Here is a 57,671-nt window from a genome sequence, read left to right as displayed (position 1 = left end):
CTGCACGGTCAAGACAAAATATTACAGGCAAATTTTGCAGCGCTACATCATGAATTACCTGATCATAAGCGCGCTGTAAAAATGTGGAGTAAATATTGCAATACACAATCATGCCCTGAGTAGCCATTCCGGCTGCAAGCGTTACGGCGTGCTGTTCGGCAATGCCTACATCAAAAGCACGTTCTGGGAATTCGTCCATCATAAATTTTAATGAACTTCCAGATGGCATTGCAGGTGTGATTCCGATTATTTTTTCATTTTTTTTGGCTAAATCTAAAATGGTCAAGCCAAAAACATCTTGATATTTTGGAGGAAGATTTTCTTCAGATTTTAAATGAATTTCTCCAGTTGAAGCATCAAATTTTCCAGGCGCATGATATTTCACCTGATTTTCTTCGGCCTGCTGCAATCCTTTTCCTTTTGTAGTTACAATATGAAGGAATTTTGGACCTTTTATCTTTTTAAGACGATTTAATTCTTTGATCAATTTAGGAAGATCATGACCATCTATTGGCCCTGAATAATCAAAATTCAAAGATTTAATGATATTATTTTGCCGCGGATTTTTCCCATTTTTAACCGAAGTAAGATATTTTTTTAAAGCTCCAACGCTTGGATCAATCCCTATAGCATTGTCGTTTAAAATAACTAAAATATTAGCATCTGTAACTCCAGCGTGATTAAGTCCTTCAAAAGCCATTCCGCTTGCGATAGAAGCGTCTCCGATAACTGCTATATGTTCTTTTTCGAAATCCCCTTTTAATTTAGAAGCAATCGCCATTCCGAGTGCTGCAGAAATAGAAGTTGAAGAATGTCCAACTCCAAAAGTATCGTAAACACTTTCGCTTCTTTTCGGAAAACCTGAAACTCCTCCAATTTGTCTATTGGTATGAAAAATTTCTCTTCTTTCGGTCAGTATTTTATGCCCGTATGCCTGATGTCCAACATCCCAAACCAATAAATCGTTTGGAGTATTAAAAACGTAATGCAAAGCAATTGTGAGCTCTACAACACCTAAACTTGCTCCTAAATGGCCTTCTTTTACAGAAACGATATCAATAATAAACAGACGTAATTCTTGAGCAACCTGAGTAAGCTGCTCTTCTTTTAAAAGACGTAAATCGGCTGGATTGTATATGTTAGAAAGTAAATCGCTTTTCATTGTATGGTAAAAAGCAAATTTACGGTTTTTAAATTTAATTTTCTTGCGGAGTCTTATTTCAATAAAATAGGTACAGAATATTGCATTCTGACTTTCTTTCCATTTGACTCGCCTGGCTGCCATTTCGGACATAAACTTAAAACTCTAATGATTTCTTTTTGCAGTGGTTCTTCAACTGCTGGCGAACATTCTAGAAAAGATACAGTGCCATTTTTTTCTACAGCAAATGCGAGAGTGAAATTGAGTTTCCAATAACTCACGTCTTCCGGTTTTTTATATTCTTTCATGAAGAAGTTATGAAATTGCTCTATTCCGCCAGGGAATTCAGCATTTGTATTTGAAAGAGGTTTAAGAGTTGATTGAGAATCCTCTTTTTTTATTTTATCAGTTTTTGAAGATTTGTTTTTATCAACTTCTTTAGTTGCTATTGGTGTCGTTTTATTTAATTTAAGTTGCTCAATTTTTGGTGAGTCTGGTGGTGTTTGATCTGTTTTTTTCTCACTGATTGGAGTTTTTTCTAAAACAGTTGGTTTTGTTGTTGTAGTATCTGCCTTAGCTTCGATATTCTTGACTTCAGGTTTTTTATCTTCTTTGTTTTGGCAGCCGAAAAAAACTATAATCATAACCGCATACAACGTTGGTAAAAACGATTTGCAATTTATATTAGCAATTATTTTATCTTTTCTTTCCATATTCGAATATCACGATTTAAAAGTAATAAAAATAAGTTCTAAAATCCTACTTTTGCAAGCATGATAAATCCTTTTACTGACGAATATTTCATGAAAAAAGCGCTGCAGGAAGCAGAAATCGCTTACGAAAAAGGCGAAATCCCTGTTGGAGCTGTAATTGTTGTGGCTGATAAAGTTATTGCTAGAAGCCACAATTTGACTGAGTTGTTAAACGATGTTACGGCTCATGCCGAAATGCAGTCTATAACAGCGGCAGCCAATTTTCTGGGCGGAAAATATTTAAAAGATTGTACATTGTATGTTACACTCGAACCTTGCCAAATGTGCGCAGGTGCTTTGTATTGGAGCCAGATTTCTAAAATTGTTTTTGGAGCACGCGACGAACAACGCGGATTTCTGAATATGGGAACAAAACTACACCCGAAAACAACTGTTGTTTCTGGAGTAATGGCAAACGAGGCGGCAGATTTAATGAAACGTTTTTTTCTGGAAAGAAGAAAGTAATTTCTTTCAAAATCAACTTGTAATAACCGAAATTGACTTAATTTTGTTTCATAGTTTTTAATATAATATCATGAAAAAAGAGGTTAATGTTGGAGATATATTTTTAATACCTTTTGAAAATCGATTTGCAGTTTGTAAAGTTTTATGGATTTCAAAAAGGACAAAAAATGCTTTTTCTTTTATAGTCAAAGATGAATTAATTTCTCTTTCCAAAGATGGATTGTCAATTGCTTTAAAAAACAGCAACATTAAATTAAAATTATTTACTGGTATTGTTGAGGTTTTTTATACTAGCATTGAAAAATTAAGCAAGCAGGCATGGCAAATTATAGGAAACATAAAATTAGAAAAAGAAGAAGATAATTTTTTGTATCATAATATCGGTGGAAAATTATTTAAAGGCGATGAAGAAATTAGACCTTTAAATAATGAAGAGCTTATGTCAACTCCTAAAATGTTTATTGCTGGCTATGACGCCATAGATAATTTTTTGAAAATGGCATTTAATAACAACAATTAACTTCGAGTAAAAGAAATATGACAGATTTTTCAACAATAAAAAAACTATTTCATATCACTGAACCAAATGGTTTTACAAATAATGAAATTCAGGTTGTAAAAGATATCTTCGGACAGCTTCCTGAGGTTTTTGTGGATTATTATACTGAATTGGGTAAAATTCAGAACTTAAATCATACACAGGATTTATTGATTATACCTGAGCGTTTTCAATATTATAAAAATGATGATTATCTAATATTTTATTCTGAAAATCAAAAAGCTTGCGTTTGGGGAATTCATAAAGATGATTTGTCAAAATCCAATCCGTCCGTTTACATGAGTTATGATGAAAAGGAATGGAATTTGGAAACAGAAACTTTAACTGATTTCTTTACTGCAATGGCATTTCTTCAGGCTGGTTTTGCTTTAGAATACACTGCCGAATGTTTTTATGAAATAGATGATGAAGGATTGCGCTTTATTGCTGAGAATTATACAAATAAAGGAGTTTCTTTTAAACAGTGGACTGAAGGAATTAATTTCTATGGAAATCATGATGACGATGTAATTATAATCATGAGTAATAATCAACTTTTTTATTCATCAGATACAGAAAATCATTTTATGGAAATGGATAAAGTTTTGTCAAAATTGGGTTCTGAGCTTTGAGAGCAATGATAAAACTTCAACAAAAGTTAAATAATCATATTAGAGAATTTTCTTCTTAAAGGATTCGGAAAATATTTTACTTTTATAATAAATTAATTGCGATTTTACTGTTATGGTTTTTAACAGTAAATCATATAAGTTTTTAGTTTATTAATTAATTAACTCTATTTAAAGGTGAAAGTAAAAGGACTAATTCTCGTATCTTTTGTGTTTTTTATTTTTCAATCTTGCGGTCGTAAATCAGCTGCAGATTTCAATTCGGATTTCTCGTTATTCAAAGATTACATTACCAGTTTCACAGGCGGTATCGTCTCTGCAGATTCTGATATTCGTGTGGTTTTGGCTTTCGATAAAAACGATTGGAAACCCAATCAGGAATTAGACGACGATTTGTTCGATATTTCACCAAGTGTTCACGGAAAAGTCATAGCGCTTTCAACAAATACTTTGGCTTTTATTCCGGAGAAAAAACTCAAAATGGGAACAGAATATCAGGTTACTTTAAACTTAGATAAACTGACTGCCATTCCAAAAGAGAAAGAGAAGGAACTTTCTAAATTCAACTTTACAGTTAAAACCGTTAAACAGGATTTTACCATCAATACAGGCGATATTCAATCGTATAACAAAGAATATCAATATTTAAACTGCGTTTTAAAAACTGCCGATAATATTGATTTAGAAACGGCGCAAAAACTGGTTGAGGCCAAACATAATGGGAATAATCTTAAAATTAAGTTTGAGAAAGTATCTGGTCCGGCTAAAGAATTTCGTTTTATAATCGATAGTATTCAGCGCCAGTCAGAAGCTTCAAACTTAGAAATTATTTATGATGGAAATGATTTTGATATTGACCAAAAAGGACAAATCGATTTCCCGATTACCAGCATCAACGAATTTAAGGTTATAAAAGTTGAAGTTCCAGACGGGAACAATCAGCAGGTTTTGATTAATTTCTCTGAACCATTAGAAAAGGGACAAGATTTTGCTGGATTGGTTTCAATTCAAAACACCAATAATCTGAAATTTTCAACACAAGGAAACTTACTTAAAGTATATTTTACCAATCAAAATGCACCTAAAAAGGAAGAGCCAGTAGCCGTAGCTGTAGAAGAACCAGTTGCTGTTGCTGTAGATTCAGCCGCAGTTATGGTTGATTCTTCGGCAGTAGCAGTAGATACCGTTGCTGCAGTTGCAGAAGAAGCTGTTGAATATGTTCCAGACGAAAAGCCGGAACAGGTTATAACGGGAGAATTATTGCTGGAAGTTTTTCAAGGAATTGAAAGCCAATTTGGTAAAAAACTAGAAAACAATTATAGTGAGAAAATTTCTTTTGATCAGATCAAACCAAATGTTCGTTTTGTGAAAAATGGAACGATTCTGCCAAGTTCAAACAATTTAAAATTAAATTTCGAAGCTGTAAACTTAAGCGCTGTTGATGTAAAAGTGTATAAGATTTACAAAAATAATATTCTGCAATTTCTTCAATACAACGAATTAAACGGAGGACAAAATCTCAAAAAAGTAGCGCAGCCAATTGCAAAAACTACTTTGAATTTAAAGGAAAGCACGCTCGTAAATCTTTCTAAATGGAATACGTATGCTTTAGATTTATCTAAAATTATCAAACCAGAACCTGGAGCGATTTACAGAGTTGAGTTTGTTTATAAAAAGAAATACTCACTTTATAAATGCGAAACATCAGATAACAGTGACGATGAAGCGGAGGAAGAAGAAGTCGATGAAAACGACATAAACTACAGCGGAAATTCTTACGATGATTACTATTATTATGACGATTACGATTGGAGAGAAAGCCAAGATCCTTGTACGGGTTCTTACTATTACAATGCAAGAATTGCAACCAATATTTTGGCAACAGATTTAGGAGTTATTGCCAAAAGAGGTGAAAACAAATCGTATTTATTTGCTGTAAATAATATTGTTACAACAGAACCGGTATCAAACGCCAGAGTTGATTTATATAATTTCCAACAGCAGAAAATTGCAACAGAAGCAACAAGCAGTGAAGGTATAGCATCTTTCCAATTGGATAAATTTGCTTATTTCGCCATTGTAACTTTAGGCGATCAATCGACTTACGTGAAATTGGACGATGGACTTTCATTATCGGTGAGTAATTTCGATGTTGCAGGAGAGACTTTGCAAAAAGGTCTGAAAGGATTTATTTACGGAGAAAGAGGCGTTTGGCGTCCGGGAGATAATTTGTATTTGTCATTTATTTTGAATGATGCTGCAAACAAACTTCCGAAATCGCATCCAATAAAATTCAGATTAAATGATCCGAATGGTAAAACAGTTTATCAAACGGTTCAAAAAACAAATGATCTCAATCATTACGCTTTTATAGTGCCAACAAATCAGGATGCGCCAACAGGAAATTGGGAAGCAATGGTAAGTGTTGGTGGAGCTAAATTCTACAAGAGCATTAAGATTGAAACCATCAAACCGAATCGTTTAAAAATCAAAAACACGTTTAGCCGAAAAACACTTTCGGTATCTTATCCAAACACAGATAATCTGGAAGTGACTTGGTTACACGGTGCAATTGCTAAGAATTTGAATGTAGAAATGCAGGCTAAATTTTCTCAGCAAGCCACTACTTTTAAAGGTTATGAAAAATATACTTTTGATGATTTAGCGCGTCAATTCAGTACAGAAGAAATTAATGTTTTCTCTGGAAAATTGAACGAAAGCGGAAAAGCATCTGTGAACATTCAGCCAAGATTACAAGGTCAGGCACCAGGAATGCTTCGCGCTTCATTCATTACAAAAGTATACGAAGAAGGAGGAGATTTTAGTACAGATGTGATGTCAACGACTTATTCTCCGTATAAAACGTATGTTGGACTTAAAACACCTGAGCTGAACAAGTACAGCATGCTTGAAACAAGAACAAACAATCGTTTTGATGTGGTTACGGTTGATGAAAACGGAAGACCAAAATCAGTTCGTAATCTCGAAGTTCGAGTTTACAAAGTAGACTGGAGATGGTGGTGGGATTCTTCAAGTGATAATTTGTCGAATTACAATTCGTCAAATGCTACAACTTCATACAAAACATTTGTAATCAATACGGATTCAAGCGGAAAAGGAAGTTTTCAATTTGCTTTGACAGATGAAGAATGGGGACGTTATTTAATTCGTGTTGAAGATGGAGAAAGCGGGCATGCGACTTCATTAACAGTAAATATCGACTGGCCAATCTGGTCTGGAAAAACAAGAAACAGAGATGCTTCAACCGCTAATATGTTGGTGTTTTCTACCGATAAGAAAAATTATGAAGTTGGAGAAAAAGCACAGATTTCTTTCCCTTCTAGTGAAGGCGGACGCGCTTTAATTTCCATAGAAAACGGTTCAAGAGTAGTGCAGACTATTTGGGCAGAAACCAAAAAAGGAGAAACAAAAGTTGAGGTTCCAATTACGGGAGCAATGGCGCCAAACGTATATTTCAATATTACATTATTACAGCCTCATGCTTCAACCAAAAACGATTCACCAATTCGTATGTACGGAATTGTGCCAATTGAAGTAGTTGATAAAAACACGATTTTAGCTCCAACGTTAAACATGCCAGATGTTCTTAGACCAGAACAGCCATTTACGGTTAAAGTAGGGGAGAAATCAGGTAAAGAAATGACTTATACAATCGCTGTTGTAGATGAAGGTCTTTTAGATTTAACTCGTTTTAAAACTCCAAATGCATGGGATAGTTTCTACGTTCGTGAAGCTTTAGGAGTGAAAACTTGGGATATTTATGATGATGTAATTGGCGCTTACGGCGGAAAAATAAATCAGATTTTCAGTATTGGAGGAGATCAGGATTTAGGTGGAGGAAAAGCTAAAAAAGCAAACCGTTTTAAACCTGTTGTATTGTACTACGGACCATTTAAATTAGGGAAAGGAGAAACAAAATCGCACCAATTAAAACTGCCGAAATATATTGGTTCAGTTCGAACAATGGTGGTTGCAGGAGATGCAAATACAAGTGCTTACGGAAGTGTAGAAAAAGCAACGCAGGTTAAGAGTCCGTTGATGGTTTTAGCTTCGTTACCAAGAAAAATTTCTCCATCAGAAAAAGTGACATTGCCTGTGACGGTTTTTGCAACTGAAAATAAGATTAAAAACGTAACAATTCAGGTAAAAACAAGCAACGGATTGAAAGTTGCGGGAAGTGCGGTTCAAAAACTAAATTTTGCACAACCAGACGAGAAAATGGCGTATTTCAATTTAGTGGTTGGTTCTGCGACTGGAATTGCAAAAGTTCAGGTTGTAGCGACTTCAGGAAGTGAGAAATCGGTTTATGATGTTGAAATCGACATGACAAATCCGAATCCGGTTACAAGTACTTTTACCGATGTTGTTTTATCGCCAAATAGTTCCAAAACAATTTCATGGAAAACATTTGGAATTGCTGGAAGCAACAAAGCAAGACTAGAAGTTTCGTCTATGCCGTCAATGAATTTGAATGGAAGATTACAATTTTTAATTCAGTATCCACATGGTTGTGTAGAGCAGACTACGTCATCGGTTTTCCCTCAATTGTACTTAGGAGATGTGGCTGATATTGATGCGAAACGAAAAGATCTGATTCAGAAAAATATTGCTGCTGGAATTGCAAGATTGGGTAATTTCCAATTGTCAAATGGCGGAATGCCTTACTGGCAAGGAAATGCAATTGCAGATGATTGGGGAACTTCTTATGCAGGACATTTCTTGATTGAAGCGGAGAAAAAAGGATATGTGCTGCCAATTAATTTCAAATCGAAATGGTTGTCTTATCAGCAGAAAGAATCAAAACAATGGCGTTTTGAGCCGAAATACGGAAATGATTTAGCTCAAGCCTATCGTTTATATACTTTAGCTTTAGCAGGAAATGCCGATTTATCTTCAATGAACAGATTGCGTGAAACAAAAGGTATTTCGAACGAAAGTATGCTTCGTTTAGCAGCGGCTTATGTTTTAGCGGGTCAAAAATCAGCTGGACAAAGTTTGTTCCTGAAAACGAGTATTGATGGAAGTTCAGATGGTTATAGTTATTACTATTACGGTTCAAGCGAAAGAAACAGAGCAATGGCTCTTGAAACAATGCTTCTTTTAGACCAGAAACAAAAAGCATTTGTGACAGCTTCTAAATTAGCTAAAGAAATGTCGGCTAATCAATGGATGAGTACGCAGACAACTGCTTATTGCTTATATGCGATGTCGAAATTTGCTGTGAGCAACGGTCCAAAAGGAATTAATATTCAGTTTAGCAAAAACGGAAAAGGAGAGACAATAAATACAAATAAATCGGTTGCAGATCGTAGTTTGTCGGTTTCTTCTGGAGCAAACAGCATTACACTGAAAAATAATAAAGCCAATACGGTTTATGTTCGAATACTGAATACAGGAATATTGCCAATCGGACAAGAAAATGCGGTTCAAAGTGATGTTACGGCTTCTATTGTTTTCAAAAACAGAAAAGGAAGCGTAATCAATGTTTCAAGAATTAATCAAGGAACTGAATTTGTTGCAGAGGTTACAATTAAAAACCAAAGAGGAGAAAGTGTTCAAAACGTAGCGTTATCGCAGATCCTGCCTTCAGGATTCGAAATTGTAAATACTCGTTTCACAGATTACGGAGACGCAGTAAACAATATCGCCGATTATATTGATATTCGCGACGACAGAACGAATTTCTATTTCGGAATGAAAGCCAGAGAAACAAAAGTTTTCAGAATTCTATTAAACGCATCGTATCTAGGAAATTATTATTTACCTGGCTTACAATGTGAAGCAATGTATGATAATACTTTCTTAGCCCGAACAAAAGGATTCTGGGTTGAGGTTGTGAAGTAAATTTATTCGCCACAGATTATAAGGATTAAAAGGATTTTTTTTAATCTGTGGAAAAAAAATTATGGAAAAGTTCTCCCGCAGATTTTGCAGATCAAGCAGATAAAAATAAATCTGCACAATCTGCGAAATCTGCGAGAGAAAAAACTTTGTGGACTTAGCGTCTTTGCGGTTAAAAAAACAAGCATTGAAAAATAAAATTAAAGCGTTCTTTCAACGCATTCTAAACTGGATAAAAAAGAACAAAATAAAATCAGCAATTGCATTTCTGCTCTTGCTGATTTACTATTTTTCAATACCCCGAACTTTATTCAAAGAACCCTATTCAACAGTTATTGAAAGCAAAGAAGGAGAACTTCTCGGAGCTAAAATTGCCCGTGACGGACAATGGCGTTTTCCTGCGCAAGATAGCGTACCTGATAAATTCAAGAAATGCATTGTTTATTTTGAAGACGAATATTTCTACAAACACCCCGGTTTTAATCCCGGAGCGATGATTAATGCTTTTAATCAGAATAGAAAAGCAGGAAAAGTAGTTCGAGGAGGAAGTACATTGACACAGCAGGTTATTCGACTTTCCCGAAAAGGAAAAAACAGAACCTATTTTGAAAAAATAATTGAAATAATTCTCGCAACAAGATTAGAATTAGGCTATTCTAAAAATGAAATTCTCGAAATGTACGCAGCGCACGCTCCATTTGGTGGGAACGTTGTGGGGTTAGAAATGGCTTCATGGCGCTATTTTGGCGTACAGTCCAATCAGTTATCATGGGCAGAAAATGCAGTTTTAGCCGTTTTGCCAAATGCACCAAGTTTAATTTATCCAGGAAAAAATCAAATAAAACTACTGAATAAACGAAACCGACTTTTGTTGAAATTACATCAGGAAGGTATTATTGACAAGCAGACTTATGAGCTTTCTATAGAAGAGCCTTTACCTCAAAAACCGTATGATTTGCCTCAAATTGCACCGCATTTATTGCAGAGAGTAGCAAAAAATGAAGAAGGAACGCGAGTAAAAACAACTCTTGATTACGCTTTACAGAATAGAGTAAATCAAATTGCGAGATATTATTATAATCAGTACAAACAAAATGAAGTGCATAATCTGGCGATTTTAGTAGTTGATGTTCAGAACAGAAATGTGATAAGTTATGTTGGGAATTCACCAACAGATAAAGACCATCAAAAAGATGTTGATATTATTGATGCGCCAAGAAGTACAGGAAGTATCTTAAAACCACTTTTATATGGTGCAATGCTCGATGATGGCGAATTATTGCCCAATACTTTAGTAGCCGATATTCCAACGCAGATTTCAGGATATACGCCTCAGAATTTTAATTTGACTTTTGACGGCGCAGTTCCAGCACATCGAGCTTTGTCACGTTCGTTGAATATTCCGGCAGTTTTAATGCTTCAAGAATTTACTGTAAATAAGTTTTATGAAGAATTGCAGAAATTCAAATTGAAGAATATCAATAAAACACCCGATCATTATGGTTTATCGCTTATTTTGGGTGGTGCCGAAAGTAATTTGTGGGATTTGTGCAGAACATACGCCAATCTTTCGTCTACGATCAATTATTACACTAAAAATAAAAGTAAATATCGAACTAACGAATTTACTGAACTTAACTATAAAAACGATTTTAAGCCCGATTTTGGTTTAGAAACCGATCAAAAGAACATTCTGGGTGCAGGATCAATTTGGTTGACGTATAACGCCATGGAAGAAGTCAACAGGCCAGAAGGAGACGAAGCTTGGAAGTTTTACGACAGTTCGCTAAAAATTGCATGGAAAACAGGAACAAGTTTTGGAAATCGTGATGCTTGGGCAATAGGAACCAATTCGCGATATGTGGTTGGAATTTGGGTTGGAAATGCAACAGGAGAGGGAAGACCAACTTTGACGGGAGTAACCAGCGCCGCGCCAATTTTATTTGATGTTTTTAATTTACTTCCAAGACAAAGATGGTTTGATACTCCATATAATGATTTGGCCGAAGTTGAGGTTTGCCGTTTAAGCGGTTATCTGGTAAAAGATAATTGCCCAAAAATAAAACAATGGGTTACTAAAAAAGGAAAATCAACTAAAGTTTGTCCGTATCATAGAACAATTCATTTAGACAAAACAGAACAATTTCAAGTAAACAGCAGTTGTGAGAGCATCGATAATATTGTTACTAAAAACTGGTTTGTGTTGCCTCCTGTTATGGCATGGTATTACAAAAGCCAGCATATAGAATATCTGCCATTGCCACCATTCAAAGAAGGCTGTGAAGGAACGCAAGCCACTACAATGGATTTTATTTATCCAAAGGCGAATAGTAAAATCTATTTGACAAAAGATTTCAATAGTAATGTACAGCCCGTAATTTTAAAAGTGGCTTATTCTGAAAGAGATAAAGAATTGTTTTGGTATGTAGATGATGTTTATAAAGCAACAACCAAAACCTTTCATGAATTGCCAATTAGTCCAACAACAGGAACACATTATATTACAGTTGTGGATGCCAGCGGAAATGAAATTAGAAGAAAAATTGAAATTGTGAGGGAATAATAAATTTTGAAACCATGAAAGTAATATACATATACTTAACAATTCTCATTTTATCAATATTGTTTAATAATTGTACACTATTTGGACTTGTATTCGTTGGAGGGGATTCTGAAAAAATTATGATTCTATGGTCATTTCTTTATACTGTCATATTTCCAATAAAATCAATGTTGGTAATTTTTGACATGTATAAATTTTCTTCAAATTTTTATAAATATCTCTTATTTGTTTTTATAAGTTATCTCGCAAGTCTTCTTTTCTCAAGTATGGTTTTTTTGGACTTTAGGAGCTTTAGGTTAAGGGGAGATGGAGGTACAAAATATGTGCTGTATACAATTTATTTTGTAGCATTTGTTTCTTCCCTAATTTCTTTATTATTTTTTCTATGGAAGGGAAGAAAGATTAAGATTTTGCAAGAGTAGCTTACTGGATAATATTAAATTTTTGATAGGCATTTTTAGATTCTCTAGCTAATCTTAAAGTAATTCCAGTTGTAAAACCTTTGTATACAGGTGTTTTTTCGTTTGTGTATGGAAAAGAATACCCAATACCTAAATCAAATACATTTAAAAAAGTAACTCCACCTATAGCATATGCATTTTTATGAGAGCTTCCTGTTTTTATAAATAGTAGTTCTTTGCTGTATGATAAATGTATATCTGGAAGGCCGTAATAATTTCCATTATAGCTATTGGTAACTCCAAAACCTGCACCTAAGAATAACTTATTTTCGTTTTTACAGTTAAGGCAAAATTCTAAACCGCCTGTTAAAAGACTTTTATTAGCTATTTTATAATCAATGTAAAAAATAGGCAATTCAGGAACTTTAAATTCTGTATTTTTTTCTTCCCTATATCTAAATTCTCTTGCTTCAAGATTTCCGTTTTCGCTATACCATTCGGCTTTTCCTGCAAGATATTTTGCATCATAATCTTTCGAATAGCCCTTAAATTGGATTTTGTTGCTACTTAAATAGTAATCGTTAATTACAAAAAGAGAATCACTGTTCTTTATCTTGTAACCTGTGGCATCTTTTGTCTTTATTTTATAAGGTTTAATTCTGTAGTATGAGGCAGTTTCTTTGCTAGTTGTTTTCCAGTTTTTATCAAAAAAGATGGTGTCATTTTGAGATAACATTTTTGAATTGCATAGAAATAGAATAAAAAAAAGGTAAAGTAAAACTTTGAAATTTGGCGTAAAGATATTTAAAAGCATTATTACATTTTTTTAGCTCCAAAAGTAGGAAAAATAATATTTTAAATTGCAATTTAGGACAAAAAAAACCGCCAATCTCAGGAAAGGCGGTTTTTGTTTTTTTATTCTGTAATAACATTTCCTTTTTTGTCGTAGAAATGGTATTCTAAATACGTGTAAGCGTCACGAGGTATGATTTTCACCCATTTCTTATGTTCAAAAAACCATTTTGAACGTAATGATGGAAAACCTTTGCTGAGGTATGCAGCCACAAATGGATGTACATTTAGTACAACTTTTTTGTGGGTTTTTAAAAGTCTTTCTAAATCAGCAGTGATCTTATCAATGATTAAAATTGGAGCTTCAATTTCACCATTATGTTTGTTAGGATCTTCCTCTCTGGTTTTGATATTCACTTCTGGTCTTACGCGCTGTCTTGTAATTTGGACCAAACCAAATTTACTTGGCGGTAATATTTTATGTTTTGCTTTATCGTCGCTCATTTCTTCTCGCAAGAAGTCGAACAAAACTTTCCTATTTTCAGGATTAGACATATCGATAAAATCAACTACGATTATTCCGCCCATATCACGCAGACGCAATTGTCTGGCAATTTCTGCTGCGGCAATCATATTTACTTCCATGGCAGTGTCTTCTTGGTTGGTCGCTTTATTAGAACGGTTTCCGCTGTTTACGTCAATAACGTGAAGAGCTTCAGTGTGTTCTATTATAAGATAAGCACCTTTACTCATGGAAACAGTTCGGCCAAATGAAGTTTTGATTTGTCTCTCTATATTGTATTTCTCGAAAATTGGGGTGTCATTTGATTGATAAAACTTAACAATCGATTGTTTGGAAGGTGCAATTTCTTGCAGATATTCCTTTGTTTGATGGTACAACTCTTCATCATCTATTTGTATACCGCTGAAGGTATCATTGAATACATCTCTTAATATCGAAGAAGCTCTGTTAAGCTCTCCTAATACTTTTGATGGATGATGAGCAGTTGGTAATTTTTTACACATTGCAGACCATCTGCCTAGCAGGTTCTGCAAATCTTTTTCTAATTCGGCTACGTTTTTGCCTTCGGCTACTGTACGAACAATAACACCAAATCCTTTAGGTTTGATCGATAGAACAAGTTTTTTTAGACGATCCTTTTCTTTTTTGTCTTCTATTTTTTGAGAAATAGAAACACGATCCGAAAAAGGAACTAGAACGATAAATCTTCCAGCCAATGAAAGCTCAGCACTTATTCTTGGGCCTTTGGTCGATATAGGTTCTTTAACTACTTGAACTAAGACAGATTGATTGGCACTTAAAATATCAGTAATGATGCCATCTTTGTCAATCTCTTTTTCAAACTGAAAGGTTTTTAGGGAGAAATCTTTTAATTTACCTGCGCTTACAAGTTTTATGAATTTCAGCTGAGAAGCTAGATTTGGACCTAAATCGTGATAATGTAAAAAGGCATCTTTTTCGAAACCTACATTTACAAAAGCAGCATTTAGTCCAGCAACTGGTTTTCTGATTTTGGCAATAAAAATATCACCAACCTGAAAGTTGCTTTTTTCTTCTTCTTTGTGTAATTCAATTAGTTTTCCATCTTTTAATAAGGCAAAATCTACTGCATCAGAACTAGATCTAATGATTAATTCTTTATTCACACTGTAAATTTTTATCCAGACTTTTAGTTTCAGGGTTTAAGTTTCAAGTTTCAAGTTTTACAACTCATAACTCAACACTCATAACTCATAACTGAATTGTAAGGATGGATTAAACAATATTTTTAACAGGTATTAACCCGGCTGGGAAACCTAAATTTCAATTTTTAAATCCCAAATTCCAATCGAAATCAGCTTTGAAGCCTTAATTTTTGGATTTTGGATTTTCTTTTTTGGAATTTTTGAAATTTCCCAAATTTCAATGAACGTTTAAAAAGAAAAAAGTAGTTTAAAACTACTTTTTCTTTTTGTGGCGGTTAGCTCTCGCTCTTTTTTTACGTTTGTGAGTCGCTACCTTATGTCTCTTTCTTTTTTTACCACTTGGCATATTGTGTCAGATTTATGTTAATTAATATTATTTTGCTTCGTTGTTTGTTTTAACCCCTTCTACAAAAACTTTTGCAGGTTTAAACGCAGGAATATTGTGTGCTGGAATTTTAATAGTAGTGTTTTTAGAAATGTTTCTTCCAGTTTTTTCAGCTCTAGTTTTAACGATAAAACTACCGAAACCTCTTAAGTATACATTGTCTCCAGTTTCTAAAGAAGTCTTAACTTCTTCCATAAAAGTTTCTACTGTTGCTTGAACATCTCCTTTTTCAAGACCTAGTTTCTCTGAAATCTTCGCTACGATATCTGCTTTCGTCATTTTCTTTCCTATTTTATTTTATAAATGGTGTACTATTTTTTTGAGTTTGCAAATATAGGAATTAAAAAAATAATTAATCAAGCTAATTCGTTAAATTTTAATTACATAAACATTTACTTTTGCAATCTAAGTATTTTGCAATGGAATTTTCTAACATATTGATAAAATGGTATTTACAGAACAAGCGTGATTTACCGTGGCGAAAAACGGTCGATCCGTATCAAATTTGGCTCTCAGAAATTATGCTTCAGCAGACCAGAGTTGTGCAAGGAATGCCTTACTTTTTCTCATTTATCAAGGAATTTCCTACCGTAAAAGATTTAGCAAATGCGCCAGAAGAGAAAATTTTGAAACTTTGGCAAGGCTTAGGATATTATTCTCGTGCTCGAAATCTTCATAAAACGGCTCAATATATAAGTAATGATTTAAGTGGAGTTTTTCCAGATTCTTATAAAGAGCTTCTAAAACTTAAAGGAGTAGGCGAGTACACTGCAGCTGCGATAGCTTCTTTTTCTTATAACGAACCAGTTCCTGTTGTAGACGGAAATGTGTTTCGGGTATTGTCTCGTTATTTTGATATTGAATCGGATATTGCGCTTCCTGCAACTAAAAAAGAATTTACAGCTTTGGCGCAAGAATTAATGCCAAAAGAAACCCGAGGCGAAGCCGAACTGAGCGAAGCTAATCCTGCTATCTTCAATCAAGCGATAATGGAATTTGGAGCATTGCAGTGTGTTCCTAAAAGTCCCGATTGTTCTGTTTGTGTTTTTAACGAAAGCTGCGCTGCATTACAAAAAGGAAAAGTAAATATGCTCCCTGTTAAATCTAAAAAGCTTAAAGTAACCAATCGTTATTTCAATTATTTGATTTTAGAAGATGTTTTAGGAAATACATTAATTCAGAAAAGAACTCAAAAAGGAATCTGGCATAATTTATATGAGTTTCCGTTGTTGGAAACAGAATCAATTGTTGGTTTTAATGAAGTTTCCAAAAAAGCAAAAGAAGAAATTTTTTCAGAATATACTATTATAAGTATGGAAGATTGCAGTAAATCGACTATTGTACATAAGCTTTCGCACCAGCATCTGCACATTCAATTCTGGAAAATTAAAGTACAGGAGAAAATCGAAAACGGAATAGATTCACAAAAAATAAAAACTTTTCCTTTTCCTATTGTGATATATAATTTTATAGAAAAGCAAGAAATAAATTGCTAAAAAAATGTATCTTTGGGAGAAATACTACCAAAAACTATGAACGGAACATTAAATAAAGTGATGCTTATTGGCCATTTAGGCGATGATGTAAAGATGCATTATTTTGATGGAGGAAACTGCATCGGACGTTTTCAGCTGGCTACCAATGAGGTGTATATCAATAAAACGACCAATGAAAAGATTACTTCTACAGAATGGCATAATTTGGTTGTGCGCAATAAAGCCGCAGAGATTTGCGAAAAATATCTTTCTAAGGGAGATAAAATTTATGTTGAGGGAAGGATAAAATCTCGTCAGTGGCAGACAGAAGATGGAACTACAAAATATACTACAGAAATTCAGGTTACAGAGTTTACTTTTCTGACTACCAAAAAAGAAACTGCATATACAAAGCAAAACCAGGATGCGGAGTCGCCAAAAAATAGTAACTTTGATGCTCCTGAAGGGCTTCCGATTAATGATCTGCCCTTCTAAGTGATGTTTAACTAATTTTATGCAATTTGGACCCAGAGCCCAGTTTACTTTTTTCTAGCAATCTTGACGCCAATTTAATTATTGGTTTCGTCGGAATATTTATTTTGTTATTTCTTTCAGCAATCGTTTCTGGTGCTGAAGTTGCCCTTTTTTCTTTATCACAGCAAGATATCGACAATTCTTTAAACGATAATCCTGCAAAAGGGAAAATCATTTCAAATTTATTAGAAAAGCCCAAAAAGCTTTTAGCAACTTTATTGGTTGCGAATAACTTCTTTAATATTGGTGTAGTAATTCTATTTGCTTATCTAGGACAGAATATTTTTGCTAATATAGGCTCGCCAGCATTTAAATTTACGCTCGAAGTAATTCTGGTTACTTTCCTTATTTTACTGTTTGGGGAAGTGCTTCCTAAGGTTTATGCAAGCCGAAATAGTGTTCGTTTTGCCAAACGCGTCGCTTATCCATTGGCATTTTTAGATAAAGTGCTTACACCGATCAGTTTGCCAATGCGTGCCGTAACGATATATTTTCAAAACAAATTAGGTAAGCAAAAAAGTAATTTTTCTGTCAACCAACTTTCTCAGGCATTGGAACTTACAGATTCTGAAGGAACTTCAACAGAAGAACAAAAGATCCTTGAAGGAATTGTTTCTTTCGGAAATACCGATACAAAGCAGGTTATGAGTCCGAGAATTGATATTTTTGCATTGGAAATATCAGAAACATTCGCAGAAATTTATCCTAAGATAATAGAAACAGGATTCTCTAGAATTCCAGTTTACCGAGACAATATTGATCAGATTGAAGGCGTACTTTTCGTAAAAGACTTGCTACCTCATATTGATAAAGAAGAATTTGATTGGACTTCTTTGATAAGAGAAGCGTTCTTTGTTCCTGAGAATAAAAAACTGGATAATCTATTGAAGGATTTTCAGAGCCTAAAAAGCCACTTAGCAATCGTAGTTGATGAATATGGCGGGACTTCTGGATTGGTTTCTTTAGAAGACGTTATTGAAGAAATTGTGGGTGATATTAGTGATGAATTTGATGATGAAAACCTGAATTTCTCACAAATAGATGAAAATAATTTTCTTTTTGAAGGAAAAATAAACCTCAAAGATTTCTACAGAATTGTAGATGTTGACGAAGATGTTTTTGAAGCCCACAAAGGAGAAGCCGAAACATTGGCTGGATTTATTTTGGAGATTTTAGGCAATTTCCCTAAAAAAGATCAAAAAGTGCCTTTTGAAAACTGTATTTTCACTGTAGAAACAGTAGACAAAAAGCGTGTAAAACAAATAAAAGTAACTATAAATTAAAATGCTTAATAAAATACTTTCAATAACAGCAATTTTGCTTGCGCTAACGGTTATAAGCTGTAAAAATGATGTTCTGCCAAAACCAGCTAGTTTCCTGCGATTAGATTATCCAGAAGCAAAATATGTGAATTTTGAAAACACTTGCCCGTTCACTTTTCAAATGAATGAAGATGCCATTATAAAAGGCGAAAAAGAATGTGGTTTTGCGATCACGTATCCAAAGATGAAAGCGACGATTTATTTGACGTACAAGCCAGTAAATGGCAATATTGATAAATTACTGCGCGACGCTCAAAAGCTGACTTATGAGCACGTTATTAAAGCCGATGATATTCTGGAACAGCCATATCTAAATCCGCAGAAAAAGGTTTACGGAATGTTTTACCAAGTTGACGGAAACGCAGCGACAAATTCTCAGTTTTACGTTACCGACAGCACAAAGCACTTTTTAATTGGTTCGATGTATTTTTACGCAAAACCAAACTTTGATTCGATTATGCCTGCGGCTAGTTATGTTAAAAACGATATGCAGCGTTTGATGGAAACGTTGAGATGGAAATAAAAATTAAAAGGATCCAATTTGGATCCTTTTTTATTGCAATTATTTTTTCATTCTTTATTAGGGGCTCATTCCGTAGGAATGTTTCGTTGGTAGAAAAAAAAATGTAATCAGATATTTACGTTCCGTAGGAACGTTTGATATGCAGAATTGTCAAAAAAAATGTCAAAACCAGACGTTCCTACGGAACGTAAAAACCCATGATAATATAATTTTCTACCAACGAGACATTCCTATGGAATGATTTTTACAAAAAAAAGCACTCAAATTTGAGTGCCTTTTGAATTTATTAATTTCGAATTTAAGACTTAAAATTCGAAACTTTATATGTCTTTCCATCTCCAGTTTCTTGAACCACTTTTGTTAAAGACTCTGGGTTTTGGATTGTTTTATCAAAACTTACTGTCGCCGTTTTTTTGTCAAAATCAACAGTTGCTTTTTCAACTCCGTCAAGGTTTGCTAACTCTTCTTCGATAGTTTTTGCGCAACCAACTGCACATGTCATTCCGTCAATTGTAAAACTTGCTGTCTGAAGATTTTCAGCTGCGATTGGTTTGTGTTCTTTTGGAGCGCTTTTTTCTGCATTCACAACTTCAAGACTTTTGTCTTCTGCTTTTTTGCATCCAACAAATACTAAACCAGCGACTGCTGCAGCGATTAAGATTTTTGAAATTTTCATTATATATTAAATTTTAGATTGCTAATTACTTGTTTGCAAAATTAATAAAAAGAGAGAGGTCAGTTCGTAAAATAATTACAAATTTGCAGTAAAATACAATTTATGGAAACAAAACAGTTAAAGTGGATTTACTTAACTATTCTTTCTCTTATCTGGGGAAGCTCTTTTATTCTAATAAAAAAAGGATTGATTGGTTTAAGCGCTGTTCAAGTAGGATCGTTCCGAATTATTTTTGCCGCTTTGTTTTTACTAATTGTAGGTTTTAATAGTCTAAAAAAGATTTCCCGACGCCAATGGAAATTTGTTGCCATAACTTCGCTTTTTGGAACTTTTATGCCAGCGTATCTTTTTGCCATTGCAGAAACTCAGGTTAATAGCTCGATTGTGGCGATTTTAAATTCGCTAACACCTTTAAATACTCTAGTTTTAGGAATTATAGCATTTGGAATTCAGTTTCAGAAACGACAAGTTCTTGGAGTGTTTGTTGGGCTTTTGGGCTGTCTGCTTTTGGTTTTAAGCGGAGATTCTTCGAGCGGAACTCAAAATTATTTCTATGTCTTATTGGTGGTTATAGCAACGTTGAGTTATGCGATTAACGTAAATCTGATTAAAAAATATCTACACGATTTAAATTCTGTAAGCATAACAACAGGAAATTTTGCGGTTTTGCTTTTACCAGCATTAATTATTTTGAGTACAACCGATATTAGCCAAAAAGTACATTTTGCAGAAACACAGCATTCCATACTTTTTGTAGCAATTTTAGGTGTTTTAGGAACTGGAATAGCCAACATTCTTTTCTTTAAACTGATTCAGATGTCATCGCCAGTTTTTGCAACATCAGTAACGTATTTGATTCCAATTGTAGCATTTTTCTGGGGATTATTAGATAACGAATTCCTGACGCCAATTCAATCTGTAGGAGCTTTTATTATTTTGATTGGGGTTTATTTGTCAGCGAAAAAATAGTTTTTTTGAGTTATGAGTTATGAAAGGACTTCGACTTCGCTCAACCTGACAAAACTTAATCAATAAAAAAAGCTTTGTCAAAGTTCAAACTTTGACAAAGCTCTCAAGAATTTTATTTTTAAAGACTCAGACAAAACCTTTGTTCCTTTGAGCCTTTGTAACTTTGAACCTTTCTATAAAAAATCTTTCTCAGAAACGCCTTCGTTAATCTTAATATCAGACATTTTAATATCCAATTCAAAACCAACATTTTGAACTAGGTTGAAAGGAACTTTAACACCTTTTACCTCTTTATAATCGTTGAAATTAGTGATTTGCTCAACTGATTTTCCACCTTGTTCGCGAACTTTAGATTCGGCAGTTTTTAAGCCTGATTTGACGTCGTAATAATACTTTGTTTTACCGTCTTTAATGACATAAGCATCACTTCCGTTAATTGGTTCGATGCCTTCCACTTTAAGATCAGTTCTTTTTACAAGCTGCAGTTCTTCAAAAGGAGCGGCATTGGCTTTCATTTCGACTAAATCTTCACCTTCAAGATTTTTTCTTTGGCCTTGCTGTTCAACGTAAGCGCCTTTTTCATTAACTACTTGCTTCATTAAATTCATCGTTCCCATAGAAAGCGAAACCATCATTTTTCCTTTTGAATCTAATTTAGAAGTAAAAGTTAATGGAGTAGGAGCTTGCGGAATTGTTGTCGAGCCGTTCATGTATAATGTTTTCACGGCTGTAACTGCTTTTTCTCCTCCAATTGCATTGATATAGTTTTCGAAAACTGTTTTTGCTGTAATATCTTTTGGGGCTTCTTTTTTAGTTGAAGGCTTTTCAACTGGATTTCCATATTTGTCGAAATATGAAATCGGAATTTGAAGTTTTTCTAAACCAGGAATAACATCTGTACCTTTTCCAACAATAACAATTCGCATGTTATCTAGTAAAAAGTATTTGTTGGCAACGCGATAAATATCGTCAGCAGTAACGTTATTGATGGTTTGAATGTATTTTTCGTAGAAGTCTGCAGGAAGTTTTTCTGTTTCAATGTTTAAAGCATAACGCGCTACAGCCTGTGGTTTTTCAACTTGCATTACAAATCTTCCAATATAACCTGCTTTTACATTTCTTAAAACCTCTGGATCAACTCTCTCTGTTCTGATTCGTTTAATTTCTTTCACAAACTGAACAACAGCACTATCTGTAACCGTATTTCTAACTGCCGAAGATGCTTTAAACTTCGTTACATATTTTCCACTTCCAATACTCGAATTTGCACCGTATGTCCAAGCGTGCTGCTCACGAAGGTTCATATTCAAATAGCTGTTGAAATCGCCACCAAGAATTTGATTGGCAATAACCGCTGGGAAAAAATCTGGATCGCTCATTTTTAAATTTAAAGTATTTACCAATGAAATCTCAGATTGAACTGCATTTGGAACGTCAACAAAATCTATTTGTAAGTTCGAAACATTTACAGGGTTTGGATAAGTGCTTTTTGGCGCCGCTTGTTTTTTCCATCCGCTGAATAATTTCTCAACGGCTGTTTTTACATCTTTAAATTTGACATCACCAATAACAACTAAATAAGCGTTTTCAGGAACAAAATAAGTGCTGTAATTATTTTGAACGTCTGCAAGCGTTACGTTTTTTACAGTCTCTTCAGAAAGATATTCGCCATTAGGATGGTTTTTTCCGAAAGCCAAAACATCAACTACTCTGTTTGAAATGGCCGGAACACTTTTTTCGTCAGCTTTTAAGCCTTCCAAAAGTTTTGCTTTCTCTTTGTCAAATTCGGTCTGAGTAAAATTTGGCTGCAAAGCACCTTCAGCCAAAAGCTCTAAAACACGTGCTGAATATTTCGACAATGTACTTGCATAAGCGCCTTGCGAAGTAAAGTTGATACTAGCGCCGTAGAAATCAATTTCTTCATTAAAAGCTTCTTTAGTTGTTTTTTTTGTTCCGTTTCCAATTAAACTGCTGGTCAATTCGTCAACACCTTTTTTATTGCCTTCAGTAAATGGAGCATTGTCTAAAGTAAGTGTATAGCTCACTCTAGGCAATTTGTGGTTTTCAACAACCAAAACTTTCATTCCGTTCGATAAAACAAAGGTCTGAGGTTTTTTAATGTTGACTACTGGGGCATTTCCTGGTTTGGGTTGTGGACGATCTTGTGCTTGCATAATTCCAGTTAGGAAAAAAAGGATTAAAAAAGGATATATTTTTTTCATGATTCGATATTCTTAGTTTTGAGATTTGGCTGTCGGAATATAATCTAAAATCAAACGCTGATTCGGGTTTAAATACTTTTTGGCAACTTCTCTGATTTCTTCTCTTGTAATAGAATGATAGATATCAATTTCAGTATTGATTAAGTTAACATCGCCATAAAGTAAATAATACGAAGCAAGATTTTCTGCAATTCCTTCTACGCTTGCATTGGCATTTACATAATTGTTATCGAATTTGTTTTGTAGTTTTTCATAGTCTTTTTCAGAAATAAGATCGGTTTGTATTTTTACAATTTCCTCATCCATTTCCTTTAAAATGTCGTCAATGGTGTATGGAGCCATTGGTAGGCCATAAAGAATGTACGTTCCATAATCTTCCTGGCTAAAACCTACTGCGCCAATTTGTAACGCCATTTTTTTGTCGTCAACTATTTTTTTGTAAAGTTTAGAACTTTTGCCGTCACTTAAATAAGAAGAAATTAAATCTAAAACTCTAGCATCTCTTGTTTTCATTGAAGGCGTTCTGTATGAAGCAACAATCATCGGAATTTGAATGTTTGGATCTTCATAGGTTGCTTTAATGGTTTTGGTAATAGGTTCTTCTGTAAAAGTTTGTTTTTTAACTTCTTCGCCTCTTGGAATTGGTCCAAAATATTTCTGAACCCATTCTTTTGTTTTTGTTTTTTCGAAATCTCCTGCAATAACCAAAACGGCATTGTTTGGTGTATAGAATTTTTTATTGAAGGCTTGAAACTCTTCCAGTGTCGCGGCATCCAAATCTTTCATAGAGCCAATGGTTGTCCATCTGTAAGGATGATTTTTGAACATGTTTTTTTTAACCTCCGCAAGGATGTTTCCATACGGCTGATTATCGTAACGCATTCTTTTTTCTTCTTTTACGACTTCGTTTTGCGTGTCAACTCCCACCTTATTAATAATAGGATGCATTAATCTCTCAGATTCCATCCATAAACCAAGTTCTAGGCTATTAGAAGGAAAAACTTCATAATAATAGGTTCTGTCGTCAGAAGTATTGGCATTGTTTACTCCACCATTTGCGGTAACGATTTTCATCCATTCTCCGCGTTTTATATTTTGAGTTCCTTCAAATAATAAATGCTCAAAAAAGTGTGCAAATCCCGTTCGGTCAGGGCGCTCGTCTTTTGATCCAACATGATACATTACCGAAGTTATGACAACTGGAGCAGAAGGATCGTTGTGTAAAATGACATGCAATCCATTGTCTAAATCGTATTCTTCAAAAGCTACTTTTTGGGCATGAGCCACTCCGCCAAGCATTAATGCAGCACTTAACATCATTATTGATTTTTTCATAAAGATTAATAATTTTAAAATATCAACAATAGTAGGTAGACAAGAGTTGATTTTGGTTACACCAAAAATAGTTTTTTTTAATTATGTATTACAGATTTGTTTTCAAATAAATGCTATTTTAACAATCTTTTACTTTAAATTAATTTTGTTTTGTGTGTGGAACTGCTTGAAAAACAAGGTTTTTTTGAGTGAAAATATTTTTGCTTTTATGGGTTGCATAGTAAATTATTAGTTGTATATTTGCAACCTTAAAATTCAATAAATCAATTTGATATGTATGCAATCGTAGAGATAGCAGGGCAACAATTTAAAGTAAGCAAAGACTTAAAGGTTTATGTTCACCGTTTAGCTAATGAAGAAGGTTCAAAAGTTTCTTTTGACAAAGTTCTTTTATTAGATGACAATGGAAATGTAACTTTAGGCGCCCCAGCTATAGAAGGTGCTTCAGTAGAAGCTAAAGTGTTACAACACTTAAAAGGAGATAAAGTTATCGTTTTCAAAAAGAAAAGAAGAAAAGGATACAAAAAAAGAAATGGTCACAGACAATATCTTACTCAAATTGTAATTGAAGGTATTACTGCAGCAGGAGGAACTAAAAAAGCAGCAGCTAAAAAAGCAGTTGTAGCAGAAGAAGCAGCTACTGAAGAAGTAGAAGCTCCAAAAGCAAAAAAAGCAGCTCCAAAAGCAAAAAAAGAGACTACTAAAGAATAATAACAATATTTAAACTCATACGTCATGGCTCACAAGAAAGGTGTCGGTAGTTCGAAGAATGGTAGAGAATCAGAATCAAAACGTCTAGGCGTTAAGATTTATGGTGGTCAAGCTGCTATTGCTGGGAACATCATCGTTAGACAAAGAGGTTCAAAACATAATCCAGGTGAAAACGTTTACATTAGTAAAGATCACACTCTTCACGCAAGAGTTGCTGGAGTTGTTAAGTTCCAAAAGAAAAGAGATAACAAATCTTATGTATCTATTATCCCATTCGAGGCATAATAATCATAGATTACTTTTTATAAAAAACCCGTTCTGAAAAGATCGGGTTTTTTATTTTTATGATTGTAGAAAGACTTTTAAATTTATATTTGCTTTCTCTTTAAAATAAAAAATTTTGAAAAAGATCTTATTATTGCTTTTATTGTCTTGTTTGAGTATTTGCGCAAAACCAGTTTCAGGAAATATTGTAAATCATTTAAGTTCATTGAATGAAAAACAGAGAAATGTTTTATACAAATATGAAGTTTTAAAAAGAAACGGAGAGAAGACAGAACAGTTTTGGCAGGAAAACAAAAATCAGTTTCCAGAAATTGATTCTGAAACAAGAGACGAACTAGCAAAAGAGATTTTTGAAAATTCTATTGTAGTTTATAAGCCTCAGAAGAATTCTGCAGTTCAAATTTGGATGCAGACACAATTGTTGACCAATTGGATGTTTTATTTATCGGCATTTATTGCTATTTGTGCTGTTATTGCGCTTTTTAAGAAGTATTGGAGTTTACTTATAGGGTTTCTTATTAAGCGTTTAGAGCCTCTGCTTAGATATTTGTTTTCGCCTCTATTGTTAACTTGTGAATTGCTAGCAGTTGGAATTGCCTGTATTTTTTACGGAACAGTTTTAGAAGATTTTGTTCTGCGAACTGTAATTATTCATTTGGGATTGTTTTTGTTGTGGAGTCAGTCGACAGCTTTGTTTACCAAGGAATATTGGGTTAAAAAGTACATTTTTGAGATCGAAAGCAATTTCTGGGGGAAAGCTCCATGGGAAACTATAAAAACGATTTGTTTGCCAGCAGTTTTGGTGACAGCTGCACTTTGGTATGTGTTGTGCAAAGTTCCTGCAGATGTTTTTTATAATTATGAAATTGTAGTTGCAGGAATAGCTTCTGTTTATGCGCTTCCTTTTTGGCGCACTTTAGAGAGATATATTTATCCGATTTTGTTTCCTTTCAAGAGTGAAGGCTATAGAGAAAGAAGTATTAATTCTCTTGGAGCATGTACAGTTGTAGCTGTTTTGGTAACTGCTACTTTGGTTTTACAATGGAATCCTGCTTTTTATAATGTTATTGCGGCTTTTATAAGTTTGGAGATTTTTGCATTTTTAATTTTATCCTTAAAAGCAAATCATAAATATAATTTAGGCAATTATTATTACTTGCAATTTGTAACTCTTCTTTTTCTTATTCTAGTGTTTTCGTATGGCGGTCAAACGAGTTCAAACGAAATAATTTGGTTTTCGATAGTGGGCGCATGTTTGTTTGTGATTTTAAAATATTTGGAAATTTTCTCTTTCTTCTCGAGTTGGAAAAGAGGAAAAGCCTGGGCATGGAAGCTTCTAGGGCTTGCTGCTTTACTATGGCTTTTAGGAAAAGGGATTTTGTATGTTTCGAAGCAGATATTTATAGTTTAATTTTCTGGAAAAGAAAAACCTTTGTCAAAGTTCAAGACTTTGACAAAGGTTGATATGTAGACATTCAGTTTGGAATTTGGAATTTTTTAATTTAGAATTTTAATCTTCAGTATCCTTGGTTTCTTCCAAATCTTCCGTTTTCTTACCGACTTTTACTTTTGGATTATCCTGAGTTCCAGTAACAGTTAATGGGATTCCGAAAATACCAAAAGGAGGTAATCCTAAACGCATTTTTAAGTTCAGTTTTCCGTCTAAGCTTGTTGTTCCTTCAATTCTTGGTCTAAATCCAGCAAACTTAAATTTAAAGCGATCTACAGTTATAATATTATTTTTAACCGTTGTTTTGATATCTACTTTAGAAAGATCTGGATTTTTCATAGATTCAGAGTTGGTCTGTTTGCTCACAGCATTAAACATTTTCAAACCTCTTACTTTGACATCTTTTACAGAAAGCGTTCCGCCTCCCACAAGCGAAGGATAAACAGGATCCATGTTTGCATTTAAGCGTCCTTTTAATTGGTAATCTAAAGAAACAATTCCTTGTGCTTTCTCTGCGGCGCTTGCCATTTTTCTGAAAACTTCAATCTCGTTATACGCTCGTTTTATATCAAAATCGGTTGCTTTGATGGCGTAATCAAAATTAGCTTTTTTGGTTGTAACTGCTTGATAATTTGCGTTCATGCTAACCTTGCATCCAATTAGATCAAAACCTGTATTTTGCATGGTTAATTTGCCTTTGTTCATGCTTAAGTTTCCAACAGCGTTTTGAAGATTTAATTTGTCAAAATTTACTTTTTGAGCATTAGCAGTAAAGTTTAAATTCAGATTGGTAGGAATAACAATTACACCAGTTTGTGTGTTTTCTGTTTTTGTCTCTGTTTTTGGCTTAGTAGTTTCTGTTACAGAAGTTCCTGGGGCGGTTTCCGACATAAATTCGTCAACATTGATGTATCGCGAAGTAACTTTAAAAGAGCCTCTTAAAACACCTGTATTGGTCATTACATAATTGAAAACGTTCTGTAGATAACCATTCATTTTAAAATCAGACTGTCCGTATGCAGCTAAGAAGTTATTGAAAGACATTTTGTCCTGATTGATTTTGAAAATACCTTCTTTGATGATGAATTTCTTTGGAAGATATTCAGAAGTAATTCCAATGTTTCTTAATTCAAGAGTTCCCTTATTATTCAATTTGCTGTAATTTCCTTTTTCGGCATCGCTTTGTTTTCCTTTTAAAGATACGTCGGCTTTTACAAAACCATCAAGATCAAGACCTTTTTGCGAGAAAACTCTATAAATTCTGCTAATATCCAATTCGCCTTTTGCTTTCACATCATAGCTCAAATCGTCAAAATTGCTTAAATCGGCTTGTACAAAAACAGGTTTTCCCTCAAAGGTAAATTGCGTTGGCTGTAAATTTACTTTCAGGTCGGAAAATGTTCCTTTCTGGTTTTCGATTTTCGATTTAATCGTAATATCAGTAATTGGATTTGGATAATATGGAGTTTTTAAATATCCATTATCCAAATTAATAGTTCCATTCGTAACAGGAAAACGCTTGTTTTTTTGATCAAAAATTCCGTTTGCTTTTACATCCCCCGCTAGAGTTCCTTTTAATTCAATATCTGGAATTCCAAGCGCTTTCATTAATTTTTCAAGATCAATTTTGGCTTTAAAGTCAGCATTAATATCTGGAGTGTTTACTCCTTTAACCAAAAACTTCGATTTTAAATAATCCTGATTAATGTTTAAAGATAGGTTTTTAGCATCAACAATTACCAAATCTGGATTTAGGGAAGGAACGGTTGTTTTGATTTCTAAATTTAAATTTGAAACTGGAAATGCGCTTTTGTTATAATTGACAAAACCGTCAGTCACTTTTACATCCAAATCTAGATCAGGTGCTATATTTTCAGAAGTAATATACTTTCCTTTTAGAGTCAGAAGCAGATTTGTGTTTCCTTTTAAATCTGTTTTAGAAAGCCATGTAATATATTTTGGAGGTAAGGCTGTAAAGACATCATAAAGCTTGCTGTTATTAGATTTAATAACAAAATCCATATTATAACCGTCCTTCAAAAAATCAAATTTCCCTTTAAAATCGACTAATAGTTGATTGATTTTAAGATTGTTTTGTTGGAAAAAGAAAGAAAGTGAGTTGATATTTACTTTTGTGATCAAATCTGCATCAACTTTTTTGTTCATTAAATAAGGTTCATCTTCATAAACAATATTTAGCTTTTCGATGTTTGCTTTAGAATATAAATCAAAGACAGCTTTGTTTAAATCTCCTTTTCCTAAATAATTAAAACCGAATGCGTCAAAATGAACTTTAGTCGATTTATCATCATAAACGATTTTACTGTTTAAAATTTCGATTCGTTCCAATTTAAGCGCCGTGTCGCTGCTGTCTTTATCTTTAGAAGCTTGTTCTTGTGATTTATAAATGTTGTAATTCGCTTCTCCTTCCGGATTTACTTTTACGTTTATAAAAGAATCTGATAAATAAATCTGATCAATTTTTACTGATTTACTGAAAATCAAACTCGCCACATTTATTCCAAAAGAAACCTCTTTTGCAGTGATGAATTTTTCGTTTGTATATGGAGCCGAACCATTCAGGCTTAAATTGTCTAATGTCAAAGTAAGTGAAGGAAAATGATGGAAAAACGACACCGAAACATCAGAATAATTCAATTCTGCGCTTAATCTTTCGTTGGCAGTTTTCTTTATTTGCTCTTTAATCTGATCCTCAAAGACAATAGGCATTAAAAATAATAGTCCTATAATGACCGCGAAAGTTATTCCGGTATACTTCGCAATTTTAAAAACGATTGATCTCGATTTACTTTTTTGCATAGCGAATTTTGGTTTTTTAAATAAAAAAAATAGAGTTGAAAAAAGAGCGTAATTTATCCGTGAACGGTTTCTTGTTTGCCATAATTGGTAATAATAGAACCTTCATATTCAATCCATTCCTTCCAGCGTTTATCAATATCAATATTGTCTTGATATTTTCTGGCAAATCCTAAAAAAGTAGTGTAATGTCCAGCTTCAGAAATCATAAGATCTCGGTAGAATTTAGCTAATTTTTCGTCTTTAATGTTTTCAGAAAGCACTTTAAAACGTTCACAGCTTCTAGCTTCAATCATCGCCGAAAACAGTAATCGGTCGCAAAGCGCATCTCTTCGGCTTCCATCTTTTTTCATAAACTTAAAAAGTTCATTTACGTAATGATCTTTTCGCTCGCGTCCTAATGTTAGTCCGCGCTCCTTTATAATGTTATGGACCATCTGAAAATGTTCCAATTCTTCTCTAGCAATTTCAAGCATTTCGGTTACCAATTCTTCAATTTCAGAATTGTAAGTAACAATGCTAATGGCGTTTGAGGCAGCTTTTTGTTCGCACCAAGCGTGATCCGTTAAAATTTCTTCGATATTAGACTCCACGATATTTACCCAGCGAGGGTCTGTAGCTAATTTTAATCCCAACATAATTTCCGAGCATTTAGATTTTGCAAAATTAGTGTTTTTTTACGACCGAATTTCAGGAAATTGGGTGCAAATCCGCGGAAAAAAGCATTATTTTGTAATGTGAAACAAAGTTTATGAATCAAATAAAAAAACTTTTAATTGTTGGGTTTGTTTGGCCCGAGCCAAAGTCTTCTGCTGCAGGCGGAAGAATGATGCAATTGATTTCTATTTTTAAAGAAAATGGGTTTGAAATTACATTTGCAAGCGCGGCTCAAGACAGCGATTTTATGGTTGATTTATCTGAATTTGGAGTAATAAAAAAAAGTATCGAATTGAACTCTTCAAGTTTTGATGGCTTTATAAAAGAATTAAATCCAGAGGTAGTCTTATTTGATCGATTTATGATCGAAGAACAATTTGGGTGGAGAGTGATTGAAAACTGTCCAAAAGCAATTCGAATTTTAGATACGGAAGATTTGCATTGTTTGCGAACAGCGAGACAAAAAGCTTTTAAAGAAAACAGAACTTTTGAGTTTTCTGATTTATTGTCTGAGGAAGTGGCAAAAAGAGAAATTGCCAGTATTTTGCGTTGCGACGTTTCTCTGATTATTTCTGAATTTGAAATGGATATTCTAAAAAATGTTTTCAAAATCAATGAAACTTTACTCTTTTATCTTCCTTTTTTAGTGGATAAAATGAAAGAAGAAGATTTGCTAGAATTGCCTTCTTTTGAAAGCCGAAATGATTTTGTTTTCATAGGAAATTTTCTCCATGAACCTAATTGGAATACCGTTCAATATTTGAAAGAAGCAATTTGGCCTTCTATAAAAAAAGATTTTCCAGATGCAGTTTTGAAGGTTTATGGAGCTTATCCGTCACAAAAAGTGTTGCAGTTGCATCAGCCTAAAAACGGTTTTTATATTATGGGAAGGGCAGAAGATGCCCATGAAATAGTAAAAAATGCAAAAGTGGTTTTAGCGCCGATTCGTTTTGGAGCAGGGTTAAAAGGAAAATTATTAGAAGCTATGCAATGCGGAACGCCAAGCGCAACCACAACAATTGGTTCTGAAGCTATGCATGCAAACTTGCCTTGGAATGGTTTTATTAAAGATAATCCGGAGGAGTTTTCGGAAAAAGCAATTGCATTATATCAAGATGAAAATCTTTGGAAGCAAGCTCAGAAAAACGGAATTGAAATCATTAACAAATGCTATCAAAAAAGCAATTATTCTGCTCAATTGATTTCAGTAGTAAATTCACTTTTAATAGATTCTGAAAGTCATCGTCTACATAATTTTATGGGAAATCTGTTGCAACATCACGCTTTTAAAAGTACGATGTACATGTCAAAATGGATTGAAGCAAAAAATAAGTAATCAGTGACAGTTTACAGTAATCAGCGGACTGCGACTGAAAACTGCGACTGCAAACTTTAAGTGTCCATTTTTCCAAAACCAACAGTTTCGCGATACATTTGAGGTGAAACATCGGCATTTGTTTTAAAGAAACGACTGAAATAATGTTCATCATCATAACCCAATTCGTAAGCGATTTCTTTTACCGTTTTATTGGTTAAATAAAGTTCTCTTTTGGCTTCAATAATAATTCTTTCCGAGATCAAATCGGTTAAGGTTTTGTTGAAATAATTCTTAGATAACTTCGCTAATGCTTTTGGAGAAATATTTAGTAAATCAGCATAATTTCCGGCCGAATGTTTGGTTTTAAAATTCAGTTCAATTGCATCTTTCAGGTTTTGAAGAATAGCAGGTTCTTTAGAATCAGGAACCGATTTCATTTCTTCCAATTGTTCTGTTTTTAATCTTGAAGCCGTAATTAAAAAGATTTTTAAATACGAAATCAATAACTCATACTGCGCCAATTCTGCATTCTGAATTTCAGCTTTCATTTGTTCAATTACCATTTTAAAAGTCTGTTCTGCTTGTTCTGTAACCTTAACGTAAGGTGGCTGATAAATGTTATTGAATAAAACGCCATTGCAGGAAACCTCTTTTTGATGCATATGAATGCAATAAAAATCAGGATGAAAATGAATTGCAATTCCTTCAATCGGTTCATTCACGCAAAGCATAAAAGGTTGATAAGGCGAAAAGGCGAGAAGTGAGTTTTCTTCAAAATGATGTTCTGCAAAGTCAGCTTTTACTTTGCCTTTTCCTTTAGTTACCCAAATTAACGAATAATAATTATTACGCTGTAAATGATCAAAATGACTGTTATCTTCAAAAGGAAGAATTTTAAAAGCCAAATTCCCATTCTGCGGATTGATTAAAGTAAAAACATTTTGAGAAGTCATGAGTTTTTGTTTTTGAAAGTATAAAGATAGCCATGAAATAAATCCGTGGCTATCTTTATAAATTGTTTTTTGTTATAGTGAATGTGTAAATCTTGATTAAACTGTTGGAAAATCAATTTCTGTGTTGGCTACGTTGTTAAAGTAGTTTGTTAAAACGTTTAAAGCTACGTGACCGATAGTTTCTGCAATTTCAGCATCAGAAACTCCTGCATTTTTGGCTTTATTTACATCTTCATCATTTACTAAACCACCTTTATTGATTAATGTTTTAGCCAATTGTAAAATCGCTTCTGTTTTCGCATCATCAGAATTTCCAGATCTTGCTGCTTTTAAAACTGCTGGATCTGCCTTCACTAATTTTTCTCCAATGTAAGTGTGGGCTGCTAAACAGTAATCACAAGAGTTGCTTTCTGAAACTGCTAATGCGATTAATTCTCCTGTTTTTGTGCTTAATTTTCCGTGGCTTAATGCGCCACTTAAATTCAAATATCCTTCAAGAACTGCTGGAGAATTTCCCATTGTTCTCATCATGTTTGGTACAACGCCTAATTTTGCCTGAACTGCGTTGAATAAATCTTTAGTTTTTCCTGTTACTTCTTCTGGGTTTAAAGCTGTTAATCGTGCCATTTTATTTAATTTTTAAAGTTGTTATTTGTTGTTGTCTTTTGACATTACAAAGTTGCGACGATTGCAGATTTTAAAACATGGAGAATGTACGCTATGTGATGGACAATTTTCCCTGCTGTTTTTTTAGGAGCTATTTCCCGCTATCCGTTCCAATCTTTTGTGTCTCGTTAAAGAAACGAGACACAAAAGGATTTCCACTTCTATCGGGGCTAGGGCTCTGGTTTTCATAAGATTGTTTTTCGTATAGTTTGTCATCCTGACGAAGGAAGGATCACACATGAACTCGACAAAGATTAAGGAATTGCTTTGCGGAATTTCTAGTGCGATTGCTCGTTCCTCGGAATGACAAACAAGACGTAAAAAAAAGAGTCTGTTCCTAAAGAATAGACTCTTTTCAAACTTATATTTTTGAAAAAATTATTTCAAAACACTTGCAGCATCCTGAATAGTGGTTGCATGATAACCAGATTTTGCTTTATCAAAAACTTTTTTAGCCCAAACTTTCCCTTCTGGAGTTTTAACCATTTCTTTATAAAGCATCATTATAGAACCAGTTCTACTGCTTCCAATTAAGAATTGCTCAATTGCAGGATCAGCAGCTTTGTATTGATGACGAATGGCCTGAACAAACCATTGGCGTTTAATAATGAAATTACCGCCTTTTGTAAAATTGAATTCTTTATCAATTGCTTCCATTTCTTTTGCTGTAATATCAGCTGGAAGATGATCTATAAAATGCTGTTTTTCGGCAGTAGTCGTGATTTTTTTGCTTAAACCTGCAACGCCAGTTTCTCTCCAGCTTTTTTGGATTGCGTCAATAGCATCAAAATCGGCAGAACTTACAGGAACGATGTTTGATGGGATTCCCGGTTTGTAAATCCAGTTATCTAATTGAATTTTATCTGCTAAAGCTTTGTCGCCTTTGATAAGATTTTCGTTTAAATATTTTACAAAATCTTCTGTTGTAATAGATTGAAAAGCATGAGAATCAAAATAATTCTTGATAAACGGATCAAATTTATCGCGACCCACTGCATTTTCAATCACTCTTAAAAAAGAATATCCTTTTACATAAGGAATCATGCTAATTCCATCGTCAGGATTTCTTCCTGTCAAACTAACTTTTAATCTTGTATCTGGATTTGTATTTCCATATTCAGCAACATTATCGACCAATTCTTTGTTAGTGATAACATTTTGCATGTCAAATTCTTTTTTACCAAAAATTGCTTCTCCAATTCTGTGTTCAACATAAGTAGTGAAACCTTCGTTTAACCAAATATCATCCCAAGTGGCATTTGTAACTAAGTTTCCGCTCCAGCTGTGTCCTAATTCGTGTGCTAACAAACTCGTAAGCGAACGATCTCCTGCAAGTACTCCTGGAGTTAAGAAAGTCAAGTTCGGATTTTCCATTCCGCCATAAGGGAAACTTGGTGGTAAAACCAAAACATCATAACGTCCCCATCTATATGGTCCGTATAATTTTTCTGCCGCATTTACCATTTTGCCAAGTTCAGCAAATTCGTAAGCAGCGCTTTTTAAAACAGATGGTTCTGCATAAACTCCAGTTCTGTTATCAATGGCCTGAAATTCTATATCTCCAACTGCAATTGCCATTAAATAAGAAGGAATTGCTTTGTCTTGCTTGAAAGTATAAACTCCAGTGTCGTTTTTCTTCTGTGGATTTACAGCACTCATAACTGCCAATAAATCTTTAGGAACTGTAACTTTTGCATTATAAGTAAAACGAATTCCTGGCGAATCCTGACATGGAATCCAAGTACGTGACCAAACGCTTTCTCCTTGAGAGAAAACAAAAGGTTTCTTTTTGTCTGCAGTTTGTTCTGGTTTAAGCCATTGTAAAGCAATGCCATCTTTAGTTGTGTTGTAATAAATGTTTACTTTAGTTGTGTTGGGCTCAATAGTAATATGAAGAGGTTTTCCGTGAAATTCAGTGGCTGCACCAAGTTCAAATTTTGTTTCTTTTTCATCGTCACCTAAAGTTACTTTGGTAATATTTAAAGTGTTTTCATCGAAGATAATTTTATTTCCTTTACTGATGTTGTCAATTGTCCAAGATGCTTTTCCTGAAATTGTCTGAGTGTCAAAGTCAACTTTGATGTCCAAATCAAGATGTTTTGCAGCAGCAAGTTCTGGTTTAGAATAACTGTGTTCATCAGCAACAGTTGTAGTTTTTTCTGTGCTTTCTTTTTTTTGGCAGGCTATTGCTGTCAGAAATAAAGCGGCAAGAATTAGTTTCTTCATTTTATGAGGTTTTGAATTTGAGGATGAAAATTAAACAAAAAATCCCGTTTTGAATAAACAAAACGGGATTTAATTATAAAATTAACAACGATTACGCCAACATTGTAACTGGGCTTTCGATGTATTGTTTTAATGTTTGTAAGAACTGAGCTCCAGTTGCTCCGTCAATTGTTCTGTGGTCACAAGCCAATGATAGCATCATTGTGTTTCCAACTACGATTTGACCGTTTTTAACTACTGGTTTCTCAACAATTGCACCTACAGAAAGGATAGCAGAGTTTGGCTGGTTGATAATTGAATTGAATTCAGTAATACCAAACATACCAAGGTTAGATACTGTAAAAGTACTTCCTTCCATTTCTTGTGGCCCAAGTTTTTTGTTTTTAGCTCTTCCAGCAAGGTCTCTTACTGAACCGCCAATTTGAGATAAACTCATAGCATCAGTAAATTTCAATACAGGAACAACTAATCCGTCTTCAACAGCTACAGCAACACCAATGTTTACGTGGTGGTTGATGATGATAGCATCTTCTTTCCACTGAGAGTTGATTTTTGGGTGTTTTTTCAATGCTAAAGCACAAGCTTTAATTACCATATCGTTGAAAGATACTTTTGTATCTGGAACGCTATTGATAGCAGCTCTAGCCTGCATTGCTTCGTCCATGCTTACTTCGATCACTAAGTTGTAGTGAGGAGCAGTGAATAAAGATTCAGAAAGACGTTTTGCAATGATTTTACGCATTTGAGAATTTTTGATCTCTTCTGTGTAAACTTCGCCAGCAGGAACGAATACTTTTGGTGCAGCAGGAGCAGATGCTTCTTGTTTAGCAGCAGGTGCTGAAGCAGCAGTTTGTGCTTGAGTAGATGGAGTAAAGTTCTCGATATCGCTTTTAACGATACGTCCGTTTTCTCCAGATCCTTTAACTTGATTTAATGAGATTCCTTTATCAGAGGCGATTTTCTTAGCTAATGGTGAAGCTAAAATTCTTCCTCCGTTTGAAGTTTCAGCAACAGCTTCTGTAGCTTGCGCAACAGCAGGAGCAGCTTTTGTTTCTTCAGCAGCAGGAGCACTTGCAGTTGCAGCGCCACCAGCAGTAAAGTTATCGGCAACTCCAGAAATGTCAGTTCCTGCAGGTCCGATGATAGCTAATAAACTATCAACAGGAGCAGTGCTTCCTTCTTGAATTCCGATGTATAATAATGTTCCAGCATTGAAAGACTCAAACTCCATAGTCGCTTTGTCTGTTTCAATTTCGGCTAAAATATCTCCTTCAGCTACAGTATCGCCAACTTTTTTCAACCAAGTTGCTACTGTACCTTCGGTCATTGTGTCACTTAAACGTGGCATAGTTACTACTATAACACCTTTTGGTAATTCAGCTGCAGCTTTTGCAGGAGCGGTAGTTTCAGTTTTTGCTTCGGCAGCAGGAGCATCCGCTTTTGGAGCTTCGGCAGCAGGAGCATCACCACCAGCTAAAAGAGCAGAAATATCTTCTCCTTCTTTACCAATGATTGCTAATAATGAATCAACAGGAGCAGTTTCTCCAGCTTGAATTCCGATATGTAAAAGAGTTCCTTCGTTAAAAGATTCGAACTCCATTGTTGCTTTGTCTGTTTCAATTTCAGCTAAGATGTCACCTTCGCTTACTTTGTCGCCTACTTTTTTAAGCCAAGTTGCTACCGTTCCTTCAGTCATAGTATCGCTCAAACGAGGCATTGTTACTTTAATCGCCATGATATTATAATTTATGAGGTGTAAATGGATAGTCTTCTTGTGCGTATACTACATCGTATAATTGTTGTAAGTCTGGGTATGGAGATTCTTCAGCGAATTTCGCACACTCTTCAACTAGGTCTTTAACTCTTTGGTCAATTACTTCAATTTCTTCTTCAGTAGCATATTTTTGATCCAAGATTACGTCTAAAACCTGAGTAATAGGGTCGATTTTTTTGTACTCTTCAACCTCTTCTTTAGAACGGTATAATTGTGCATCAGACATAGAGTGTCCTCTGTAACGGTAAGTTTTCATTTCAAGGAAAGTTGGTCCATCTCCGCGACGTGCTCTTTCGATAGCTTCGTGCATTGCTTCAGCAACTTTTACAGGGTTCATTCCGTCAACAGGTCCGCAAGGCATTTCATAACCTAAACCTAATTTCCAGATGTCAGTGTGGTTTGCAGTTCTTTCTACAGAAGTTCCCATTGCGTAACCGTTGTTTTCAACGATAAATACTACTGGAAGTTTCCATAACATAGCCATGTTGAAAGCTTCGTGAAGAGAACCTTGTCTAGCAGCTCCGTCACCAAAGTAAGTCATGGTAACACCGCCAGTATTAAAATATTTGTCTGCGAAAGCAATACCTGCCCCAACTGGGATTTGAGCACCTACAATTCCGTGACCACCGTAAAAACCGTGTTCTTTCGAGAAAATGTGCATAGAACCTCCCATACCTTTAGACGTTCCTGTTGCTTTTCCTAAAAGTTCTGCCATTACGTTTCTAGGATCAACTCCCATACCGATTGGTTGAACGTGGTTTCTGTAAGCAGTAATCATTTTATCTTTGGTCAAATCCATAGCGTGCAGTGCGCCAGCTAATACAGCTTCTTGACCATTATATAGGTGTAGAAAACCTCTAACTTTTTGTTGAATGTATAATGCTGCAAGTTTGTCTTCAAACTTTCTCCAAAGTAGCATGTCTTCATACCACTTTAAATATACCTCTTTTGTAACTTCTTTCATCTGAATTCTTTCTTTTGCTAAAGTTGTTTGTGTTATCGATTATTGTGCCTGTAACGCAAAATAGTTTCCTCCCACAAATTTGCGCCCGAAAGGTCGGGATGCAAAAATAAGACATTACATTTAAGAACTAAAATTAAAACGATACTTTTTGGCTTTTTTTTACAAGAACTTTTTGTCGAACATCAATGGGAGCAAATTTTTTAGGGATGATGATTTATAAACTTCGCCAATTTCTCCCATAAAATAGATTTCTATAGGTGTGTCTTGTTTTATCTCGTATTCTGCTATTGATTGTCGGCAAGAACCACAAGGCGGAATAGGAGCAGTGGTTTGATTGGTGTCTGAAGCTGCTGTAATTGCCATTTTTAAGATTTTGGCTTCTGGATATGCACTTCCCGCATAAAAAATAGCAGTTCGTTCAGCACAAAGTCCAGACGGATAGGCAGCATTTTCTTGGTTGGAACCTAAGATAATTTTTCCGTTGTCTAGAAGCAAAGCAGCGCCAACTTTAAACTTTGAATAAGGTGCGTAAGCTTTTTTTCTGATTTCGACAGCTTGATTCATTAAATTCTGAATTTCAACTGGAAGTTCATTTAAATTATCAAATATTGTAAATGAAGCGGTTATGTTGATTTCTTTCATTTGTATATAAGGGAAAAAAAATCCAAATTCCTAAAATGCCGGAATTTGGATTGAATTATTTTTATTTTAAACGTTCTTTTTAATAAGTTTCGTATTTGTCTCCAAAGTTAAACGTTAAAGAGAAACGCAGCGTATTTTCTAAAGGGTTTTTTATTTTAGAAGCTGAGAACAGGTACGAAACATCAATTTTCATAATGTTGTATTTAAATCCTGCTCCTAAAGAGAAAAACTGCTTTGCACCTTTTTCTGGACTTTCATGATAGTATCCTAAACGGAATGCAAAAGCATCTTGGTACATGTATTCTCCAGCGATGCTATAAGTTACTTCTTTCATTTCTTCTTTGAATCCGCCTGGCGCATCTCCAAAAGATTTAAATATTCCTTGAAACCAGCCAATATCATTGTAGTTTCTGTAGCCAATATCTGTTGCTTCTTGTTGAGAAATATCTTCAGGATCATCAAAGTCTCCGTCGCCATTTACATCTACTGGTGTTCCGATTCCTGGAGGAGTTGGAACTAAAAGTTTAGTAAGTTCGGCGCTTAAAGTGAATTTATTATAATCGTCAAAAATAAAATCAAACCCTCCTCCTAATCTTAAATTAGCAGGCAAGAAGTTTGAGCTTATATCGTCGTTATCATAACTAATTTTTGGTCCCATATTCTGAAAGTTCACACCCGCTCTCCATCTACCATTGAAATCTTGATAAGCAATTTCTTCTGATTGATAAAAAGCAGTTACATCTACTGCAAAAGATCTTGCAGATGTGGCATCAACTTCTTCTGAAGCGACTTTTAAGTTTGAGCTGATAAAACGACCAGCAACAGCCATAGAGAATTTTTCGCTCAATTTTAATGAGTAAGATCCGTCTAAGGCAAACTCATTTGGATTTACTTCTCGTACGGCTTCATTCGGGTCTCCTGTGTATCTTAGTTCAATTCCCCCAAAACCGAAATAACGAAAACTTCCTGCAAAAGCACTTTTTTCGTTGATTTTGTTGTAATACGTAATCTGTCCTAATGAAATATCATTGGCTAGATCTGTTAAATAAGGGGTGTAACTGATAGAAAGACCTTGCGCATCTTCAGAAAATGCATACTTAGCAGGGTTCCATTGTTGTGAGAAAACGTCAGCAGAAGTGGCTACCCCTTGATCTGCTAAACCAGCTGCTCTAGCATCAGCAGCGACTAATAAAAAAGGTACTCCAGTGACAATAGGCCTTGATTCCTGAGCCCTAGAATTGTAAATGCTAAAAATACAAATTAGTAAAAGTGATAGTTTTTTCATTTATGGGACTTGTGTTTTGGTGGTGCAAATATATATAATATTATAGGATGACAAGCTTTTCGTATTTTTCTGCTTTTTTATTTGTTAAATTAGATCTTACAGTTAGTTTGTAAATATACACTCCTTTTCCGATTCTGTCGCCAAAATCGTCTCTTCCGTCCCATGATATTTCTCTAGATAAAAAGCCTTCTGTCGTAACAGTTTGATTTTTTGTCCAGACTACTTTTCCTGTAATGGTCATTACTTGTACTTGTACATCTAATGGCTCATAAGGCCTGTTATGCGAAAACCAAAATTGTGTGTAAGTTGAAAAAGGATTTGGGTAATTAAGAACGTGTGATAGTGTCAGAGAATCGTCTCCTACAACTGTGAATTGAATTTCACTCGTCACGGGATTGTTGTAAACATCCCAAGCGGTAAAACTTATGGTGTGCAGTCCAGGAGCTAAATTTCGAAAAGGAAAACGTAGGTTTCCGTTGGTGTAATCGTCTAATTTTGTTTGGTAATAATCATTCAAAATATAAGGATTACTCACATCTCCATCTAAGATAGCGACAATGTCATGCCCGATTCCGCTTGCTGTGTTAATCCCATTTTCATCTTCCAGAAAGGCCAAAAAGAACGGCGATTCATTGGTAATTCCTCCCGATACAAAAGTTTCATCGTTCATATATAACTTCACTTTCGGACTTATATTGTCTTGAGGTGCATTTTCGTTAATTCCCCCAATTTTAATGCTGTTATTGTAGCCGGTTTGGTTTTCTAATGCCTCGGTTTTTTTCGAATAGAAGCTAATTCTGCCGTGGTCAACAGGAATTCGAATATCCCTAGGAACAACAAAACTGAATTCAAATTGTCCATTGGTAACCGATGCGTTTCCTCTAAAAATAGTTTCTCCCAAAGTTTTAAACTGCATTGGGGGGCTAAATCCATCATTGTTTAAGGTGGTATTTGTAATTAGTTTATCGAAAATGGCTGTAGCTAATTCTCCGTTATAATTGCTTAAAAGTGTATTATTTTCGTCTGTGATTTCTCCTGAAATTTTAATTTTTGATAATGATTTTAAATCAGGAATCGCTTGCGAAATCACAATATCATTTACTTTTGTTAAATTAATTCGTGGTTTTGCAATGGCAAGCATCAAAGCAGGATCGCCTATATAAAAAACAACATTGCTTGAAGAGCTCGGATTTTCATTTTTTGATATTCTTAAGGATTCTGCAATAGTGTTATATTGGTTTGAACCATAAGAAAGAAGATTTTTGCTAATTGTTTTATTGAACTCTTCAGCGTTTGTTTGTCCAATTTCACGAACTGTAGTTAGCATTGAAATTGCGCCTCCTTTTGGATTCCAATAAACATATTCTCCGGCTGTAGGTCTTGTTGGGTCATCAAAACGCGAAAACTCACAGGTAATGGTTATGAATAAAGGGTATTTATATTGATTGGTAAGGTTTTGCCCGTCTGATTTTTCCCAAATTCTTTCGCTTGCTAATCCGTCCTCACCACCGTGCCCTAAATAATTGAATATAAGAGCTCCTTTTTCGAAAGCATTGAAAAAATCGGTTCTTGCCTTCGGGTAACGTGATCCGCCTGCAGAAGCTTCTTGAGTATAAGCGTCTAGAAATATTTTATCAATATTAAAAAAAGGCTTTTCGGTCGCGATTTGATCTGCGAGAACATTTTGGTTTGCTTGTAGAGTCTGATCGCCTGGTCTGTCGGAGTCATCGCTAATTAAAACAACATTGTTTCTCCAATTTCCATAGGATTTTATATCATGATATTCCAGAACCTTGTTTACCATTTCCTGAGCTTGCGCGTTGTCTGAAACCAGCATTCGTCCTACGGCAATATCAATTCCGGCAAGAGATGGAATGACAACACCTTCGTTGGCATCCATTAATCCGTAAAAATCATCAGAGGCAAACGAAGCTTCACCGACAGTATTGCTTATTAAAGACTGATATATAGGTACAATGTTAGTATTGTTTGAAATTCGGTCTTTGTAATCATATGAAGCATCTCCGAATAAATTTAAGAAACGTATTCTTTTGTCTGATGAAGAAGCATTGTTATAAATATATTTAATGCAGTTTCTAATAGCTGCTATATCTTGTTTGCCAGAAGAAAATTCTTGGTAGATACTTTCGAGAGAAATAACTTTTACAATTAAGTTGGAATTTGTTCTGTGAAAACCGGCTAATCTTTCAGCTTGAGAAGCTAAAGATTTTGGAGTTATTATAACATAATCTATATCCTGAAAAGTATTTTGGTTGTTTTTAAAAAGTGTTCCTTTTAAATTCTGATTGGCAATTTTTGATTGATTTTCTTTTAATGGAGTATAGTAGTCAGAAGGATCTATGGCGACGTATTTTCGAACTTCTCCTAAATTGGCCTTAAAGCTAAAAGAAAGCTGATTTGAGGTTTCAATTTTAGAGACATTATATAAGTCTGTAATGTCCCAGATTTGTGTTATGCCTGAAGAGTTTCCTATTGTATAATTGGCAATTCCTGCAGTGGCGCCTGCAGCATTGTATTGAAAATGAAATTGTTTGCCTGTTCCTAAAAGTTTTCGTTTTGCAGTTAGGTTAATGTAATCTAAGTAACCTTTCGATCCAGGAACGCCATTATTATTATAGATAAGTTTTATTTTGATATTGTCAGCTCCAATAAATTCGGCGTTTGAAGGTAGTTTTCCTGTAGTGTATTTCGTGTCGGAGTTGGCAATTAAAGAGGGAAAACTTATGGAGCCTGCACTTTGTCCGTTTGCTGATATTGCAAAAGATGTAGTGGTCAAGGAAGCCGATGCTGCACTTACCGCTATCTTTACAGGTGCAGAGGTGTCAAGGTTTGGAAAACTAAAAGAAAACTCTTGTTCCTGATTGATGTCAAACGATTCTCCTAGCCATTGACGTCCTAGATGTACGATGTTGGTTTGGTCAATTTCATGGTATTGATAGTCATCAAACGTGTTTAGTTCTAAAGTTGTGCTTCCTGTTGGCTGATTTAGGTTTTGAATTCTCTTTCCGTCGCCTCCTGAAACAGTAACATAATAATAGGATTTGGTGTCGTATAAATTCAAATTGGTTTGGCTTTCTGAATTCCAATTTTCAGTTCCTTCGGCATAAAAAAGAATGTAGTCGTCGTTATTAAAAACACCGTCACTTTCGCCAGTTACTTGTATTGCATTTTCTATTAAATCATCAGGATAATAGGTGCTGTTGGCAAGAGGGAGCATCCTTCCTCCGTTTCCATAAATTTTTATTCTCCTTGGGTCAACTTTTGTCGCATCAAAGCCTAAGCTTTGTAAAAATGACCGATCTATTTTGTAAACTCCTGATTTTTGAATGTAAAACCGATACCAATCTCCAGAAGCTAAAACAGAATTTATTATTGCTGCCGGTTTTTGAAATGGAGAGGCCGATGCAGTTCGCGCAGTTGTATTGCTAATAAGATAAGAGAAGGATTTTATGCGTTTGTAACTGTTTCCTTCCTTAATTATTGGAGATAAAGAAAGAAAAGAATATCTCAAATCTCTTGCATTTGTAACTATTACCGATTCATTTGGTTTTTCAGGGATGTTTTCAGGTGTTAAATCTCCTAGATCTGCTTTAGAAATCGACTCATAAACAACATTGCTAATTTGTGTAGAACTATTGTTTGAGACGCCAGATTGATTTAGATTTTGAAGCAGTGTTATGTTTTTTTTTGTAATGTCGAAGCGAAAACTGCTTCCTGAGAAGTATGGAATTATAATTTTGTTTTCGCCATAATTCACCTCTTTTTTATTTTGCCAATCGATCGTGATAGTCCCATTTATCTGAGAAAACGAGAGAATTGGAATTAAAAAAATGTAGATAAGAATTGCTTGTTTCATCGGTTAAAAAGGCGAAATTTAATTAAAAAATAATTAGTAAGTAAAAATATAGTATTTCATGTTATAGTAATAATAAAAAGTATATTTTTGCGTTCGTAACTAAAGGTTATTTTCTGGTAAAAAACAGCTAAATAAAATTATTAGAACAGATGTTGCCAATTAAATGTTAATTATTATATTGCAGCACCTAAATTTATCACCTAAGAATGAGTATGAAAGTAAACAAAATTGTAGTCTTGCAGTTAATGATGTCAATGGTATTGATGTTGGGCACGGCTAGTTGTAGCAAAAAATCGAGTTCCACTCACGCTTCTAGAGCTACTGGCTGGGATGTAGATAGTCAGAATGGAACTGCTGCCAGAAATGCAGGGAAAAAACAACAGGCTGGTCCTGGTTTAGTTTTTGTTGAAGGAGGTACGTTTACTATGGGTAAAGTACAGGATGATGTTATGCACGATTGGAATAACACGCCAACTCAACAACACGTTCAATCATTCTATATGGATGAAACTGAAGTTACGAACGGTATGTACTTAGAATACCTAGAGTGGTTAAAGAAAGTTTTCCCGCCAACAGAAGAAAATTACAAGAATATTTACGAAGGAGCATCTCCTGATACATTAGTATGGAGAAATCGTTTAGGATACAACGAAACGATGACTAACAACTATTTAAGACACCCTTCTTATGCTAATTATCCTGTAGTTGGTGTTAACTGGATTCAAGCTGTTGAATTTAGTAAATGGAGAACAGACCGTGTAAACGAGGCTGTTTTAGAGAAAAACGGATATCTTAAAAAAGGAGCTAAAACTAATGATGTTAATGCTGAGAATGCATTTAATACTGAAGGATATTTAATGTCTCCTAGCACATCACGTGGCGCAAGTGAAGAAATCGTATTAAAGAAAAATCCTGACGGAAGAAGACCAAAAGCAGGTAAAGATGGTGTAGTTCCTGAAGAGAAAAATGTTTACGCACAGCGTTCTTCGGGTATTATTTTACCAGAATATAGACTTCCTACAGAAGCAGAATGGGAGTATGCGGCTGCAGCTGATGTTGGACAAAGAGAATATAATATCTACAAAGGACAAAAGAAATATCCTTGGTCTGGAGATTATACACGTTCTAACAAACGTAAAAATAAAGGTGATCAATTGGCTAACTTTAAACAAGGAAATGGTGATTACGGTGGAATTGCAGGTTGGTCAGATGACGGAGCAGATATTACAAATGCTGTAAAAAGTTATGCACCAAACGATTTCGGTCTTTATGATATGGCAGGAAACGTTGCAGAATGGGTAGCTGACGTTTATAGACCAATTATTGATAATGAAGCAAATGATTTCAACTATTATAGAGGTAATCAATATGCTAAAAACAAAATCGGTAAAGACGGTAAAATTGAAATTGTTACAACAGCTACTATTAAATATGATACTTTAAGTAATGGTAAAGTTATTGCAAGAAACCTTCCAGGAGAAATTGCTCAAGTGCCAGTTGACGAACAAGAAACTTATTTAAGACAGAATTTCAGTACAAGCGACAACATCAACTACAGAGATGGTGATAAGCAATCTTCTAGATTTTTTGATTTTGGTGATTCAGAGTCTGGACCTAAAGCAGATCAGGCAATGTACAACTCTCCTAAGCACAACGTTACAACTGACAGTTTAGGAAAAATGATCAGAAAATATGATAACTCTAGTAAACGTACAACTTTAATCGATGATAAAGTAAGAGTTTACAAAGGAGGATCTTGGAGAGATAGAGCTTATTGGTTAGATCCAGCTCAAAGAAGATACTTCCCTCAAGATATGGCAACTGATTACATCGGTTTCAGATGCGCAATGTCTAGAGTAGGTTCAAAATCTGAAAAAAGAAAATCTCCTAGAAACTAATATTTAGGAATTCAAATAATAAAAATTCCAAATTCCAAAAGCTGAACATTCAGTCTGGGATTTGGAATTTTTTTATTGTTTTTTTTTCTACTTTTATGACTTATTAAAAAATATATAAATGAATATTCAAGACATTCATAACTTGTTTTTACAGTGCAGTTCTCTATCTATTGATACTAGAAAAATCGAAAAGAATTCGATGTTTTTTGCTATCAAAGGAGAGAATTTCGACGCTAATACATTTGCCAAAGAAGCATTAGATTTAGGCGCTTTATTTGTCGTTATTGACAACGAATCTTATTTTATTGATGATAGAACCATCTTGGTAGAAAATAGTCTAGAAACACTTCAGGAATTGGCAAAATTCCATAGAGCTTATTTAGCGTTACCGATTGTTGCTTTGACTGGGAGTAATGGTAAAACGACTACAAAAGAATTAATCAATGTTGTGTTGTCAAAAAAGTTTAAAACAAAAGCTACTATTGGCAATTTAAACAATCATATTGGCGTGCCATTGACTTTGCTTTCTTTTACAAAAGAAACGGAGATTGGAATTGTCGAAATGGGAGCCAATCATCAAAAAGAAATCGAATTTCTATGTCAGATCGCACAACCTGATTTTGGATATATTACTAATTTCGGAAAAGCACATTTGGAAGGTTTTGGAGGAGTTGAAGGGGTGATTGCTGGTAAAAGTGAAATGTATCGATATCTTTTAGCAAATCAGAAAACAGTTTTTGTAAATCTGGAAGATCCTATTCAGATAGAAAAATCAAAAGGAATAAAATCTTTTACTTTTGGAGTAAAAAAGGAAAATGCTGATTTAAATATTCAGAATATTACAGCTAATCCTTTTGTTGCTATTGATTATAATGATTTTGCTGTAGAATCACATTTAATAGGGCTTTACAATGCTAATAATATAAATGCGGCGACAGCGATCGGAAAGTATTTTGATGTAAAAGAAAGTGATATAAAGAGTGCTATTGAAAATTATATTCCGGCAAACAATAGATCTCAAATGATGCAAAAAGGATCAAATGAGATCATCTTAGATGCTTATAATGCTAATCCGAGTAGTATGACTGTTGCAATTGCTAATTTCCTTCAATTGGACAAGAAAAATAAAATCATGATTCTTGGAGATATGTTTGAGTTGGGAGACGAAAGTCTATATGAGCACAAGATTATCGTTGATTCTTTAGCAACCCAAAATCAAGCTAAATGTTTCTTGTTAGGAAAGTCTTTTTTTGCTAATAAAGTTTCAAATGAAAATGTTCAGTTTTTTGAAACATTCGATGCTTTTGCTGAATTTTTAAAGACATTTAAATTTGATTCTAATATGATACTAATAAAGGGTTCGAGAGGTATGGCCTTAGAACGAACATTAGACTATATATAAAACGAAAGCCATTCAAAATATAGATTGCGTCCAAAAATTTAGGCAAATTTATAGTTAAGTATATAATAATGAGTTCGATATTTTATCGGGCTCATTTTGTTTAAATTTGAAAATTACTAGTTTCGTTCCTGCATAAGTTTTAAAAGTTATTTTTTTTATCTTTTTTCCTACAAAGAAAAAGCTTTTTCGCTACATTTGATGCGACTTACATTTTTTATAGGGCGAGTACTTCGTCAAAATAAAGTAGATTTTTATCTACTCTAATAAATACGCGGTTTTGGTACCCCCGTGTGGTGCGTTAATGCGCCCACTGCCCTTTAAAGGTGTAAGTCAACGGGAAAGGCTGAAACCGTATTTTTTTGGCCAGCTAAAAAATTTCTGAAATGACTTACGCAGAAAAAACAAACAGTAAAGAGATAGAAACAAGAATCTCTACAATCAAAAAAACTTCAAAAGTATTATCAATTCGGAGAATGAAAGCTTATGGATTTTATAGACTTTCACGCTCTATTGGCATGTATAAAACACAGCCAGTAATTGTACCGCAAATACGGTTGTGCGGTAATTGGCTCAAAGATGCTGGATTTTTAATAGATGAACATGTTGCCGTAACGGTAATGAAAGGAAAACTTATTATACGGCCCATAGAAAAAGAATAATTTAAAAAAGAAATCCATTCAGCAATGAATGGATTTCTTTTTTAAATGCTCATTAAAAAACCGATTAAGTTTTCCTTTTTGTTTAAACCTAATTTCTTTCTTAAACGATATCGTGCCAATTCGACTCCACCTGTCGAAATGTTCATAATTTCGGCTATTTCTTTCGTTGACATGTTCATTAATAAGTAAGTAGATAAATCTAATTCTCTAGGAGAAATGGTAGGATATTGTCCTTTCAGTCGCTTTAAAAATTCGAAGTGAACATTTTTAATGTGTTTTTCTAAATCTTTCCAGCTCTTATCTGTATTTACTTCTTTTACAATGCTTTTATGCAGTTTGCTAAATTCTGCTTTGGTGGTATCGTCTAATATACCAGTATCTATATCTTTCAGTTTATGAATAATTCCGTTTAAGACTTTGTTCTTTTTAACTACTTGTAAGGAGTTATTTACTAGTTCTTTGTCTTTTGCTAAAATTTTAATTTGTAGTTTGTCGTTTTTTAGTTTTTCAATTTCTTTTTCCAAATCATGCTGTTCATGTCTGATTTTTGATTCTTTTTCAAGATACAATCTTCTTTGTTCTATGGTCTCATAGTACCTGTTTTTTCTAATCTTCAATTTGATTCTAATTGATATTAAATAAACGCCAAGTAAAATGAGTATCAAGTAAAATAAATAAGCCAAAAAGTGTCTGTACCAAGGTGGAGATACTGTAAATTCAACTTCAGTAATGTTTGATTCTATACCATAACTATTTCGGGCTCTCAATTTCATTACATAATTACCTTCTCTTAAATTGGTATATTCTTTTATTGCTGTTGACGACCAACCACGCCAGTTCTCTTCAAAAGGTTCTAATTTATAGGAGTACATTACATTTTCCTGATTCTCATACGTTGGGGATGCAAAAGTAAATTTGACACGATTGTATTTATAAGGTATGCTGTATGATTCTAGTTTACTCGTCAGATTTCCGGTTAAAATAGTATCTCCAGGATTCGTAAAACTTTCAATAAAAGCTTTTGGCTTTGTCATAAAAGTATTTGGAATAGTGGAATTGTAATGCGCTAAACGATCTGTTAATCCGATAAAAATGTTTTGAGGATTTATGGCATTTACCGAAATATAGTTGTTTACCAAATTCCCTGTTAAGTTTGAGAAAATGGCTTGTTTCTTGGTAAAAGTCCCATTTTTATTTTTAACTAATACACCAAGCGATTCATTAAAAGCGTACCACAGGTTTCCTGCAGAATCTTCAATTAAGGTATTGATAGTTGGAATTCCGTTAAATAAATTTGTTATTTTTTTATCTTCAAAAAAAGTTTCTTGTTCAACAGAATATCTGTAAAAATGATTCTTTACTTGAAAATAGACTTTATTATTTATGTTTTGCAGACTGTTAATTCCTTTGAATTTATCAGATATATTGACGTGTTTTTTTATAAAATCAAATCTTTTTAAATCTTCAGATAACTTTACTTGATATAAAAAAGGATTTTTCTTTAGCCATAAATAATTTGCATCTATTTCAACAGAAAAATTATTGGTCGTTTCATCAAATCCTTTTACTTGATGGAGGTAATCATATCCAGTTGCTGATCGTTTAAAAATAGAGAATCCATTATAACTTTCGCCGATTATGTAATTTTCGTGATCAGGTATTTTTTTAAATCCGAAATAACCTTTGTTGTCAAGTATTTTTGAAACCCTGTTGTTTTCAATAATTAATGCACCACTATTACTTGCGCATATTAAAACATTATTTATAACTTGAATATTCCAAACTTGAGAAATCGTCCCTTCAACTCTTGTAAAGGTACTGTCTTTAAATGTGTCTCCCCACGGGTGATAGAATAATCCTTGGTTTGTTGCTACATAAAGATTTCCGTTATAAGTGGTTGATGCGTATACGGTTCCTATATTGTAGCTGTAGTCAAAATAGGAAAAAGGCGAGTTTTCATTTATAAAAGTGATACCATTGTCAAGTCCAAGCCATATATTACTTTTTTTATCGATGAACGAAGCTAAAATAGTGTTGTTCTGAATTCCCTTTTGACGATTTAAATGCTGGATTATTTTTCCGTTTAAATCACAGATTATTGCCCCATCTAGTACAGAATTAAGTATTATAAACTTGTTTTTAATGATTGATCCGCCAAGCGAAGTATTTTTCTTTATAAACTCGTTAGCTTCTGTTGCCCAAGGTTTAATAGTGCCGTTTTCTGATACAAAAAGACCTTTCTCTAAAGTAGCGTATAATAATCTATTATTTGGTAATGGAAAAAGAGACCATATTTCCTTATCATTAAAAACCGTAGTGCCTTTTATTGCTGTAAGTTTTCTGTTTTTGTATTCAAGAAGTCCCAGAGTTTTGTCCTGAAAATATAAGCGATTATTTACCAAAAATGAAAATTGAAATTTATGAGGGGCAGTAAGAGTAGTAACTTTTTCATTTTTCAGAAAAAACACTTTACTAAAAGACTGAAAAATGACTTCGCCATTAAAAATATGAATTCTCCAGATAAGATTGATATTTTCCTTGTCTATTGGGCTTAATAGATTATATAAAGAATGGTACTTTAAGATTCCTTTTTCGTCATTTTTAAAATATCCAAATTCGTTATTTCCTCCAACAAATATCCTTCCTACAGCATCAATTTTCAAACTTCTGATTTCAGATTTGTTTGGTAAAGAGTATTTATGCCAGTTTGAGCCGTCAAATTGAATTAGACCGCTATTATTTGCAAAATAAATGTTTCCATTTTTGTCCTGATCAATACTCCAGTTTTGAGTCCCACCTTTGTACTCTGACCTTTTATAATTTTTTATATCTGGAATTCCGATGTTTTTTACCTGAGAAAAACTTTTTATTTGTAAGAAAAATAGTGAAATTAATATAAAAGATCTAACTATGGATTTCATAAAATTTTAAATATATTTTTATTATAAATGCTTTATTATGATTTTAAATTGTTGATTTATCAATCAGAATAAATCGTGTTTTTTAAATTATTTTTAATTTATAACGCAATAATTACTGTTAAACTAATGTAATATACGTTTTTTTTAATTAACATTTTTGTAACATTTTTTTTTCATAATTAAAACTCTGTAAATTAATTAATTATAAAATAAATGTTATGTTTTTGTAGTGTGTTAAAATTTAGTTTGAAGTGTTTTTGTAAAGAAATTTAATCCAATACTTATTAAAATTTAACATTATAATTGCATCAAATTACTAATTAATTAACCAAAATTTTTAGAAAAATGAAATTAACAAAATTATTTATTTTTTGTGTTTCGTCTTTGCTGTTTTCAGTTGTTGCATTTGCTCAGGATGTAACGATAAATGGAATCATTAATGACGAGAGTGGATTACCCGTCCCTGGTGCGACGGTTTTGGTAAAGGGAACAAATAAAGCAACTGCCTCTGACTTTGATGGGAAATTTCAGATCAGTGCTCCCTCTAACGCAACTTTGACAATTAGTTTCGTTGGTTTTGAAACTGTAAATGAGGCAATAGGCGGAAAAACTAAACTGACTATTGTTCTTAAAGCAGTATCTCAAAGTTTAAATGAGGTTGTGGTTATCGGATACGGTACGCAAAAGAAAGCCTTAATTACCGGTGCTTCTTCAAATTTTAAAGGAGAAACTTTACAAGAATTAAACACTGGATCTGCGATGGAGGCACTTCAAGGTATTGCTCCTGGAATTAGTATTACAAGAAACAGCGGAGCTCCAGGTGCGGGTACAAAAGTTACTATTCGTGGACTTGGTACGGTTGGAAACTCAAATCCGTTATATATTGTTGATGGTGTTACTGTAGGAAACATTGATTATTTAAGCCCATCGGATATTGAATCTCTTGACGTATTGAAAGATGCGGCTTCTGCTGCTATCTACGGTTCGAGAGCAGCAAATGGAGTAGTTTTGGTTACTACAGTGAAAGGGCGTAAAGGAAAACCAGCTAGAATTAGTTATGATTCTTTTTTTGGTATTCAAAATATTTATAAAAACTTAGATCCTTTAAATGCACAAGAGTACATGTACATTATGGATGAAGGACGTGTTAACGACGGACTTGCTCCGCATGACTGGAAAACTATAATAACAAACAATAGTTGGTTAGAAGAGAATTACCCAGGTGCTGGACTCCAATATGGTAATGAAATTTGGAATAATCTTCAAAATGGCTGGAAAGGTACAAATTGGATCGACGAAATGTCTAAAAGGAATGCACCTGTTGTAAATCATGCGTTGAATGTCACAGGCGGAAGTGAAGACATTACTTATTCATTAGGTTTATCATATTATGATCAAGATGGTATTATTGGAGGTAACATTGTAGATGCTGGATTTAAGAGATTGACTGCAAGAATTAATACTCAAATGGTATTGAAAAAGAACGAAAGTCATAGTATAATTACTGTTGGTGAGAATGTCACGTTTACAAATACTCAAAATAGAGGAGTTTCAAATGGAAATATCTATGGTAATGATTTGCACAATGCTTTAACCCAAAATCCGTTGCAGCCTGCATATTGGCAGCCAGGTATTGATAGAAATATTAGTGAGTTTGGCTTTTCGCCAACTTTAGATGGGCTATCTACTAATCAAACAAATCCTTTAGCGGTATTGTATTACAGAAGTAATTATAGCTATCCTAAAGATTATAAAATTGCAGGAAACGTTTTTGTAGAGATTGAGCCTATTTCTAATTTGAGATTTAAATCAGTTTTTGGTATTGATTCTTGGTTTGGGCAAGGTAGATCTATGAATCCTGTTTATCATTTAGGGGTTTTGTATAATGATGCGGTTGATGGAGCTTCACAGAATTCTTATTTTGGAGCTAATTCTACCTGGACCAATACACTTTCTTATCAAAAACAATTTGGAAATCACAATGTGAATGCTGTTATCGGAATTGAACAGATTAAAAATGTGGTTAACAATGAGCTAAGTGGTTCTAGAAATGGACTTTTATATCCTGGAGATCCAAGATATGCTTATTTGAATAATACTAAGAGCCCTACTTCAATATCAGATATTAATACAAATGGATTTGATTATGCAGCTGGTGGTGGTGGTATAATGTCGTATTTTGCAAGAGCACAATATGATTATAAAGAGAAATACCTTCTTTCGGCTGTTATACGTCGAGATGGTTCCTCTAATTTTGATAACGGATATAAATATGGTAATTTCCCTTCAGTATCTGCAGGTTGGGTTATTACAAAAGAAGAGTTTATGGCCAACACTTCGAAAGTCCTTGATTTCTTAAAACTAAGAGCAAGCTGGGGACAAAACGGAAATCAAGCTATTGATCCATTTTATTATTCGTCTACAATTGCATATGCATTTCCTGGATACTTTTTTGGAGACACAAAACCTGTTTCTGGACCAACGTCCTATCCTGCGAGAGTACCAAATCCATTTGTTAGCTGGGAAACATCAGAACAGTTAGATTTAGGATTGGATGCAAGTTTATTTAATTCAAGATTAGGTATCACATTCGACTGGTACAACAAAACAACAAGAGATTGGTTGGTAGAAGCTAAACCTCCTGGAACATCTGGAGCAGCACCACCTTATATTAATGGTGGAGATATCCAAAACAAAGGTTTTGAAATTTCTGTAAGTTGGAAAGATAAAATTGGTGGTTTTAAATACGGACTTACTCTAAGTGGGGCAGCAAACAAAAATAAGGTTACAAAAGTTGCAAATGCTGATGGTATAATCCATGGGCCAAGTCACGTATTATCGCAAGGAACTTCTGAAATATCTAGAGCACAAATTGGTTATCCGATTGGATATTTCTATGGATTTAAAACTGCAGGGATTTTGCAAAACCAACAAGAAGTTGATGCTTATGTGGGTCCAGAAGGACAACCATATTTCGCTGACCAACGCCCTGGGGATGTTCGTTTCGTAGATTTAAATAATGATGGTAAAATCGATGAGAAGGATAAAACAATGATAGGAGATCCAAATCCGGATTTTCAATTAGGTATTCAATTAAACCTTGAATATAAAAATGTTTATTTAAACACTACAATGGCTGGGAAGTATGGGATGCAGATCATGCAGTCTTATAGATCGTTTTCTGATATGCCAAAACAAAACTATACATCAGATGTTTTTAATCGTTGGCATGGTGAAGGTACTTCAAACAAAATGCCTCGTTTAAGTGCAGTATCAAATAGAAATACAAATGAAATATCTGATATCTATATGCAGAACGCTGATTATTTAAGAATAAATAACTTAACAGTTGGTTATAATTTTAATGAGATATTAAAAGACGTAAAGTTTATTTCTAATTTGAAGTTTTATGTCGCAGTGAATAACTTATACACTTTTACTAAATATGATGGTATGGATCCAGATGTTCGTTGGGGAGGAGATAGTGAGAAATTTCAATGGGCTTCAGGAATTGATTTAGGTTTATATCCGCAATCAAGAACAGTGATGTTTGGATTTAGTGCAGATTTTTAATATTAATACAATCAAAATGAAAAAACTTAAATATATTATAGCAGTTTCAATAGTTTTTATCGCAACCAGTTGTGATGACTATCTGGATCAGGATAATCTCGGAGAGAAAGATGTTAATTCTTACTACAAGAGTCCAACAGACATCGAAGAAGCAATGTCAGGTGTTTACAATGCTCTTTATACTGTAGGAGTTCACAGTGAAGAGCAAATTGCCGCTAACTTAATGGATAATATGATGCTCGGCGGCGGTGGCCCTGACGATAAAACAGCAAAATGGGTTGATAATTTTGAAGACCCGGTTGAAGATACCTACCATGATATGTGGAAGCAATCATATAATGGGATTTCAAGAGCGAATGCTATTATAGAAGCAGTTCCTAAAACAGATTTCTCTTCGTATTTTAAAACTGCTATCGAAGCAGAAAACTTTAAAAAGCAGGCATTAGGTGAGGCATTGTTCATGAGAGCGTTCTATTATTTCAGATTAGCTAAGTTTTTTGGAGGGGTGCCACTAATCATGACTTACGATGCAGATCGATATGTGGCAAGATCAACTTACTCAGAAACTTTTGCTGTTATAGCTTCAGACCTGAAAGCCGCGATAGAGACGATGCCCGCGACACCTTTTACTAGTCTTCCTACATCTAGATATGGACATGCTAATAAGTGGGTTGCTGAAGCATATCTGGCACGTGTATTCTTACTTTATACAGGCTATATGACCAATATTGAAAAACAGGCTACTGCAGATTTGCCTCTTGTAGGGGGTGGCAGTATAACAGCAACACAGGTGTCAGCTTATTTGGATGATTGTATTAACAATAGTGGATATAAATTGGTTTCAGATTTTAGAAACCTTTGGCCTTATTCTTATGTGAATAAAAGCGCAGGAAGCAATGTGTTGCCTTGGGCCGCTGCAGAAGGGCTTGCATGGGTTGGGCAAGATGGTATGACCCCAACTTTTGGAACGGGTAATTTAGAAACCATGTTTGTACAAAGATTTTCTTTTGGCGATTGGAATTGGAGTGACAATACGGGATATATTTATACGAATAGACTTGTTTTATATAGCTCATTACGTGGTAATTCTTTAGTTCCTTTTGGTGAAGGATGGGGATGGTGTACTGTAAATCCAAAGTTGTATGCAGGATGGTCGGATCTTGACCCTAGAAAAAAAGGATCAATACTAGAAGTAGGAAAAGCAGAGCAAGGGACAGCAACTTATGCAAGAGATAAAGGGGATCATGAAACGGGTTATTTTAATAAAAAATATACTTCATTACAGCATAATGACGGTACGGGAACAAATAAAGGTATGTTTGTTCAAATGTATGCTTGGAATAATGCAGAGATACAGTTAATGCACGCTCAGGATTTTATTTATATGCGTTTTGCAGATGTATTATTAATGCATTCTGAAATTACTAAAACAGCAGTGGGATTGAATTTAGTACGAGCAAGAGCAAAATTAGATCCTGTTGGATATTCGCTTGAAGCAATAAAAGAGGAGCGTTTGCATGAACTTGCATTTGAAGGATTACACTGGTTCGATTTGATTCGATGGGGTGATGTAGATACTGCATTTGATGATGTAATCCAAGTTAGAAATTCTGGTGTTGAAGCTAATTACAAAGTAAAATACAGACCCGAGACTAAAGGATTAGTTCCAATTCCGGAAACAGAGATGAGAATATTAAACGGAGTTTATACGCAAAATCCAGGTTGGTAATATTAATAACTATTAATAATTAGAAAGATGAAAACTTATAATATAAAATATTTACTAATTGCTGTGTTTGCGCTTGTTTTTTCAGCGTGTGACCCCATAGTAGATGAGCAGCATTTGACGAATTCTACAGACGTTGAAGGGGTTGATTTAAAAGTTACTCACAGTACGCCTGGCGGTAATAAAATTACTCTGACCATGGATACACCAGGAGTAGTTGGGTATTGGAACTATAACTTGGGTAAAGCCCTGACCAATGAAGTGACAATTGTCTATCCAATACCTGGTAAATCGACTTTTACATTTGTAGGATCTTTGGGTGGTGAGTTTTTTACTAAAACTTTGGATGTACAGATTGATAAATTGGATACTCCATTAGAACAAGATTGGTATGATTTAGTTAGTACTAATACTGCCGCAGGAAAAACATGGGTTTTTGATGGTGCTGCAGGAACGGGCGAGTTGTACTGGTTTATGTCGCCTCCTGATAACCCCGATTCAGCTATGGGTTTTTGGTGGAATGCAGGAGATTGTTGTCCTCCTTTAGATGTAAATGGTAAAATGCATTTTGACTTAAATGGTGCTGCTAATTATGAGCATTACGAGACAGCTACTTCAGCAGCTGAGAAAGGAAGCTTTGTTTTGGATATCGCTAACAAAAAGTTATTCATTTCAGATTCAAAAATTTTAGGATATGAAGCAGGAAACACGGCGAATGAATATAATGTTATTACCCTTACGGAAGATCAATTAGTATTATATGTACCGAGAAGCTTAAAAGATCCAGGAACTGGTTGGACATTTGTTTATAGACCTGAATAAAGAATATTTTGTGTTAGTTATTTCGAAAAAGGAAGACTAAAAGATTTCTTTTTCGAATTTCAAACATTCGGCGCTTCGTCCTGATAAAACGTAGCGTATTTTAAGAGTTAAACTATGGTTAGTTTAAGTTAAGTTTATTGCCTGGGTAGCCCATAATTTCGATTATGGGCTATTTTTTTTCTTATAAGTTATACACGTCAAATAATTATAAAACACAGGCATAAATAAATATAAAGAGAAAAAACTCTCATTTAATTCAATTTCTAGGCTTTATTCATTGATTAGATCCTATTTCCGTTTGTTTAGGGCATTTATTTAAGATTTTAAGAAGTAAAAGTTAAACACTTATTATTTCTTCTTGATGTTTTATTAGATATGTTGCATCTCTTGTTTTACAAATTAATTACACTCTCAGGTAAGTATACTTAAATAGAAGACAGATTAAGGATTTTACAATTAGATATTATAAAATGACTTTAGCACCTCATTTTGTTTTGAAAATGACTTTTTCTTTGATTTTCTAAGATGAAATTTTTCAATTTTTCGCTTTTAAATCGTTTAAAAAGTAAATTGTTTCTTACGAATTAATTAAAAATAAGACAATTCTTTCAATAAAAATTATTGTCAATAATGTAAAAAAAGTAGGGTAAAAATATAGTATTCTTTATTTTTTAGGTTTTGTAAAAATTAGATTTGCTTTTGTTTTAATTTATTGTATTATAGGTGTTTATGTGTTTGTTGTTAACACTATCAC

The 57,671-nt window shown here is 34.1% G+C and carries 39 protein-coding genes (1 of these 39 cut by a window edge); 20 read left to right on the top strand and 19 right to left on the bottom strand.

The annotated features are described in order from the left end of the window. Together ABXT06_RS11035 and ABXT06_RS11030 are read right to left on the bottom strand one after the other, a co-directional pair. Positions 1–1,162: the 5' portion of a 1-deoxy-D-xylulose-5-phosphate synthase gene (locus tag ABXT06_RS11035; RefSeq protein WP_354590813.1), read on the bottom strand. It extends 626 nt beyond the left edge of the window; 1,162 of the gene's 1,788 nt are visible here — the first part of the coding sequence; the start codon lies at positions 1,160–1,162; the stop codon falls past the left edge of the window. A 53-nt stretch (positions 1,163–1,215) separates the two neighbouring features. Next, entirely contained in the window at positions 1,216–1,854 is a 639-nt protein-coding gene (locus ABXT06_RS11030) for a hypothetical protein (RefSeq protein WP_354590812.1), read from the bottom strand. A gap of 60 nt (positions 1,855–1,914) precedes the next feature. Here ABXT06_RS11030 and ABXT06_RS11025 point away from each other — a divergent pair, with 60 nt between their 5' ends. From ABXT06_RS11025 to pbpC, 5 genes are all read left to right on the top strand, one after another. After that, a complete protein-coding gene (locus tag ABXT06_RS11025) occupies positions 1,915–2,358 on the top strand; it encodes a nucleoside deaminase (RefSeq protein WP_354590811.1) in 444 nt (147 codons plus the stop codon). Between the two features lie 70 nt (positions 2,359–2,428). Then, a complete protein-coding gene (locus ABXT06_RS11020) occupies positions 2,429–2,878 on the top strand; it encodes an Imm26 family immunity protein (protein WP_354590810.1) in 450 nt (149 codons plus the stop codon). A gap of 17 nt (positions 2,879–2,895) precedes the next feature. Beyond that, a complete protein-coding gene (locus tag ABXT06_RS11015) occupies positions 2,896–3,528 on the top strand; it encodes a hypothetical protein (protein ID WP_354590809.1) in 633 nt (210 codons plus the stop codon). Positions 3,529–3,702: 174 nt separating this feature from the next. Then, positions 3,703–9,390 carry an alpha-2-macroglobulin family protein gene (locus ABXT06_RS11010; protein ID WP_354590808.1) on the top strand — a complete coding sequence of 1,896 codons (5,688 nt, stop codon included), beginning with the start codon at positions 3,703–3,705 and terminating at the stop codon, positions 9,388–9,390. A 184-nt stretch (positions 9,391–9,574) separates the two neighbouring features. Further along, positions 9,575–11,950, top strand: a complete 2,376-nt coding sequence (gene pbpC, locus ABXT06_RS11005) for a penicillin-binding protein 1C (RefSeq protein WP_354590807.1) — start codon at positions 9,575–9,577, stop codon at positions 11,948–11,950. A gap of 423 nt (positions 11,951–12,373) precedes the next feature. On the opposite strand, the gene ABXT06_RS11000 is transcribed toward pbpC, so the two are convergent. The 3 genes from ABXT06_RS11000 to ABXT06_RS10990 all read right to left on the bottom strand — a co-directional run bounded on the left by ABXT06_RS11000 (position 12,374) and on the right by ABXT06_RS10990 (position 15,514). After that, entirely contained in the window at positions 12,374–13,087 is a 714-nt protein-coding gene (locus ABXT06_RS11000; RefSeq protein WP_354590806.1) for a hypothetical protein, read from the bottom strand. A 179-nt stretch (positions 13,088–13,266) separates the two neighbouring features. Further along, complete coding sequence (locus ABXT06_RS10995; RefSeq protein ID WP_354590805.1) at positions 13,267–14,811, bottom strand: Rne/Rng family ribonuclease; 1,545 nt, start codon at positions 14,809–14,811, stop codon at positions 13,267–13,269. 412 nt (positions 14,812–15,223) lie between these two features. Continuing rightward, complete coding sequence (locus ABXT06_RS10990; RefSeq protein WP_007805026.1) at positions 15,224–15,514, bottom strand: HU family DNA-binding protein; 291 nt, start codon at positions 15,512–15,514, stop codon at positions 15,224–15,226. A gap of 140 nt (positions 15,515–15,654) precedes the next feature. On the opposite strand from ABXT06_RS10990, the gene mutY reads away from it, so the two are divergent. The 4 genes from mutY to gldD are packed head-to-tail and all read left to right on the top strand — an operon-like array spanning position 15,655 to position 19,089. Further along, positions 15,655–16,731, top strand: coding sequence for an A/G-specific adenine glycosylase (gene mutY / locus ABXT06_RS10985; protein WP_354590804.1), 1,077 nt, complete (start codon positions 15,655–15,657; stop codon positions 16,729–16,731). Positions 16,732–16,767: 36 nt separating this feature from the next. After that, a complete protein-coding gene (locus ABXT06_RS10980; protein ID WP_354590869.1) occupies positions 16,768–17,205 on the top strand; it encodes a single-stranded DNA-binding protein in 438 nt (145 codons plus the stop codon). Positions 17,206–17,231: 26 nt separating this feature from the next. Then, positions 17,232–18,527 (top strand): gliding motility-associated protein GldE, encoded by a 1,296-nt coding sequence (locus tag ABXT06_RS10975; protein WP_354590803.1) that lies wholly within the window; start codon positions 17,232–17,234, stop codon positions 18,525–18,527. Position 18,528: 1 nt separating this feature from the next. Continuing rightward, a complete protein-coding gene (gldD, locus tag ABXT06_RS10970; protein ID WP_354590802.1) occupies positions 18,529–19,089 on the top strand; it encodes a gliding motility lipoprotein GldD in 561 nt (186 codons plus the stop codon). 298 nt (positions 19,090–19,387) lie between these two features. Here the strand turns inward: gldD and ABXT06_RS10965 are convergent, their stop codons facing one another. Further along, positions 19,388–19,765, bottom strand: coding sequence for a heavy-metal-associated domain-containing protein (locus ABXT06_RS10965; protein ID WP_354590801.1), 378 nt, complete (start codon positions 19,763–19,765; stop codon positions 19,388–19,390). A 102-nt stretch (positions 19,766–19,867) separates the two neighbouring features. Between ABXT06_RS10965 and ABXT06_RS10960 the strand changes: the two genes are divergently transcribed. Continuing rightward, positions 19,868–20,734, top strand: coding sequence for a DMT family transporter (locus ABXT06_RS10960; protein WP_354590800.1), 867 nt, complete (start codon positions 19,868–19,870; stop codon positions 20,732–20,734). A gap of 173 nt (positions 20,735–20,907) precedes the next feature. Here ABXT06_RS10960 and ABXT06_RS10955 read toward each other — a convergent pair whose 3' ends face one another. Both ABXT06_RS10955 and ABXT06_RS10950 read right to left on the bottom strand, forming a co-directional pair. Beyond that, on the bottom strand, positions 20,908–22,956 hold the full coding sequence (locus ABXT06_RS10955; protein ID WP_354590799.1) for a M16 family metallopeptidase: 2,049 nt from the start codon (positions 22,954–22,956) through the stop codon (positions 20,908–20,910). Positions 22,957–22,968: 12 nt separating this feature from the next. Next, positions 22,969–24,291, bottom strand: a complete 1,323-nt coding sequence (locus ABXT06_RS10950) for a M16 family metallopeptidase (protein WP_354590798.1) — start codon at positions 24,289–24,291, stop codon at positions 22,969–22,971. 273 nt (positions 24,292–24,564) lie between these two features. On the opposite strand from ABXT06_RS10950, the gene rplU reads away from it, so the two are divergent. From rplU to ABXT06_RS10935, 3 genes are all read left to right on the top strand, one after another. Further along, entirely contained in the window at positions 24,565–25,002 is a 438-nt protein-coding gene (gene rplU, locus ABXT06_RS10945; protein ID WP_026728576.1) for a 50S ribosomal protein L21, read from the top strand. A gap of 24 nt (positions 25,003–25,026) precedes the next feature. Beyond that, entirely contained in the window at positions 25,027–25,287 is a 261-nt protein-coding gene (gene rpmA, locus ABXT06_RS10940; protein WP_012023622.1) for a 50S ribosomal protein L27, read from the top strand. A 115-nt stretch (positions 25,288–25,402) separates the two neighbouring features. Further along, positions 25,403–26,698: a hypothetical protein gene (locus tag ABXT06_RS10935; RefSeq protein WP_354590797.1), complete on the top strand. Its 1,296-nt coding sequence runs from the start codon at positions 25,403–25,405 to the stop codon at positions 26,696–26,698. Positions 26,699–26,797: 99 nt separating this feature from the next. On the opposite strand, the gene ABXT06_RS10930 is transcribed toward ABXT06_RS10935, so the two are convergent. Together ABXT06_RS10930 and ABXT06_RS10925 are read right to left on the bottom strand one after the other, a co-directional pair. Beyond that, entirely contained in the window at positions 26,798–29,557 is a 2,760-nt protein-coding gene (locus tag ABXT06_RS10930; RefSeq protein ID WP_354590796.1) for an AsmA family protein, read from the bottom strand. A gap of 53 nt (positions 29,558–29,610) precedes the next feature. Further along, the gene (locus ABXT06_RS10925; protein ID WP_354590795.1) at positions 29,611–30,192 is read right to left on the bottom strand and encodes a MiaE family protein; all 582 of its coding nucleotides are present in this window, start codon (positions 30,190–30,192) and stop codon (positions 29,611–29,613) included. Positions 30,193–30,305: 113 nt separating this feature from the next. Here ABXT06_RS10925 and ABXT06_RS10920 point away from each other — a divergent pair, with 113 nt between their 5' ends. Further along, a complete protein-coding gene (locus ABXT06_RS10920) occupies positions 30,306–31,547 on the top strand; it encodes a glycosyltransferase family 4 protein (RefSeq protein ID WP_354590794.1) in 1,242 nt (413 codons plus the stop codon). 56 nt (positions 31,548–31,603) lie between these two features. Here the strand turns inward: ABXT06_RS10920 and ABXT06_RS10915 are convergent, their stop codons facing one another. The 8 genes from ABXT06_RS10915 to porU all read right to left on the bottom strand — a co-directional run bounded on the left by ABXT06_RS10915 (position 31,604) and on the right by porU (position 43,916). Next, complete coding sequence (locus ABXT06_RS10915) at positions 31,604–32,482, bottom strand: helix-turn-helix domain-containing protein (RefSeq protein WP_354590793.1); 879 nt, start codon at positions 32,480–32,482, stop codon at positions 31,604–31,606. Between the two features lie 96 nt (positions 32,483–32,578). Continuing rightward, the gene (locus ABXT06_RS10910; RefSeq protein ID WP_354590792.1) at positions 32,579–33,109 is read right to left on the bottom strand and encodes a carboxymuconolactone decarboxylase family protein; all 531 of its coding nucleotides are present in this window, start codon (positions 33,107–33,109) and stop codon (positions 32,579–32,581) included. A gap of 417 nt (positions 33,110–33,526) precedes the next feature. Continuing rightward, positions 33,527–35,374: a hydrolase/aminopeptidase gene (locus tag ABXT06_RS10905; RefSeq protein ID WP_354590791.1), complete on the bottom strand. Its 1,848-nt coding sequence runs from the start codon at positions 35,372–35,374 to the stop codon at positions 33,527–33,529. A gap of 91 nt (positions 35,375–35,465) precedes the next feature. Further along, a complete protein-coding gene (locus ABXT06_RS10900; RefSeq protein WP_354590790.1) occupies positions 35,466–37,109 on the bottom strand; it encodes a dihydrolipoamide acetyltransferase family protein in 1,644 nt (547 codons plus the stop codon). 4 nt (positions 37,110–37,113) lie between these two features. Further along, the gene (gene pdhA, locus ABXT06_RS10895) at positions 37,114–38,112 is read right to left on the bottom strand and encodes a pyruvate dehydrogenase (acetyl-transferring) E1 component subunit alpha (RefSeq protein ID WP_026728681.1); all 999 of its coding nucleotides are present in this window, start codon (positions 38,110–38,112) and stop codon (positions 37,114–37,116) included. Between the two features lie 159 nt (positions 38,113–38,271). Then, complete coding sequence (gene cdd / locus ABXT06_RS10890; RefSeq protein ID WP_354590789.1) at positions 38,272–38,754, bottom strand: cytidine deaminase; 483 nt, start codon at positions 38,752–38,754, stop codon at positions 38,272–38,274. Between the two features lie 79 nt (positions 38,755–38,833). Next, positions 38,834–40,039 (bottom strand): type IX secretion system outer membrane channel protein PorV, encoded by a 1,206-nt coding sequence (gene porV / locus ABXT06_RS10885; RefSeq protein WP_354590788.1) that lies wholly within the window; start codon positions 40,037–40,039, stop codon positions 38,834–38,836. 40 nt (positions 40,040–40,079) lie between these two features. Beyond that, positions 40,080–43,916, bottom strand: a complete 3,837-nt coding sequence (porU, locus tag ABXT06_RS10880) for a type IX secretion system sortase PorU (protein ID WP_354590787.1) — start codon at positions 43,914–43,916, stop codon at positions 40,080–40,082. Positions 43,917–44,128: 212 nt separating this feature from the next. Between porU and gldJ the strand changes: the two genes are divergently transcribed. The 3 genes from gldJ to ABXT06_RS10865 all read left to right on the top strand — a co-directional run bounded on the left by gldJ (position 44,129) and on the right by ABXT06_RS10865 (position 47,875). After that, entirely contained in the window at positions 44,129–45,814 is a 1,686-nt protein-coding gene (gene gldJ / locus ABXT06_RS10875) for a gliding motility lipoprotein GldJ (protein ID WP_354590868.1), read from the top strand. Positions 45,815–45,932: 118 nt separating this feature from the next. Continuing rightward, a complete protein-coding gene (locus ABXT06_RS10870) occupies positions 45,933–47,216 on the top strand; it encodes a UDP-N-acetylmuramoyl-tripeptide--D-alanyl-D-alanine ligase (RefSeq protein ID WP_354590786.1) in 1,284 nt (427 codons plus the stop codon). Positions 47,217–47,599: 383 nt separating this feature from the next. Continuing rightward, positions 47,600–47,875 (top strand): SymE family type I addiction module toxin, encoded by a 276-nt coding sequence (locus ABXT06_RS10865; protein ID WP_354590785.1) that lies wholly within the window; start codon positions 47,600–47,602, stop codon positions 47,873–47,875. A gap of 41 nt (positions 47,876–47,916) precedes the next feature. Here ABXT06_RS10865 and ABXT06_RS10860 read toward each other — a convergent pair whose 3' ends face one another. Continuing rightward, complete coding sequence (locus ABXT06_RS10860; RefSeq protein ID WP_354590784.1) at positions 47,917–50,796, bottom strand: helix-turn-helix and ligand-binding sensor domain-containing protein; 2,880 nt, start codon at positions 50,794–50,796, stop codon at positions 47,917–47,919. Between the two features lie 345 nt (positions 50,797–51,141). Between ABXT06_RS10860 and ABXT06_RS10855 the strand changes: the two genes are divergently transcribed. The 3 genes from ABXT06_RS10855 to ABXT06_RS10845 all read left to right on the top strand — a co-directional run bounded on the left by ABXT06_RS10855 (position 51,142) and on the right by ABXT06_RS10845 (position 56,917). After that, positions 51,142–54,369 carry a SusC/RagA family TonB-linked outer membrane protein gene (locus ABXT06_RS10855; protein ID WP_354590783.1) on the top strand — a complete coding sequence of 1,076 codons (3,228 nt, stop codon included), beginning with the start codon at positions 51,142–51,144 and terminating at the stop codon, positions 54,367–54,369. A 16-nt stretch (positions 54,370–54,385) separates the two neighbouring features. Beyond that, the gene (locus ABXT06_RS10850; RefSeq protein ID WP_354590782.1) at positions 54,386–56,098 is read left to right on the top strand and encodes a RagB/SusD family nutrient uptake outer membrane protein; all 1,713 of its coding nucleotides are present in this window, start codon (positions 54,386–54,388) and stop codon (positions 56,096–56,098) included. A 114-nt stretch (positions 56,099–56,212) separates the two neighbouring features. Then, entirely contained in the window at positions 56,213–56,917 is a 705-nt protein-coding gene (locus ABXT06_RS10845) for a hypothetical protein (RefSeq protein ID WP_354590781.1), read from the top strand. The last annotated feature ends 754 nt before the right edge of the window (positions 56,918–57,671 follow it).

It is taken from the genome of Flavobacterium sp. UW10123 (assembly GCF_040538975.1).
In the GTDB taxonomy this organism is placed as follows: Bacteria; Bacteroidota; Bacteroidia; order Flavobacteriales; family Flavobacteriaceae; genus Flavobacterium.
This window is presented reverse-complemented; position numbering and strand designations above follow the sequence as displayed.

Excerpts from the sequence above, each read along its gene's own strand:
- ABXT06_RS11030 (WP_354590812.1), bottom strand. The coding sequence starts at position 1,854 with ATGGAAAGAAAAGATAAAATAATTGCTAATATAAATTGCAAATCGTTT.
- ABXT06_RS11025 (WP_354590811.1), top strand. The coding sequence starts at position 1,915 with ATGATAAATCCTTTTACTGACGAATATTTCATGAAAAAAGCGCTGCAG.
- ABXT06_RS11020 (WP_354590810.1), top strand. The coding sequence starts at position 2,429 with ATGAAAAAAGAGGTTAATGTTGGAGATATATTTTTAATACCTTTTGAA.
- ABXT06_RS11015 (WP_354590809.1), top strand. The coding sequence starts at position 2,896 with ATGACAGATTTTTCAACAATAAAAAAACTATTTCATATCACTGAACCA.
- ABXT06_RS11000 (WP_354590806.1), bottom strand. The coding sequence starts at position 13,087 with ATGTTATCTCAAAATGACACCATCTTTTTTGATAAAAACTGGAAAACA.
- ABXT06_RS10990 (WP_007805026.1), bottom strand. The coding sequence starts at position 15,514 with ATGACGAAAGCAGATATCGTAGCGAAGATTTCAGAGAAACTAGGTCTT.
- mutY (WP_354590804.1), top strand. The coding sequence starts at position 15,655 with ATGGAATTTTCTAACATATTGATAAAATGGTATTTACAGAACAAGCGT.
- ABXT06_RS10980 (WP_354590869.1), top strand. The coding sequence starts at position 16,768 with ATGAACGGAACATTAAATAAAGTGATGCTTATTGGCCATTTAGGCGAT.
- gldD (WP_354590802.1), top strand. The coding sequence starts at position 18,529 with ATGCTTAATAAAATACTTTCAATAACAGCAATTTTGCTTGCGCTAACG.
- ABXT06_RS10965 (WP_354590801.1), bottom strand. The coding sequence starts at position 19,765 with ATGAAAATTTCAAAAATCTTAATCGCTGCAGCAGTCGCTGGTTTAGTA.
- ABXT06_RS10960 (WP_354590800.1), top strand. The coding sequence starts at position 19,868 with ATGGAAACAAAACAGTTAAAGTGGATTTACTTAACTATTCTTTCTCTT.
- ABXT06_RS10955 (WP_354590799.1), bottom strand. The coding sequence starts at position 22,956 with ATGAAAAAAATATATCCTTTTTTAATCCTTTTTTTCCTAACTGGAATT.
- ABXT06_RS10950 (WP_354590798.1), bottom strand. The coding sequence starts at position 24,291 with ATGAAAAAATCAATAATGATGTTAAGTGCTGCATTAATGCTTGGCGGA.
- rplU (WP_026728576.1), top strand. The coding sequence starts at position 24,565 with ATGTATGCAATCGTAGAGATAGCAGGGCAACAATTTAAAGTAAGCAAA.
- rpmA (WP_012023622.1), top strand. The coding sequence starts at position 25,027 with ATGGCTCACAAGAAAGGTGTCGGTAGTTCGAAGAATGGTAGAGAATCA.
- ABXT06_RS10930 (WP_354590796.1), bottom strand. The coding sequence starts at position 29,557 with ATGCAAAAAAGTAAATCGAGATCAATCGTTTTTAAAATTGCGAAGTAT.
- ABXT06_RS10925 (WP_354590795.1), bottom strand. The coding sequence starts at position 30,192 with ATGTTGGGATTAAAATTAGCTACAGACCCTCGCTGGGTAAATATCGTG.
- ABXT06_RS10920 (WP_354590794.1), top strand. The coding sequence starts at position 30,306 with ATGAATCAAATAAAAAAACTTTTAATTGTTGGGTTTGTTTGGCCCGAG.
- ABXT06_RS10915 (WP_354590793.1), bottom strand. The coding sequence starts at position 32,482 with ATGACTTCTCAAAATGTTTTTACTTTAATCAATCCGCAGAATGGGAAT.
- ABXT06_RS10910 (WP_354590792.1), bottom strand. The coding sequence starts at position 33,109 with ATGGCACGATTAACAGCTTTAAACCCAGAAGAAGTAACAGGAAAAACT.
- ABXT06_RS10905 (WP_354590791.1), bottom strand. The coding sequence starts at position 35,374 with ATGAAGAAACTAATTCTTGCCGCTTTATTTCTGACAGCAATAGCCTGC.
- ABXT06_RS10900 (WP_354590790.1), bottom strand. The coding sequence starts at position 37,109 with ATGGCGATTAAAGTAACAATGCCTCGTTTGAGCGATACTATGACTGAA.
- pdhA (WP_026728681.1), bottom strand. The coding sequence starts at position 38,112 with ATGAAAGAAGTTACAAAAGAGGTATATTTAAAGTGGTATGAAGACATG.
- cdd (WP_354590789.1), bottom strand. The coding sequence starts at position 38,754 with ATGAAAGAAATCAACATAACCGCTTCATTTACAATATTTGATAATTTA.
- porV (WP_354590788.1), bottom strand. The coding sequence starts at position 40,039 with ATGAAAAAACTATCACTTTTACTAATTTGTATTTTTAGCATTTACAAT.
- porU (WP_354590787.1), bottom strand. The coding sequence starts at position 43,916 with ATGAAACAAGCAATTCTTATCTACATTTTTTTAATTCCAATTCTCTCG.
- gldJ (WP_354590868.1), top strand. The coding sequence starts at position 44,129 with ATGAAAGTAAACAAAATTGTAGTCTTGCAGTTAATGATGTCAATGGTA.
- ABXT06_RS10870 (WP_354590786.1), top strand. The coding sequence starts at position 45,933 with ATGAATATTCAAGACATTCATAACTTGTTTTTACAGTGCAGTTCTCTA.
- ABXT06_RS10865 (WP_354590785.1), top strand. The coding sequence starts at position 47,600 with ATGACTTACGCAGAAAAAACAAACAGTAAAGAGATAGAAACAAGAATC.
- ABXT06_RS10860 (WP_354590784.1), bottom strand. The coding sequence starts at position 50,796 with ATGAAATCCATAGTTAGATCTTTTATATTAATTTCACTATTTTTCTTA.
- ABXT06_RS10855 (WP_354590783.1), top strand. The coding sequence starts at position 51,142 with ATGAAATTAACAAAATTATTTATTTTTTGTGTTTCGTCTTTGCTGTTT.
- ABXT06_RS10850 (WP_354590782.1), top strand. The coding sequence starts at position 54,386 with ATGAAAAAACTTAAATATATTATAGCAGTTTCAATAGTTTTTATCGCA.